Here is a 55,126-nt window from a genome sequence, read left to right as displayed (position 1 = left end):
TTGCGACTGCCGCCTTCGAGCCGGCGGCCGCTGCCGCAGCGCAGCCGCCGGCCCCGCCGTCGCCGCTCCAGCTCCGCGCACAGGCCAACATTCCCGGCGCTCCGGACACGCTGCGCCAGGCCTATGCTTCGGTCGAGCCGACCGATGTCGGCCTGCCGAAGCTCACCGATCCCGCCGAGGTCGCACCGAAAATCACCGACCAGCCGGTTCACGCGCCGGCCGTTGCCGCGCCGCCGAAGCCGAAAGCCGCCGCCAAGCCGGCGCCGCAGAAGAGCTACACGCTGCTTAGCGACGCGCAGATCGCCAACATCAAGGAGCGGCTCAAACTATCGTCGGACCAGGAGTACTACTGGCCGGCGGTCGAGACCGCACTGCGTGCCGTGGCGCGCAAGATCCACAGCAAGCGCCAAGGCGATGTCGCCGCAGGCAGCGTGCCGATCGATCCGGACTCCGCGGAAGTCCAGCAGCTGAAATCGGCGGCGATGCCATTGTTGTTCCAGCTGCGCGAAGACCAGAAGAACGAGGTGCGCTCGCTCGCGCGCCTGATCGGCCTGGAAAAAGTCGCGGCGATGATCTGAGCTTTGCGCTCGATCCGCATCGGCAGTTCGACGGCTTCAGCGAATCCGTATCGCCTTGAGCCGTTCTGCGCCGCAAGGCCAGTTCAGAGCCGCATCGACAGCTCGACGTCCTCGGCAAACGCCACCGACATGTAGCCGCTCTCCGGCGCGCGCACACGCGCCAGGTAATCGGCACTATAGTCGGCATTGTCGGCGACGATCAGTGCGCCCGGTTTGAGGCGGCTCTCCACGAGATCGAGGATGTCGGGATAAAGCGACTTGGCGCCGTCGAGCAGCACGAGGTCGATCATTTCGGGAAGATCGGTGCCAAGCGTCCTGAGTGCATCGCCCTCGCGGATCTCGACGAGGTCGAGCAGGCCGCCGGCGGCGAGATTGTCCCGGGCACGCGCCACCTTGGACGGCTCGAACTCGCTGGTGATGAGACGTCCGCCGCCATTGTCGCGCAGCGCCGCGGCAAGGTGCAGGGTCGAGATGCCGAACGAGGTGCCGAACTCGACGATGGTTCGCGCGCGGCTGCTGCGCGCCAGCATGTAGAGCAGGGCGCCGGTCTCGCGCGAGACCGCGAGCGGGACGTGCTTCAGCCGCCCGTAGAGTTCGCGGTAGCCCGTCTTGCTCCGCATCATTGTGTTCTGCTCGGCATCGGAGAGATCGGCCACGGCGAGGCTGGTCGCCTCCGCCGCGGCGGAAGCTTCCTCGAACAGGCGATCAAGCAGGCCCGCGAGCGTGGGTGTGATGAGGGTGGTCGTTGTCGGTCTCCGGTCAGCGCGTGCTTGCGCCTCGCCAGAAATACGAATAATCATTCGCATTCGCTAATCGCATTCCCAGATACGTCGATGGCCGGCCGCCGAAGTCCTTCAATCTCCTCACGAAAACAACCGCAACAGGCCCGCTCGACCGAGCTGGTTGCGGCCATTCTCGATGCCGCTGTTCAGGTTTTGACGAAAGAGGGCGCGCAGCGCTTCACCACGGCGCGCGTCGCCGACAAGGCCGGCGTCAGCGTCGGTTCGCTCTATCAATACTTTCCGAACAAGGCCGCGATCCTGTTCCGCCTGCAGAGCGACGAATGGCGGCAGACCACTGGCCTGCTGCGCGGCATTCTCGAGGACGCCGGAAAACCTCCGCTCGAGCGGTTGCGCGCGCTGGTACACGCCTTCATCCGCTCCGAATGCGAGGAGGCCGCGATGCGTGTCGCGCTCAGTGATGCCGCCCCGCTCTATCGCGACGCGCCCGAAGCCCGCGAGGCGCGCGCCGCAGGTGAGCGCGTCGTTGAGGCCTTCATGCGCGAAGCCTTGCCGCGGGCGCCCGACGCCGTGCGCGCAATGGCGGGCGAATTGATCACCACGACGATGAGCACGGTGGGCAAGAATTTTTCGGAAAGCCCGCGGACGGCAGCGGAGATCGCGACATATGCCGACGCCATGGCCGACATGTTCTGCGCCTATCTCTCAAGTCTCGGGAGGCGGCGAGCGCCTCGTGCATTGCCTCCCTAGCCTGGCCGCGCCCCGGCCGCAATCGAACCAGCGGTTCTCACGGAACTGGATTGTCGCCGCAGGGATTTCGCGTCGCTCCAGGCCCAAGATAACCTTGTGGCGCGTCGGCAAACACTTGGTTCGACGCCGCGTATTCGCGGCGTCGGTGTTTCGGAACATCGCCCCTGCTCGCACGTTGCTCGCCCGGACGAGGAGGCGAGCCCGACGAAGCCGGTGACGGTGGCGCCGGCACCGCAGCCGCAGCAACCGCAGCCAGGTCAATCGGACCTTGTTGCGGCAACGCCGCCCGAGCCGGCCGCCGCACCTGATCGCACGCAGCAGGCTTCATCGCCTGCACCGGGTACGCAAACTGCCGCGCGCGAGCCGTCCGCGACGTCCGAGATCAGGAATGCGAACGCAAGAGCCCGCGAAGCGGACGTCAGGCGTGCAACTGCCGAGAAACGCCGTGCCGAGCGGCGTCAGCGTTGGGCCGAACGCCGCCGCATGCGTCAGGACGACGACCTGCGTGACGTCGAGCAAAGGGTGCGGGAGGCCACCGACGGGCCGCATCTCCTTGCAGCCGACCCCGTCCGGGTTGAGACCTCGCGAATGGGCCTGTTCGAGACGGATGGCGAGTAGCGGCAAGCCGGCGCCGATATGCGCACCCACCCGCATGGTGCCTTCGACAAGGTGGGCCGATATCAGTTTTTGAGCGACATTCTGTGGCATCTGTCCGGTGACTGAACAGTAATTGCTCCTTATGGTCGGCGCGTTGCTATCGCGTCTTCCTCGACTTGCGAGATCAGGAGTTGCATCCGGAGCGCACCGCTCTTGCCGAGGCGGAAGATTCTCGCCCCGAGTCATTCACGTAGACGTGTTCGCCGCGGTTGTGTGCGGAGCCGAGAGGAACATGCGTACCGGGGCCCGCTTGTTTAGTGCTGCAGACGGTCGTTCGACCCAACACGCCAAGATCCCGAGCGGGGTGCGCTGGCCAAACCAGCGTCACGCCCAGACGAAAGCCTATCCGAACGATCCTGGTGCGCCGCGTTTCGGAATTGGAACAACGATGTTTTGGTCGCGTTGGGCGGTCGGGTTGCTGGCATCGGCAAATCTGGACGGCCGATCGGTAGGCGAGTTGAACAGCGGATGCCGCAGTTATTCCGACCCTATGCAGATACGGTCGCGCGTAGCGTTCTTGTCGCTATTGTTGTCGTCCCTGTTCTGGGGATTGCAATCGCCTACTGGGTGTCAGCCTCGGAATATACCACCGGTCAATCGACCTTCGTCGACCAACCGGTCCCCTTCAGTCACGCCCATCATGTCGGCGGACTCGGCCTCGATTGCCGCTACTGTCATACGGGCGTCGAAGTGTCGCCGGTCGCCGGCATTCCCCCGACGCACACCTGCATGACCTGCCACTCTCAGCTCTACACCCAAGCAGCGATGCTAGCACCGGTTCGCGAGAGCCTCGCCAACGATCGGCCGATCCACTGGAACAAAGTCAACAGGCTTCCCGACTACGTTTATTTCGATCACTCGATCCATGTCGCGAAGGGAATTGGCTGCACGACATGTCATGGATCGGTCGCGAGCATGCCGCTGATGCGGCAGGCAGCGCCGCTGACCATGGGATGGTGTCTCGATTGTCATCGCAATCCTGCGCCGAACATACGGCCACGCTCCGCTATGTTCGATCCGTCTTGGAATTTTCCCGATGATCAGGCCGAACGGGGCATCATCCTCGCCCATCAATATCTCCACAACAAACATCTCGCCGACTGTTCGGTGTGTCATCGATGAGCAAGCACGCCAAATCGTCCGGGGATATCAGGCGCGGCGAGCCGCCACTTGAATTCGACCTCGACCGCCGTTCAGCTCTAAGGCTGTTTGTCGGTGGAGTTGCGGCCGCGCTCACATCCTGCGGCAAGCCGCCGGAGGAAATCGTCCCCTATGTTCAGATTCCGGAGCGAGAGACGCCCGGCCTGCCGCTGCAATTCGCAACCGCATTGCCGCTCGCGGGCTACGGACGCGGTGTCATCGTCACTTCGGTTGAAGGACGCCCCATCAAGGTCAACGGCAATCCGCGCCACCCGGCCAGCCTCGGTTCTACCGATCTCTATGGTGAAGCAGCGATTCTCTCGCTGTACGATCCCGACCGGTCGAAAGCGCCATACAGCAGCAAACGGATTCAGTCCTGGAGCTCGCTCGAGGCAGCGCTGCGGCCCCGGCTCGACCGCCATCGAACCAAGCAAGGCGAGGGTCTCGCGCTCCTCACTGGACGCATTACGTCACCGACCCTGCTGGCGCAAATCGAGGCGCTAACCAAGGCGATGCCACTGATGAGGTGGTATCGCTACGAGCCGGTCGATGATGACGCCGTGCGGGGCGGCGCGATGCTGGCGTTCGGCCAGGCAGCGACGATGTTGCCGCGCTTCCGCGACGCCCGGGTCGTGCTTGCGCTCGATGCTGATCCGATTGGCTTTGGCCCGGAACAGGTTCGTTTCGCGCGCGAAATTATCGAGGCGCGACGCCCGCGCGCGCCGGACGAGTCGCTGCGCCTCTATGCCGTCGAGCCGGATTGGAGCTTGACCGGAGCGCTTGCCGATCACCGCCTTGCGCTGCAGCCCGAGCGGATACGCAATGTAGCAATCGAGATTGCCCGAACGCTTGGTGCCGGGTTGGAGGAGCCAGGACTGCCCGAAGAGGCGAGCCAATTCGCGAAGACCGTCGCGGCGGATCTTTCCGCGCGGCGCGGTGCGGCCCTGGTGCTGGCTGGACCGCGCCAGCCGGCCGACGTACAGGCGCTGTGCCACTGGATCAACGCGCAACTGCTGGGGCCGGCGGATTTCATCGCGCCGGTGGACCGTGTGGCCACGGGTCACAGCGAATCGCTGCGCAGCCTCGCCTCCGAGGTTCGCGTGGGCGGTATCGAAACGCTGATCGTCATCGGCGCAAATCCCATCTACGACGCCCCGGGCGATATCGGATTCGGCGACACCGTCGCGAGAGTGCCGTTTGCCGTACATATTGGATGCTATCGCGACGAGACCGCCGAACGTTGCACCTGGCATGCTCCGCTGACGCATGTGCTGGAAGGTTGGTCCGATATCAGGTCTTTCGACGGGACTGCGAGCATCATCCAGCCGCTGATTCGTCCGCTCTACGACAGCCGAGATGTGCACCAGATACTTGCAATGCTGCAGGGAGAGTTAAGCGCTTCTTCCCTGGATATTGTTCGCAACACCTGGAAAACGGCGGGAGGCAACGACTGGGACGGCTGGTGGCGGCAGACCCTGCAGGACGGCGTGGTCCCCAACACGGCTTCCGGGAAAATTTCGCTGCCGGAGCCGAGATTGCCGCAAGTCGCGCCGGCGGCCCCCGCCGAGAACTACACCCTGATCCTCTCGCCGGATCCGTCCCTCTTTGACGGCAGCATGGCGAACAATGCCTGGCTGCAAGAATGTGCCAAGCCGTTCACACGACAGGTCTGGGGTAATGCACTGCACCTCGCCGAAGCCGACGCGCACGACCTCGGCATGACAGATGGCGATGTGGTGCAGCTCAAGCGCGGGGAAGCCACGCTCGAAGCTGCGATCTTCGTCCGTCCCGGCCAGGCGACGCGCGTGATATCGACAACGCTTGGCTACGGCCGCACCCACGCGGGCAGCATCGGCAGCGGGGTCGGCTTCGACATCTATCGGTTGCGCCAGGCAGATACGCCGTGGCTGAGCGCAAACGTCACGATAAGCAAAACCGGGCGCCGGGAAAACCTGCTGCGGACGCAGCACTTCTTCGAGCTCGAGGGCGAAGCGGAGGAACTGCAGCCTCGACTGACATTGGCCGATTTCGCCAAAGGCAATAGAGGCGATTTCAAACTCAACGCACCCGATGCCAATCTGCCCACGCTCTATCCCGCGCCGCAGTACGATACCTACGAGTGGGCGATGGCGATCGACGTTTCGGCCTGCATTGGTTGCAACGCCTGCGTTGTCGCCTGCCAAGCAGAAAACAATGTACCGGTCGTCGGTCCGGAGGAAATTGCCAATGGTCGCGACATGCACTGGCTGCGGATCGACGATTACGTTGTGGACGGGCGGCCCGGTTTCACCCCCATGCCGTGTATGCACTGCGAGCATGCGCCGTGCGAGCCGGTCTGTCCGGTGGCGGCGTCGATCCATGATAGCGAGGGCCTGAATCTTCAGGTCTACAACCGTTGCGTCGGCACCCGGTTCTGTGAGTCAAACTGTCCCTACAAGGTCCGCCGCTTCAACTTTTTCGGTTACGCCGACGGCCAGGAATATGCCAACCTCGGCGCCGAAATCACCAAGGCCGTCTTCAATCCGGACGTCTCGGTGCGCAGCCGTGGCGTGATGGAGAAATGCACTTACTGCGTCCAACGCATCAGCGGTGCGCGCCGTGAGGCCGAAAAGGAAGGCCGGAACGTCCGCGAAGGCGAAGTGGTGACCGCGTGCCAGGCCGCATGCCCGACACAGGCGATCAATTTAGGCAATCTTTCCGATCCGAAGGCGAATATCCATTCGTTGCGCACTGACGCGCGAAGCTACGCATTGCTCGGCAATCTCGGCACCCGTCCCCGCACCACCTATCTCGCCCACGTGCGAAATCCAAATCCGGATTTTGGGAAGGCGCGGCGATGACAATGGTGACGACCATAAATCTAGACGCTGCGACGGAAGAGAGCCGCTGGACGCTGCCACAAGCGCGCGGCCTGGAAGCGGCGAATGCGAGCATCGCAGCACCACTATTGGAGCGCAACCGCTGGAACTGGCTCATTTGGTGGATTGCCTTCGCCGCGAGCCTGGCGGGGAGCATCGTATTTTTCATCGCCATCTATCTGATTTTCTCCCGCGGAATCGGGATCTGGGGCGTCAATACGACCATCGTGTGGGGGTTTGCTATTGCCAATTACGTCTGGTGGATCGGCATCGGCAATGCGGGAACGCTGATCTCCGCGATGCTGCTGTTGATGCGGCAGCCATGGCGGGCCTCGACCAATCGCTTTGCTGAGGCGATGACGCTGTTCGCTGCCGCCATCGCCGGCATCTTCCCGATCATCCATCTCGGTCGGCCGCTCTATTTCTATTGGCTCATGCCGTATCCCAACACGATGCATCTGTGGCCGCAGTGGCGCAGCGCGCTGATCTGGGATTTCTGGGCGATCCTCAGTTACATCCTGTTCTCGATCATATTCTGGTATGTCGGCCTCATTCCGGATTTCGCGACCTTGCGCGACCGCGCCAGGACGAAGGCGCCAGCCCTGATTTACGGCGCACTTGCGCTCGGCTGGCGCGGCTCGGCACAGCATTGGCACGCGTACGAAGTCCTCCATCTCGCGCTGGCCTGCCTCGGCGTGCCCTTGGTCGTATCGCTGCACAGCGTCGTGGGTATGGATTTCGCGACGAGCCTGATGCCTGGCTGGCAGGAGACAATTTTCCCGCCGTATTTCGTGGTCGGAGCGATGTATTCCGGCTTCGCCATGGTGGTGTGTCTTGCGGCGCTTGTGCGATGGGGCTTCCGCCTGGAAGGGCTGATCACGATCGCGCACTTCAATGTCATGGCCAAGGTCATGCTGATGGCTTCGATCGTCATGGGGCTCTCCTATGCAACCGAATGGTTCACCGCCTGGTACGGCGGCGAGCGCGCCGACCGCGGCCTGCTTGCGTTCGAATTTACCGGAACCTATGCGCCGATGTTCTGCACGCTTCTGCTCTGCAACGTCGTGATACCGCAGGCATTCTGGTTTTCGCCGATACGACGCAGCATTGCGACCGTGTTCGCAATCGCGGTGTTGATCAACATCGGCATGTGGCTCGAGCGTATCCTGATCGTGTGGAACACGCTGTCACACGACTACACGCCGAGCATGTGGCGCCAGTTTCTGCCCACGGTGTGGGATTGGCTGACCACGTTCGGCTCGTTCGCCTTCTTCGTGCTGCTGTATCTCGTCTTCGTCCGCCTGGTGCCTGTCGTCTCGATGCACGAGGTACGGAAACTCATTGCGCAAGAGGGGCCACGATGACGCACCTTCTTCTCGTTGAATTTGCCGATGAAAGCCGATTTGCCGAAGCGGCGCGGTGCGCGCGCAGCATGCGTTATCGGTTGATCGATGCCTACACGCCGTATCCGGTGGAGCAGGTTTTCGAGCTGTTCGAGCACCGCGACAGTCGCATTCGTCCCGCCATGTTCGCAGGCGGCGTCGCCATGGCGGCGGTCGCCTACGGCCTGGAATACTACTCGGCTGTCGTCGACTATCCCTATGACAGCGGAGGCCGGCCGCTCGACGCCTGGCCAGCTTTCATGCTGGTGCCGTTTGCAACCGGCATCCTGCTCGCCGCCGTCTGCGGCTTCGTCATGTTCCTGTTTGAAACCGGCCTGCCGAAACTGAGCGATCCGGTGTTTGCCGTCGATGGCTTCGAGAGGGTGAGCCAGGATCGCTTCGTGCTGGCGCTGGAGCCGCCGGGCGAACAGGACAGGCAACGAGCGGCCGAGTTTCTCAAGAGTGTCGGCGCGACGGCGGTTCGGGAGGTCGAGCGATGATGCGCGCCACCGCAACGGTCGCCACGATTTCAGCCTGCGCTTGCCTGCTTGTCGGCTGCGATCTCAGCATGACGCGGCAGCGCAAGCTCACGACCTATGCACAGATCGACCTATGGCCCGACGCAACACCGGCGCGGTCGCTTCCTGACGGCGTTGTTGCACAGGGCGATGTCGCGCGTGCGGCGGCGGCGAAAAACCCGCCTCCGGTCACCGAAGCCTTGCTGGCGAGAGGCAGAGAGCGCTTTGGCATCTTCTGCGCGCCTTGCCACGGCCTCGCCGGCGATGGCGACGGCGTCATCGTGCACCGTGGGTTTCCGGCGCCGCCGTCTTACCACATCGACCGGTTGCTCGCCGCGCCGGCGCAGCATTTCTACCACGTCATGACCGATGGGTATGGCGTGATGTATTCCTATGCCGATCGTGTTCCTCCACACGATCGCTGGGCCATCGCCGCCTATATCCGCGCGCTGCAATTGTCTCGGCGCGCCAAGGTCGCGGAAATCCCCGATGCCGCGGAGCACCTCCGATGACCGCCGGCAAGATCAGCAAGATCTTACTCGCCGGGGCCGCTTGCGCGATTGCCGGTCTTGTCATCTGCGCGATCAACAACCCTGGTCTGGCCGCGGCCGGCTGGCTCGTAGGTTTCGCGTTCTGGGCCCAACTCATGGTCGGGAGCCTCTCGCTCATGATGATCCACCGTCTCACGTCTGGGGGCTGGGGAGAGATTATCGCGCCGGTAGTCCAATCGACTTCCATGGCGATGCCGCTGCTCCTCCTGCTGGCCCTCCCGTTGTTCGTGTCGATCCCGCTGCTGTATCCGTGGTCGCACCGCCCGGACAATATCAAGCCGGACGTGCTGTCGGCCTATCTAAACCTGCCCGGCTTCATCCTGCGCTCGATGTTGGCACTTGTCGGCTGGTCAGCGCTTGCGTTCTTCATGCCAAGAAGCGGCGGCCGGCGTGGCCAGCTGCTGGCCGCGGTCGGCCTCGTGTTCCACGCCACGGTCATCTCGATCTTGTCCATCGACTGGTATCTCTCGCGCGAAGCGCCGTTTACGTCGTCGTCGTTCGGCGCAAGCGTTGCAGTGTCCTCGCTCGTGGCAGCACTGGCTTGGGCCGCGGTTTGGGCGCCGGCAGCGGAGGATGATTCTGCGATCGGAGACGTCGGCGCCTTGCTGTTAGCGTCGGTGCTTGGCCTGACCTACATCGATTTCATGGCCGTGCTCGTGATCTGGTATGGCGATCTGCCGCGCGAGGCGGTCTGGCTCGTCGTGCGTGGCCGATGGCCTTGGCCGGCAATCGCCATGATCGCCTTCGTCCTTGGATCGGTCGTGCCGATTCTGGCGCTCATCCAGTCCAGGTTCCGCAACGACCGCAGGTCGCTGCGCGCGATCAGTGTCTCGACGCTCGCGGGCCTTGCCGTTTATGACGCCTATCTCGTTGTACCTCCATCGGGTGCGGTGGCACTGGCTCCGGCGCTGCTGGCTGTTCTGGGCATCGGCACCGTTCTGATCGGCATCGTCTCCTTCGGCGCACCGTGGTCCGCATCAAAGGAGCCTGCGAATGCCCGGTGAAGAGCATCATCTTCGATACATTCCCGAGCCGCCATCGGTCAGCAAGGCCTTGATCGGCTGGTCGGCGCTGACCGCGCTGCTGTTGCTGGGCATCTCGATCGGCGGCCTCTACGGCATCTATCGAAGCAGCGTGCCGACTGCACACTTGCCAGCTCCGCAGGAATTTCCGCAACCGCGGGTCGGTGCGCGAGAGAACCAGCAGTTGCGCCGGATTCTCGATGCGCAGAACAAGCGGCTCGAGGCCTGGGGCTGGTTCGATGCCCAGCACACGATGATGCAGATTCCGATCGAGCGAGCCATGCAATCGCTGGTGCAGAAGGGTAACGCTGCCTACGCGCCGCTGTTGCCGCCCGAGCCGGCCTTGTCGTCGCCCACCGCTGCCGCCGACCGAGCGACAATGCAAGACAAGAAGCCGCAAGAGGTCGTGCCAGCAGTGCCGAACCCGCCGACGGCGGAGCCACAAAAATGATGCAGCTGCCGACGGAGATCGCTGGCGTCCTTGCGATCGTTGCCATGTTTGTTGCACCCGCGCGGCCGGCAACGGCCGGCGTCGCGGCTGCGCAGGTCCGGACTGTCGAGGCGGCGCCGGCGCCAAATGCTGCACTGCCGCTCGATCTCGGCTTGCTGAACGAAAGCGGGGAAGCCATGACGCTTGGAAAAGCGATCGGCGGATTGCCGGCGATCGTGATCTTTGTCGACTACACCTGCCGCACGCTGTGCGGACCGGTTCTGGAGTTCGCGGCCGACGGTCTTGGCAAGACGGGCCTGAAACCAGGCGTGGATTATCGCCTTATCGTCATCGGGATCGATCCGCGGGACGGAATTGCTGCGGCGCGCACGATGCGGGCGCAGCACATCGACGACGCAAGCCCCATACTCAAGGCCGCCACGTTTCTAACGGGTCATGATCCCGAGATTCATGCCGTCACGGCGGCCGCTGGGTTGCACTACACCTACGACGCCGAGCACGACCAATTTGCCCATCCGGCGGCGGTCTATGTGGTCGATTCCGGCGGCCACGTGCGACGTGTGCTGTCGCCGCTCGGCCTCGATGGCACTAATCTGAGGCTCGCGATCGTCGACGCTGGTCGAGGAGCGGTCGGCACGTTGACCGATCGTATCCATCTGCTTTGCTACGGCTACGACCCGGTGAAGGGCATTTATACCGAGCGCATCACGACCTTGATGTCAATTGCGGCCGGGCTCACGCTTGTCACGATGGCGGGCGGCATTTCCCTGATGGTTGCCCGAGAAAAGCGGAACGTGCGGTCATGAAGCTCGCCGAATTCACCACCGCGGCCTCCGACTATGCCAGCCACGTCGACACGCTGTTCGCGCTGCTCTCGATCATTTCCGGCGCTGTCGTCGCCCTGGTTACCGCGCTGATCGTGATTTTCCTGATTCGCTACCACCGTGGTTCACGTGCTCCACGCGGCGAGACGCCTGAAAGGGTCGATCGGGAAATCGAGATCGGTTGGACGGTCGCGACGTTCTTCACCTTCCTGTTCCTGTTCTGGTGGGCCGCATCCGACCAGCTTACCGCGCTGGCGTTGCCCAAGGATGAACTCGAAGTTCACGTCGTGGCCAAGCAGTGGATGTGGCGTATCCAGCACCCCAGCGGCGTACGCGAGATCAACGAGCTGCACGTGCCCGCTCATAGCAATGTGCGGCTGGTGATGACCTCGCAGGATGTCATCCACGATCTTTATCTTCCGACGATGCGGCTGAAGCAGGATGTCCTGCCCGACCGCTACACGTACCTGTCGTTTAATGCGACCAAGACCGGAATTTTTCATCTGACGTGCGCCGAGTTCTGCGGCACCGATCACTCCGTCATGGCGGGGCGCCTCGTGGTTGTGACGCCGGAAGAGTATGCGCGCTGGACTTCCGCTCAACCAGAGGGTGACGACCTCGCTCATCAAGGCGAGAAACTATTTCGTTCGCTGGGCTGCTCCGGATGCCACGCGCCGGGTTCAACCGTGCATGCACCCGATCTTCATGGTCTTTATGGTGCCGCGGTGCAGCTTGCCGATGGTCGCACCGTCACCGCCGACGAGGCTTATTTGCGCGACTGCATCCTTCTGCCTGACAAGAACAGGGTCGCAGGTTTTCCGCCGCTGATGCCGAATTTCTCTGGATCGGTAACGCCGGGACAGGTCGTGCAGCTCGTGGCCTATATCAAATCGCTGACAACGCAATCGACCGGTACCACGCAAGGAGTCGCGCGATGAGCGAGATGACATTGCCGTTTGCGCCTGCCCGTGAAACAGCAGCCACCAGCTATCTTGGCGAGGGCCATACACTCACCTCGTGGCTGCTGACGACCGATCACAAACGCATTGCCATTCTCTACGCTCTCTCCATTACCGTATTCTTTTTTATCGGCGGTATCGTCGTCGGGCTGGTGCGGCTGGAATTGATAAGTCCGACCGGCTGGTTCATGACATCAGACGAATACAACCGCGCCTTCTCCATCCACGGCATTGTCATGGTGTGGTTCTTCCTGGTGCCCTCGATTCCCGCCACGATGGGTAACTTCATCCTTCCGATGATGATCGGCGCTCCCGACGTTGCGTTTCCACGTCTCAATCTGTTGTCCTGGTACCTCTACGTGATCGGCGCCGCTTTTACGGTCTATGTGCTCCTCAGCGGCGGCGTCGATACCGGTTGGACCTTCTACCCGCCATTCTCGACCGGCTATTCGAACTCAAACGTCATCCCCGCCGCCGTCGGCGTCTTCGTCGTGGGGTTTTCCTCCATCGCGACAGGCGTGAATTTCCTCGCTACGGTCCATATGCTCCGCGCGCCGGGCATGACCTGGTTTCGCCTGCCGTTGTTCGCCTGGTCGATGTACACCGTCAGCATGGTGATGGTGTTGGCGACGCCGGTCCTTGCCATGTCGCTGCTGTTGATTTCGGCGGAGAGGTTTTTCGGCTTCCCGATCTTCGATGCCACGATCGGTGGCGATCCGTTGCTGTTCCAGCACATCTTCTGGTTCTACAGTCACCCGGCCGTCTACATCATGATACTGCCGGCGATGGGGGTCGTATCGGAGGTGTTTGCCTGCTTCGCGCGGCGGCGCGTATTCGGCTACAGCTTCATGGTGTTCGCGCTGCTGGTGATTGCCGTGGTTGGCTTCATGGTATGGGGCCATCACATGTTCGTTGCCGGCCAGTCACCGTTCGCCAATCTGGTCTTCTCGTTTCTGTCTTTCATGGTCGCGGTCCCCTCGGCCATAAAGGTTTTCAACTGGACGGCGACGCTCTATCGCGGCCAGATCGGCTTGGAAGCGCCGATGCTTTATGCGCTCGGCTTTGTCGGATTGTTCACGATCGGCGGTCTCACCGGCCTGTTCCTCGCCTCGGTGCCGATCGATATCGCCGCCACCGACTCTTACTTTGTCGTCGCCCATTTCCATTTCATCATGGTGGGCGGCTCGGTGTCGGCGTTCATGGCGGGCATTCACTATTGGTGGCCCAAGGTCACCGGCAGGCTCTACAACGAGTTCGCCGCCCAGTGCGCAGCCATCACAATGTTCATCGGGTTCAACCTTACCTTCATGCCGCAATTTGTGATGGGCTGGCTCGGAATGCCGCGCCGCTATCACTTGTACCCGGACGTGTTCCAGATCTGGCACGTGCTCTCGAGCGGCGGTGCGGCCGTGCTTGCCGTCGCCTACCTGCTGCCGCTGGGTTACCTCGGCTGGTCCTTGATTGGGGGGCAGCGGGCGGGGGACAATCCATGGGCCGCGACCGGTCTCGAATGGCAGACGCCTTCGCCGCCGCCAAGACAGAACTTTCTGCACCCGCCGCGGGTCACCTCGGAGCCTTACGCCTATCACGAGTTCGGCCGCGCGCGTGAACAAGACGGAGAAACGTCGATCTCCGGGCAGGGTGACGTATCATGACCGATCTGGCGCGCGCATTACAGGAACCCTGGCCGGACCTCCGCATGCAGCGCGAAGGCGTCTCGCTCGGCATGTGGTTCTTTCTGGCGAGCGAAGTGTTGTTCTTTGCTGCGCTGTTCTGCAGCTACGCGATCTACCGGAGTTATAATCCCGAGGCCTTCCGCATTGCGGGCGCGCACACCAAGGTCATCTACGGCTCGATCAATACGGTGCTGCTCTTGACCTCAAGCCTGACAATGACGGTCGCGCTGCGCGCAGCCACCGCGCAATTGCGACGGGTGACGCTGATCTGCCTCGGCATCACGGTAGCGCTTGGTCTCGCGTTCCTGATCACCAAAGGGCTGGAGTATCATGATGACATTGAGGAGCATCTGGTTCCCGGCACAGGATTCCCATTAAGCCCGCCGGCGACGCAGATCTTCTGGGGCCTTTACTGGATCATGACCGGCATCCATGCCATCCATCTGAGCGCCGGGGTCGTTGTCGTGATCGCGGTGATGATCATATTTGGGCGTCGGATCATTCCGGTGCAGGGCTCGACCATGGAGGGCGTCGCGATCTATTGGCATTTCGTCGACTCGGTCTGGATTTTTCTTTATCCCCTGATCTATCTGGCAGGTCGCGCATGAGCAACGGCGGATCGGATATGCGTAGCTTGTGGCGTGGTCCGCTCCTCGCCTGGATCGTGCTGATGGGGTTGTTCGCAATCAGCCTCGGCTCAGCCTACATCCCGCTCGGACACGGCAATGTCGCGGTCAATCTGCTCATTGCGGCGGTGATGCTCGCCGTGCTCGCTACTTTCCTGATGGATCTCAAAAACGCTAAAAGCCTGGTTCGGATCGTCGCCATGGCCGGGCTGTTTTGGATCATGATGATGTTTTCACTTACCTTCAGCGACTATCTCACTCGGTGGTGACGCTGGGTCGGCTTCTGCGATTGTTGTGAGGCATGGCGACTTCCTTTCGCGGGCATTATCGATCGATCTCTCCAAACACGATATCCAGGGAACCGATGATCGCCGAGACGTCAGCCAGCAGATGCCCGCGGCTGAGCAAATCCATCGCCTGCAGATGTGCGAAAGAGGGCGCTCGGATCTTGCACTTATAGGGTTGGTTCGTGCCATCGGAAATGAGGTAGACGCCGAATTCGCCTTTAGGGGCTTCTACCGCCGCATAGATCTCGCCGGCGGGCACGCGAAAGCCTTCGGTGTAGAGCTTGAAGTGATGGATCAAGGCTTCCATCGAGCGCTTCATCTCGCCGCGACGCGGTGGGAAGACCTTGTTGTCCTGCACGGCGACCGGACCTTGTCCGTCAGGAGCGCGGAGTTTGGCGATACACTGTTTCATGATGCGCACCGACTGGCGCATCTCTTCCATGCGGATCAGATAGCGGTCGTAGCAGTCGCCGTTCTTGCCGATCGGAATGTCGAAATCCATCTCCGAATAACACTCGTAAGGCTGCGCCTTGCGCAAATCCCAGGTTGCACCCGAGCCGCGGACCATGACGCCGGAAAAACCCCATTCCCAGGCTTCCTTCAGCGTCACTCTGCCCACGTCGACATTGCGCTGCTTGAAGATGCGATTTGCCGTCAGCAGCCGATCCAGATCGTCCACCACGCGCAGGAACGGATCGCAGAAGGCCTCGATGTCGTCGATCAGCTTGTTGGGAAGATCTTGATGCACGCCGCCAACTCGGAAGTAATTGGCATGCATCCGGGCGCCGGAGGCGCGTTCGTAGAACACCATGAGCTTCTCGCGCTCCTCAAATCCCCATAGCGGCGGAGTGAGCGCGCCAACGTCCATCGCTTGGGTCGTGATGTTGAGCAGATGTGACAACAGGCGCCCGATTTCGCAGTACAGTACGCGAATCAATTGGCCACGCCGCGGCGCTTCGATGCCAAGCAGCCGTTCTGCTGCGAGGCAGAACGCATGTTCTTGGTTCATAGGCGCGACATAGTCGAGCCGGTCGAAATATCCAATCGCCTGCAAATAGGTCTTGTGCTCAATCAACTTTTCGGTTCCGCGATGCAGCAGACCGATATGAGGATCAACGCGCCGGACAACCTCACCGTCGAGCTCCAGCACGAGCCGAAGTACGCCGTGGGCCGCCGGGTGCTGCGGGCCAAAATTGATTGTGAAATTGCGGAAGCCGGCTTCTGGCATGACGAACTCCCGGCCGCGGCGCTGACGGCTCCGCCAGTGACGAATCTGGTCACCCCCCGGAAAAGGTGGTCAACGGCGCTGCCGTCCAGGCTATTTGGGCGCTTCGAGCCTGATGAAATTGCCCAACATCACCCTGCCCAGGGTTGTTCCAAGGCGTTCGTGGCGGGGACAACACCGGCTTGTGCTCGCCATGAGCGCCATTGTCGGCGGTAAGCTCGATGTGCCGCGAGCGTGTATTGCCGTCGGCAGACACCAGACGCTCAACCCGCGCTCATCGAAAATTCACGGCTTCAGCGGCGACGATCATGGCAGGCTGCAGCACGCTGAACCAGACCGTGCGGGTAGAGGCCTCCTAAGTTTTTCGGCGCGCCCTTGTCCGGGCCGCCTTTTTTGCCGCCGCGGAACGACCTTTCACACCCTTGGTGCGAGCTGCCTTGCGTGCGGCGGCCGATCGCGAAGCCGCGCTGCGGCGCGCCGCGGCGCCTTTGGTTTGCCGCGACAGGGCCCGTCGGGAAACCGTCCCGTGCGGCTCCCGTTTCAGCACCTTCTTCACCGCGCGCGAGACGCGCGGACGACGTGTTGTCTTTCGCCGGCCCTGGCCAGCTTCATAGGCGTATTTGGCGCTTCGGCGGGTGCTGCGCTTTGCCTTGCCCTTACGCGGCGGACGAAGATTGACGCCGGCACGGCGCGCTTCGGACAGGCCGATGGCGACCGCCTGCCGTGTTGATCTTGCACCATGTTCTCCCCGGCGAACCTTCTCGATTTCTTCGCGGACGAACTCGCCGGCCTGCGTGCTTGGCGACTTACCGGCTCGCTTGTCCCGCATCGCTTTCCTGATGGTCTGCTTTGTAGGCATAGCATGGTTCCTTTAGCGAGCTTGATCGTCTATGAGAACGCGCCACGCGGCCCGGCGATCCCCGAAGGAACCTGGAATTGCTTTGTCATTTGGCTCAGCCAGACTGAATTTTAAGACGGCGGAGGCGCCGCACGTCACGGGCAAAGGACAGCCTGCCGTGACCGCATGGCAATAGCCGGTCGTCGGTGCAGTCCTGGTCGGCCATCGCGCATAGGAACCTCGATCCGAACGCGTTGTTGAGGCCTCGTTCGGAGGCGCGCAGATGCAGGAAGTTGCGACAATCACCGCGAATTCCGTCAATCCAGCCTCGACGGCGAGGATTGGCATGCACCCCATTCATCCGATGCTGGTGCCGTTTCCGATCGTCTGCTTCGTCGGAACGCTGGTGACGGATATCGCCTATTGGGCGACGGCCGAGATGATGTGGGCCGATTTCTCGGCTTGGCTGTTGTTTGCAGGGCTCATCATGGGCGGCCTCGCTGCGATCGCCGGCCTGATCGATTTCTTGAGCAGCCGCCTGATCCGCGGCTTGCCATATGCCTGGTTTCATATGGTCGGCAACGTGATCGTGATGCTGCTCGCGCTGTTCAATGCCTTCGTCCACAGCCGTGATGCCTGGACCTCGGTGGTGCCCGCCGGGCTGGTGCTTTCGGCGCTGACGGTGCTCGTCATGCTGTGCACGGGCTGGCTCGGCTGGGCGATGGTCTATCGGCATCGGGTTGGAGTAGCTGGCTGATGCGGATCGATCCGACAAACGCCGCTCACGGCAAGCTCGCGATGACGTTGATGGCTGTGCTGTGCGTTGCGGGCTGCAGCAGGGAGACCGCGCCCGACCCCAAGACCCAGATCGGCGCGCGTCCCGATTTGCCGGCGCTGGAGCAGTATCTGATGCCGCCGATGCACGTTGCTTCCGTGGTCGGATGGAAGCAGGGCGAAAAGCCACGGGTGCCCGACAGCTTGCAGATCAACGCGCTGGCCACCGGCCTGCAGCATCCGCGCTCGCTCTATGTGCTTCCGAACGGCGACATCCTGGTCGTCGAATCCAAGGCGCCGGGAACCGAGCCGATCAAGCGGCCAAAGGACTTCATCATGAAATGGGTGGAGTCGTGGGCGACGTCCGGCGGCGATACCGGCGAAAGCAATCGCATCACGCTGCTGCGCCCGGGGAACGATGGCGGCAAGCCGGAGACGCAGAGCGTCTTTCTCGACCACCTGCATTCGCCGTTCGGCGTCGCGCTGGTCGGCAACGATCTCTACGTCGCCAACACCGATGCGATCGTCCGATACCCGTATCATGAGGGCGACACCAAAATCACCGAACCGGGACAGACTTTGACCCAGCTCCCCGGAGGGCCGATCGACCACCATTGGACCAAGAGCCTGGTAGCGAGTCCGGACGGCGCATTGCTCTATGTCGGCGTCGGCTCTAACAGCAACATCACCGAAAACGGCATCGAGGCGGAGAAGAACCGCGCCGCGATCCTCGAGGTGGAGCGCGCAACCGGCCGCTGGCGAATCTTTGCCAGCGGGCTGCGCAATCCGAACGGCCTGACTTTCGAGCCGCAAAGCCACGCGCTGTGGACCGTGGTCAACGAGCGCGACGAGATCGGCCCGAACCTCGTGCCCGACTATCTGACGTCGGTGAAGGACGGCGCCTTCTACGGCTGGCCCTACAGCTATTTCGGTCAGAACGTCGATCCGCGCGTGCAGCCGCAACGGCCGGATCTCGTCGCGAAGGCCACCGTCCCGGATTACGCCCTGAGCTCGCATGTCGCGCCGCTGGGGCTCGTCTTCGCCACCAGCGACAAGCTGCCATCGTCCTACCGCGGCGGAGCCTTCATCGGCGAGCACGGCAGCTGGAACCGGCCGCAGCTCAACGGCTACAAGGTCGTCTATGTGCCGTTCGCCGACGGCCATCCCAACGGACCCGCGCAGGATGTCGTCACCGGCTTTCTGAATGAGGATGAAAAGTCCCGCGGCCGGCCGGTGGGATTGGCGATCGACAAATCCGGCGCGCTGCTGATCGCCGACGATGTCGGCAATACCGTATGGCGCGTGACCGCCTCGGGCCGGCTCTGACGGTTCGCCTGCCATCCGCCCAATCCTAGAGGCTCACTGTGTCAAACATGCGCTTCCGAAGGGAAGCCGCAAAGCCGCCTGCAAGCTGTTGCCCAAAGAGCTCCGGGGCCATGATGGTCTTGCCATGCGGACAGAGTACGGTTGCTCCGTGAGATCGACCTGTCCGCACGAATCCGTCGGCATTCGGCATGTTCATTGGCTCCGGTTGAGCTTCTCGATCTCGGTGCGTGCACGGATGTCAGTGCTCCTCACCCGTGCGGGTAAGCAGCTCGAGATTGTGGCCGTTTGGATCGCGGAAGTACAATCCACCCCCGCCAGCGTAATGATTGATCTCGAAGCGCTTCTCGTGCATGGGATCGGCGGCGTAGCTGAGGCCGAGAGCCTTGATTTGCGAAAAGATGCGATCGAACGCTTCGTCGTCGACGAGGAAAGCGTAATGATGCGGTTCGAACTTCTCGACGGTATCAAAGTCGAGGCTTGTCTCGCCCACTTTCATCACCGCGAAACGTCCATGCGGACTTCCCGGGCTCTTATCGCCGACCTTGAGGCCGAATAGGGTAGCCAACCAGAGGGCCGACGCCTCCTTGTCATGAGCTGGCACGAGCAGATGATTTAGCGTGATGGCCATGGAAGATCTCATAGTTCAATGATCGCATCGACAAACGACTGCGGGTCCTCTCGGGGCACGAAATGCCCAATCCCCTTCAGCACTCGCCTTTCGTAACGGCTGCTGAAGGACCGCTCCTTGCCCTCGGACGTGCTCGGCATGTTGTCGCGGTCTTCGCCGCCCTGCAGCATGATCGTCGGGACGGCAATGGTTGGCGATTGCGCGAGCCGGCTCTCGATTTCGTCGTGCTCGTGTGCGCCTTTCGCATCGCCCCAGCGTTGCCGATAGGCGTGGAGGCTGATGTCGGCCCAATCGGGATTGTCGAGCGACGGCGCCATCAGCTCGAATTCTTGGTCTAGATGCGGCCATGCCGGCGACCAGGTCTCCCAGAAATACCTGCAAAGGCGTTTGCGGTCGTCGCGATAGGCCTTCTGTCCTCGTGTCGTGGCGACGTACCATTCGTACCAGTATGCCTGCGCAAGCTGATACGGCATCTCCTCGGGGTCCATGTGTGTCGCATAACCGGCGGCGGCGGCAACGAGGCCGCGAATTCTCTGTGGGAAGAGCGCCGCCACGCCATACCCCGCGCGTGCCCCCCAATCGTAGCCGCCCAACAGCACATTCCGGAGGTCAAGAGCTTCAATGAACTGCGCCAGGTCGAGGGTAAGCGCGGCAATCGCACCGCTGCGCATTGTGGCGTCGTGCAGAAATCGCGTCGGTCCAGAGCCGCGCAGATAGGGAGCATAGACGTGATATTTTCCTTCAGGCAAAGCGTTGATGACTTTGTCCCAGCATCTGATGTCATCGGGCCAGCCGTGCACAAGGACCAAGGGAAGGCCGTCCGGAGAACCCGTCATCTCGTACGCGATCTCGAGCTCGTTGGTTCGGCAACTGAAACAATTCTGCCATGACACTGTTGTGCTCCCTTTTTCTGCTGTTGGACTCTCGTCCAGAAGAGACCTGCACAGGCGCGTTCTGCCAAGCAAGGCGGTCCTGCGGCTTAGGGCACCGGATCCTGAACAATGGTGTTGCCCACCATTCGATCCAGCGGCCCCTCATACAGGGAAACGGGCGGATGCGCCTCGGGGTCGGTGATGACGTCAATCAGGCTAAGCGTCGGTGCTGCGGCAGCTTCCGCCAAGGCAGCATCGAGATCCTGTGGATCGACAATCCTCCGGCCGAGCGCGCCCACGGCGCGAGCGATGATCGCGTGGTCGACCTGGCGCAAGTGCCCTGAAGATGTATAGCGGCCGAACTTTGCCTTCTCGGCATTCTTCTGATAGCCAAGCACCCCGTTGTTGAGCACAACGACAGTCACAGGAATCTCGCTTCGCAGTGCGGTCTCCATTTCCGACCACGCGTGGGCAAACCCGCCGTCACCGACAACGGCAATGACTTCACTGTGCGGTCGTGCAAGCTTTGCCCCGAGGGCGAGCGGCAGACCCAGCCCAAGCCGGCAAGCCCATGCGGAGAGATGATGCGCGTGGTCGGATGCGACGTGTGCAGCTGCCTCACGATCCAATTCGACGCGTAGCTTGCGTCCGAGGCGACGACCGTGTCGGGACTGATCCGCCGCTGGATCGCAGCAAGCGTGCGCTCCGGACCGGGGGGCGAGGCATTGCTGAGCCAGTGCGCTCGGTCTTTCTCGAATCCCATGCATCGGCAACGAAACGTTCCACTTCGGAGCGGCTGCGCGATGGATTGGGTGCACGTCCGGAGAGCGCGGCGGTCAAGGCATTCGACGTTTCCGGCGCGTCGCCGAGCAACCGCATTGCCTCGTAATTGCGGCCGATCTTCTCCCGTGTGAGAGGATGTGCTCATCTCACTTCTCTCCAGGATTTCGGCGGACAATCCATTCAGGTGAGCTGAGTTCCTGTTTGCCTGAGGGACGAACTGCGTTGCGAAATCGTGCGAGTCCTGGAGGCTGATGGCACCGTCATCATCGCTGCGAACGACAGGCGCCGACCTCCGAAGCCCGAGCACGGGAAGGACCCGGCGACATAGGCCTTCGATTGCTGCCCCCTTCAATCTTTTCCGGGCAGTACCGTCTCCAGAATCTGACGTGCCGCGCCCCTGATCACGCCGGTCTCGTTCGGATCGCCCTTCGCAAGCGCGATCGTGAAGTTCTTGGCTTGCTGCAGTGTGATGTGGGGCGGCAGGGGCGGCACCTCGGGATCGGTTTTGACTTCGAGCACCACAGGACGCTCGCTGGCCAAGGCCTGCTGCCAGGCGGATTTGAGCATCTCGGGGTCATCGACATAGATGCCGCGCAGGCCGATCATCTCCGCAAAGCGCGCATAGGCGACATTCGGGATCGTCTGCGAGGCCTCGAATTTCGGATCGCCGTTGATGATCCGCTGCTCCCACGTCACCTGGTTCAGGTCCTCATTGTTGAAGACGCAGACAATCCAGCGATGGTCCGGCCAGTCGCGCCAGTATTTGGCGACAGTGATCAGCTCGGCCATATTATTCATCTGCATCGCGCCGTCGCCGACGAGCGCGATCACCGGCCGGTCTGGCTCGGCATATTTGGCCGCGATCGCATAGGGCACTGCGGCTCCCATCGAAGCCAGTCCCCCGGAAAGCGAGGCCCTCATGCCGCGCCTGATCCTGAGATCGCGTGCGTACCAGTTGGCGCAGGAGCCTGAATCGCTGGTGATCACCACGCGGTCCGGCAGCAGCGGCGATAGCTCCCAGGTCACGCGCTGGGGGTTGACCGGCTCGGCAGGCTGCCTGGCGCGCTGTTCCAGAGTTGTCCACCAGGCCGTGACATCGTCCTCGATGCTCTTTCGCCATTCGCCGGCGGGCTTCTGCTCGAGTCGCGGCAGCAATGCACGCAGCGTCTCGGCGGCATCACCGACAAGGCCGGACTCCATCGGAAAGCGAATCGACAGCATGCTCGCATCGATGTCGATCTGTACGCCGCGCGCGTTGCCTTCCTTCGGGAGAAACTCGGCATAGGGAAACGCCGAGCCGACCATCAGCAGGGTGTCACACTCGTTCATCATCCGGTAGCTGGGCTCCGTGCCCAGCAAACCGATCGAGCCTGTGACCCAGGGCAGGTCATCGGGGAGGACAGATTTGCCAAGCAATGCCTTGGCACAACCGGCCGAAAGCCTATCCGCGGTGGCGATGACTTCGTCGGCGGCCCCGATCGCGCCGGCTCCGATCAGCATTGCAACCCGCTTGCCGGCGTTGAGGATGCTGGCGGCGCGATCGAGCTCGGCGTCGTGCGGCACGACCTTCGGCGCAGCGAAGCCGACCCCGGAGCGCAGCGTGCCATGCGCGTGAGGCGGATCTGCATAGGCTTCGTCCTGCAGGTCGTTCGGCAGCACGATCGCGGTGACCGTGCGGCGCGACAGCGCGATGCGCGCGGCGCGATCGATCAGGTGGCGCACCTGCGCCGGCGACGAGGCCTGCGCGACATAGGCCCCTGCGACGTCCTTGAACATCGAGACCAGATCGAGTTCCTGCTGGTATTGGCCGCCCAGCGCGTCGCGCGCCTGCTGACCGACGATGGCGAGCACCGGCTGGTGATCCAGCAGTGCGTCATAGAGACCCGTTATCAGATGCGAGGCGCCGGGGCCGGAGGTCGCGATGCAGACTCCGAGCTGGCCGGAGAATTTGGCGTAGGCCGAGGCCATGAAGGCCGCCATCTCCTCGTGCCGCGCCTGGATGAATTTGACTTTTCCGTCCGCGCGGTTGAGCGCGCCGAACACGCCGTTGATGCCGTCTCCGGGATAGCCAAAGATGTGGCGCACGCCCCATTGCTGCAGGCGCTGAACGAGAAAGTCACCGACGGTGTGGGTCATGCTCACTGCTCACTGTGCGTCAAGGCGCGCTAATGCGTGCGGCTGCGCTACCAATTTCCGAGGGCGTCCTTGGAGATCGTGGAAAACCCCGGGGCCGTCCTGAATGCCAAATCCCGGCCGTCACGGATGGTTCCTGGCTCCCTGGACCAAGCGGCGCGGCAGGAACGATCGTCTTTGCGGGAGCTTAGCCCGTAAACGACGAGCATTCTCCGATGCCGGTGCAGTCCTCATTCGCCAACACGTCATGTGCGGTGCATGCGAGCGAACTCGGCCGCGCAAATACCAGCTGGTCGCTCGACTGTGTCGAGGAGGAGGCGGTTGCCTTTCGCTACAACGGCTTCCCGCACGGCGTGATGATGGCGACGCCAGCCGACCTCGAGGATTTCGCCGTCGGCTTCTCGCTGGCCGAGGGCGTCATTGCTGCTGCTTCGGATGTCGATGCGATGTCGGTCGCGGCAACCGCAGAGGGAATTTCGGTCGATATCTCGTTGCGCGGGGAGAGCCTGCGCCGCTATCTCGCCGGCCGGCGCGTGCGTCAACTGCGCGGTCATACGAGCTGCGGCCTGTGTGGCGTCGAGGATCTCCGGGACGTGAGAAACCTGCCCGCCCGAGTGCATCCTGCCGTGCTTCCGGAAGAAGCGGCCATATCGCGTGCGTTCGACCGTTTGCGCGAATGGCAGCCGCTCAGCCGCTTGACCCGCGGCGCCCATGCTGCGGCGTGGGTAGATGTTGACGGCGCGATCCGGATCGTGCGGGAGGACGTCGGGCGGCACAATGCGCTCGACAAGTTGATTGGTGCCGGCCTGCGCGGTGCGTTCAGCCACACGAGGGGGTTTTGCCTCGTCACCAGCCGTTGCTCGTTCGAGATGGTGCAGAAGGCCGTCGCGGCGGATTTTGCCGTCATCGTCTCGGCTTCGGCGCCGACGGCGCTCGCGATTCGCACGGCGAAGGCGGCGGGGCTTGCGCTGTGCGCGCTGTCGCGCGATCGGGCGCCCCTGATCTTCACCCAGCATGAGCATTCCGAGGATTCGTCATGGCAACCAAACGCAAGCTGAGCGACGATCTTGAAGTCCGGCCCTATGATCATCCATCCGGCGGATGGGGCTCGGTGCGGTCGCTGGCCACCACCCTGACCCGCGATCACGTCCCGTTCCGCGGTCCGCGCGTGCTGCTGAAGCAGAACAAGCCGGACGGATTCATGTGCGTGAGCTGCGCCTGGGCGAAGCCGGCGGATCCGCGCGTGTTCGAATTCTGCGAGAACGGCGCCAAGGCAACGACATGGGAGATCACGCACAAGCGCGTCACGCCCGAGTTCTTTGCGGCGCATACGGTGAGGGAGCTCGAAAGCTGGGACGATCATCATCTGGAGATGGCCGGCCGTCTGACCCATCCCATGCGCTACGATGCCGCGAGCGACAAATATGTCGCAGTCAGTTGGCAGGACGCGTTTGCGGAGATCGGCAAGGAGTTGCAGGCGCTCGATCCCGACAGCGCCGTGTTCTACACGTCGGGGCGCGCCTGCTCGGAGGCCGCCTTCATGTACGGCCTGTTCGCGCGCGCCTACGGCAACAACAATCTGCCCGACAGCTCCAACATGTGTCACGAGACCACGTCGGCCGCGCTGCCCGAATCGATCGGCGTGCCGGTCGGCACCTGCACGCTCGATGATTTCGCCAAGACCGACTGCATCTTCTTCTTCGGCCAGAATGTCGGAACGTCGAGCCCGCGGATGCTACACCAGCTCCAGGACGCGTCCAGGCGCGGCGTGCCGATCGTGACCTTCAATCCCTTGCGCGAGCGTGGCCTCGTCGAATTTACCAACCCGCAATCGCCCACGGAAATGCTGAGCGGCTCGTCCACGCGCATTACTTCGCAATATCATCAGGTCAGGAGTGGCGGCGACACGGCCGCGATCATGGGCATCGCAAAGGCGCTGTTCGCGCTCGAGAAGAAGGCGGAAGCGGCGGAGACTGTCATCGATCGCGACTTCATCCGCGAGCACACGCATGGCTTTGACGAGTTTGCTGCCGCGGTGGACGGTACGTCATGGTCCCGCATCGAGCAGCGTTCCGGGCTCACCCGCGGCGCGCTTGAGGCGGCGGCCTATGTTTATGCGCACGCCAAGTCGGTCATGTTCATCTACGGCATGGGTCTGACCCAGCACGAGAAGGGCGCGGAGACCGTGCAGACGCTTGTCAATGTCGCGTTGATGCGCGGCAATATCGGCCGGCCGGGCGCGGGGATGTGCCCAGTGCGCGGCCATTCCAATGTGCAGGGACAGCGCACGGTCGGCATCACGGAAAAGCCGGGAATGGTGCCCGCCGACAAGATCAAAGCCTTGTTCGGCATCGAGGTGCCGCAGAAGAAAGGCGTTGCCATCGTGGAGGCTTGCGAACGGATCATCGATGGCTCGGTGCGGGCCATGGTGATGCTCGGTGGCAATCTCGTGCAGTCGGTGCCCGATCACGAACGCGTGCAGCCCGCTTGGCGCCGGTTGCGGCTGACTGTCAATATCCTTACCAAGCTCAATCGCAGCGCGCTCGTTCACGGCGAGGTGTCTTACATCCTGCCGTGCCTCGGACGGATCGAAATCGACGAGCAGGCTGGTGGCCGGCAGGCGGTTGCGATGGAGGATTCCACTGGCTGCATGCACGGCTCGCGAGGGCAGGTGGCGCCCGCCAGTCCTCATCTGTTGTCGGAGCTGAAGATCATCGCGGAACTGGCCAAGGCCACGGCGCCCGCGAAATCGACCATTCCCTGGGATGACTGGGTCGCCGATTACAGCAAGGTCCGCGATGCCATCGCGGCGACCTATCCCGACATCTTCCACGATTTCAATGCACGAATGTGGAACCCGGGCGGCTTCCACCGGCCGCTCGCCGCGCGCGAACGCAAGTGGAAGACGAAGACCGGCAAGGCCAACTTCATCGTGCCAAAGTCGCTCGCGACCGATATCGACACGGCGCCCGAGGATCGCGACATCGTCCAGCTCATCACGCTGAGAAGCAACGGCCAGTTCAACACCACCATCTACAGCTACGACGATCGCTTGCGCGGCATCTACGGATCACGTCATGTCGTGCTGATGCATGCCAACGACATCGATCGCTTCGGATTGAAGGAGGGCAGCGTCGTGACGCTGTCGACGGCGGCGGATGACGGAGTCGACCGCAAGGTCGCGGGCCTGCGCGTCGTGCGCTACGACCTGCCGGAGGGCTGCATCGCCGGGTACTATCCCGAATGCAATCCATTGCTGCCGCTCTGGCATCACGAGGAGAAGAGCAAGACACCGGCCGCGAAGTCGATCCCGGTACGCATCACGGCCGAGCATCCGAGGATGGAGGCCGCGGGTTGAAATTGAGGCTGGCCCTTCCGGGTCAGCGCTTCCGCGCGGCGGCGCACATCGCCTCAAGCCGGTCGAGCAGCGGTCTCTGTCCCGGATTGATCTTTCGATGCGCCCAAGACAGATCGAACCATTCCGCGCGATCGACCTCCGGGAAGGTCTGCCGGTGTCCGCTTCGCGGCGGCCATTCGATCTCGAACGAGTTGCTCTGGATAGTCCTCGTGTCGACGTCCGCTTCCGCGGCAAAGGCCGTGACGGCCTTGCCGCCGCGCTGCCTGATCTCGCCCAATGAGCGCAGGGGGACTTTCAGCTGGACGCCGATCTCTTCCTGAAATTCCCTGCGCGCGACATCCTCCGGCTCCTCGCTGCTATCATACTCGCCCTTCGGGATCGACCAGGCGCCCAAATCCTTGTTGCGCCAGAAGGGGCCGCCGGGATGAACCAGAAGCACCTCGATGCTCCCGAGCCTCATGCGGAATGCGACGACGCCGGCGCTTTTTAGGGCCATGATTGCTTAAAACGTTGGTCGCAGCCAGCGTATCACAAGGAGATTTCCAGGCCAGTCCTCGACGGTGATGCCGCCTCATGCGACGGCAGCCCCGCATCGATCACGCTTTGGGTTCTGTCCTGCCGTCTGGGGAGACATGCCGCGCGACATTCAGGCGGCGCTGTTCGAGGTCGCCATGAAGGGACATGATGCCGACCGCGAGGCATTTGCCAGATTGTTGCACGCGCGGCATCCTCGCACTGCATGAGGCGCGATAGCCGATGGTGCCGTGGAGACTGGCGTGACGTCGGCCGGCGGTCTGGACGGACGAGGCGCCGCGCTAGACCACGGGCTGCTTGTCCTTGCGCAGCCGGTTCAGGATGTCGCGGTCGATGTTCAGATGCGCGGCGACCAGTTCGTGCGGCGTCAGCGCCATCCATTGGGCGAGCGAGACGTCCATGAAGCGCGGCGATTTGAACAATTCGAGCAAGCGCAGCGGCTCACTGCCGGTGTTCTCGATGAAGTGGCTCATCGACATCGGCACATAGCCGACGTCGCCGGCTTGGTAGTCGAAGGTACGCGCCCGCGCTTCGGCGGCAAACACCGTCATGCGGCCTTTGCCCGAGATGTAGTATTGCCACTCGTCGGCGTTCGGGTGCCAGTGCAGCTCCCGCATGTGCCCGGGATTGACCTCGACCAGGGCAGCGGCAACATCGGTCGAGATCGGAAAATTACGGGTATCAGCGATGCGGACATTGCCGCCCGACGATTGATGCGGCGGTTGTTGCGTCAGTCTGAATACCATATCGAGCGGCACGGCGCCAAGCGGATCGCTCACGGCGTCTGCCTCGAGCCGTGGCGGCGGCAACTCGGCCTGGAAGATGAATCGCTCTTCCTTGGGAATGCCGTCGAGCGCCTTGACGTTGACGCCGAGGTTTTTCGCCAGCACGTTGCGATCATTGTGCGCGAACAGATCGGTGATCGCGAATGTGGAATCTTCCGAGAACTCGCCGTCGGGAAATGCGAGCAGAAACTCGCAGCCGTCGCCCGGCAATCCCTGGATCGAATGCGGGATGCCGGAGGGAAAATACCAGAGGTCACCGGCGCCGACATCCGCGATGAAGTTATGGCCGTCATTGTCGACCGCGGTAACCCGTGCATTGCCTGCCAGCATGAAGGCCCATTCGGCCTGCTTGTGCCAATGCAGCTCGCGGACGCCGCCGGACTTGAGGCGCATGTTGACGCCGGCCATCGTGGTGGAGATCGGCAACTCGCGCTGCGTGACCTCGCGGGACCAGCCGCCCTCGCGCATCTTCACATGCGAATCCGCAGACGAGAATCTCAGATTCGGCAGCGAACCGCGATCGGTCGAAGGCGGACGCAAGACGTCGGGGTTCTCCTGCTCACGCACAGGATTGCGCGGACCGAGCATCGGTGCTCCCTTGTTGCCGATCACGGGTTCGTTGCCGTCCTGCGCCGAAGCAGCCGCGGTCGCGCCAAGGGCGGCGGCAGCGGCAAGCAGGGCTTGTCGATTTGGAGAGTCCAATTGTACACTCTCTTGTTGGGCGCGAACGCGGAGCTCGCAGGCAAGGTTCCTAAGGATCGCAGCGCTCTGCCGCGGTGAAATTGCAACCCTGCCTCCCGCAGATGGTTCTTTGTCCAGCAAGCGAGAACCGGAGGCGGAGCAAATGACAGACAGCACGGTAAAGAAAGTGTCCGAGCGATCATCGCCGGCGGGCGCGATGGGACAGACCTATCTCGTGTCCGGCAATCGGGTCGCTATGCGCCTGTGGCGCGACGAGCAACCGCATGACAAGGAGAGCGCCCGGCGGGATTATGAGACCGTCGGCTACGTGATCTCAGGCCGAGCTGAACTCACCCTGGAAGGTCAGGTCATCAGGCTCGGGCCGGGCGATTCATGGCTGGTGCCCGCGCAGTCGGAACATCGCTACAGGATCATCGAGCCCTTCACGGCGGTTGAAGCCACCGCGCCGCCGGCCCAGGTTCATGGACGTGACGAGCCGTGATGCAATAGTTCCCCGATTTCTAGGAGGCAGACATGGCCCAGCTCGGCATCGCCCATGCCCGTCGAAGCGAGTTGCAGGGGAGTGCGGCGCTTGCCTCCGTCGCCACGCTGATCGGCACGGCCTTTGGTCTCAGCACGTTGGTCACTCCTCTCTATCTGCTCTATCAGCAGCAGTTTGGCTTCTCCCAGATCACGCTGACGCTGATCTACGCCGCCTATGTTCTCGGAAATATCGCCGCGCTGCTGTTTGTCGGCCGGATCTCCGACGGCATCGGACGCCGCGTCACCGCGCTGGTCGCAACTCTGGTCCTGTTCGCCGCCGCGCTCGTGTTCCTGTTTGCAAACGGAATTGCCGCACTCTACGTCGCGCGCATCCTCAGCGGTCTCGGCATCGGCATTGCCAGCGGCAGCGCCAACGCCTGGCTTGCCGAACTGGTTGGCAAGGGCGACACGGCGCGGGCGGCGACCATCGGGACCAGCAGCAACTTTCTGGGCCTCGGCATTGCGGCCCTGGCCTCGGGTCTGCTCGCACAATATGCGCCATGGCCGTTACATCTCTCCTTTGTGGCCTATCTCGTGGTTCTCTGCGCAGTGGCGCTTTTGGTCTGGTTCTGCCACGAGACGGTACGGCATCCGGACACGAGCCGCCTGACGGTCCGGCCCAAACTGGCCGTGCCTCACAGCGTCCGTGCGCAATTCGTCGCGCCCGCCATCACGGGTTTTGGCTTGATGGCGCTGGTCGGTTTCTACGCGGCGCTGATGCCGGCCATTCTGTCGCAGGACCTGCACGTCCACAACCACGCGGCCGGCGGCGCTTTGCTGTTCGAACTTGCCATCGTGGTGGCATTCGTGATCGTGGCCACGCAGGCGGTCGACAGTCGCGTGGCGATGTTGTGGTCGCTGGCGCTGATGATTCCGGCTGCCGCGGCGATGGTGGCGGCACAGGCCGCTGCGTCGCTCCGGGTCATGCTTGCGGCCACCGCTGGCGTCGGCGTGTCGGCGGGCCTCGGCTATCGTGGCAGCCTGCAGGTGGTGAACCAGATTGCGCCTGCTGAGCAGCGCGCCTCCGTGGTGTCGAGCTACTTTGTCTGCTGCTTCATCGGCAACGCCGTACCCGTCATCGGCGTCGGCGTGCTGTCGAGCTTCACGCGCTCGGTCATCGCAGATCTCACGTTCGCCTGCGTGATCGCTGCGTTTGCGCTGGCTGCCCTGATGTTCGGTCTGGCCCACCGTCAGTGACGATCAGGCAACCTTTGTGGCGCGCGCCCGTCGAATAGCAACGATCGGGACGGCCAAAGGTTGGTTCTGCTCAGGAGTGGAGAAACACATGGCGAGCAAACCGCATTCCCGCCGGGATGTTGTCGGTGCCGGCGCATCGATGGCCGCAGCCTCGATGACCTCGACCGCAGTGAAGGGTGACACCCCGATGACCGCACAGCCCTTGAGTGACCCGGCCGGCAAATATCCGAAACCGCCGTTCAGGAAGCAGTCGCAACCCTGGCCCGGATTGGCGAGCCAGATGGATCCGCCGCCCGATCATGGCGAGCGTTCCTATCACGGCGCAGGCCGGCTTGCCGGCCGCAAGGCGCTGATTACCGGTGGAGACTCCGGGATGGGACGCGCCGCCGCGATCGCATTCGCGCGTGAGGGCGCCGACGTCGCCATCAACTATTTCCCGAGCGAAGAGCCCGACGCCAGGCAGGTCATCGAGCTGATCAAGGCCGAGGAGCGCATGGGGGTGGCGATAGCCGGCGACCTCAGAGACGAGAAGTTCTGTCAGGAGCTGGTGCGCAGGGCGGTCGAAGAGCTGGGCGGGCTCGACATCCTCGTCAACAACGCTGCTAGGCAGCAGGCGCGGCAGTCGATCCTCGATCTGTCGTCGGAGGATTTCGACGCGACCATGAAGACAAACATTTATGCGCCGTTCTGGATCATCAAGGCCGCGCTGCCGCATTTGAAACCCGGTTCGGTCATCATCGGCACGACATCGGAGCAGGCTTACGATCCGTCGCCCGATCTTTACGACTATGCCCAGACCAAGGCGGCCACGATGAACTATGTGAAGTCGCTCGCCAAGCAGCTCGGCCCCAAGGGCATTCGGGTCAACGGCGTGGCGCCGGGGCCGGTCTGGACTCCCTTGCAGGTCTCCGGTGGCGCGACGATGGAAAAGCTCGAAAAGTTCGGCAGCCAGACCGTGTTTGGACGGCCGGGTCAGCCGGCGGAACTGGCCTCCATCTACGTTCAGCTCGCCGCCGCCGACGCCAGCTTCGCCACCGGCCAAGTCTACGGATCAGCGGGTGGCACGGGCCAGCCTTGAGCGTCCTCGGAAGGGCCCCTTCACCATCCCGTCTCGCCCGTTCACCTAAGCCGACGACGACAGGTGGGCCCTGGGCAGCTCCGCGCCAGCTTTGGTCGTGCCACGGAGGCGTGGCTCCAGACCAGAAGGTGAGCGGAAGCATCGCCGGCTTCGCTGCCGAGCAATGCCTGATTTCAAGACCTCAAAGTCCGCTTTCGGTCTCATTTTGCTTTGATTGGTCGGAGGATCTCAATGCAGAGAATGGCTATCAGCCGGCGTGCGGCCCGCTTCACGATCATGAGCGCGATTGTTGTCGCAAGCACCCTCGGAACCGCGATTGCGCAGACATCACACGAACACGATGAAACGGGTTCTCAAGCCGCATCGTTCGCACCGGGAGGTCTTCCCGAGGGTTTTCGCGACCAGTTTGATGATCGTTTCGCCCAAGTAAACGGGGTGCGGCTGCACTATGTTATTGGCGGTCCGGACGACGGTCCGCTTGTCGTCTTGCTGCATGGTTGGCCACAGACGTGGTACACGTGGCGCAACGTGATGCCGTCCCTCGCGAAGGCAGGCTACCGCCCGCTTGCCGTGGATTACCGTGGCGCCGGTGATTCCGAAAAGCCTGCGGTCGGCTACGACAAGGCGACCATGGCCGCGGATATTCGCGCCCTCGTCCATCAACTCGGCGCCAGCCAGGTCCATCTGGTTGGCCGCGACATTGGGGTGATGGTTGCATATGCATATGCCGCACAATGGCCGGATGAGGTCCAAACGCTCGCCATGCTCGATGTTCCGATTCCGGCGACGAGGGCCTGGAATGAGGCAAAATCAAAACCTGACCCCGAGCTTTGGCATTTCGGGTTATTCCAGCAGCGCGATATTGCCGAGATGCTCGTGAGCGGACACGAATATCAATTTATACGTGATTTCTACAGGAAGAGGGCTATTCGATCCGTTTCGGACCAAGACATCGCGGTTTACGCGAGGGCCTATGCGGCGCCTGGCGGTTTGCGTGCGGGGTTCGAGCTTTATCGGGCGTTTCCTGAGGACGAGACGCGTTTTGCGGAATTCCAGAAGCACAAATTGCCGATGCCGGTGCTTGCACTCGCAGGTGACAAGAGCAACGGTATGACCGAAGTCCAGATGGCAAGCGAGATTGCCATCAATGTTCGTGGCGGCGTCGCGCCTGACACCGGTCACTGGTTGCCGGACGAAAATCCGGAATTCCTGGTCATACAGCTCCTTGCCTTCCTGCACGCGCCGAGTCGCACGCAGGGACAATCGATCCGTTAAGCTACTGCGGTCAGACGGCGAGCGCGGAATCGGTCCGTAAACTCAACGCTCCTGGGATTATTCGGTTCGCACCTGCACACGCCAAACTGGTCCGGAGGGCTCAGCTTGGTTCCTGGCGACTGCACAGCGGAGCTATGCGCGGATGACCGAGCTTTCCTCGCTTCGCATTTGTTGGTCTTTGGGAGCGCTTACAATTGCGAAAACTCAACAAAATCAGCGACACGCGGCGTCTGCAGCTTCTGATGGAGGCTATCCGCGCCTATGCGATCATCATGATCGAAGTAGACGGAGTGGTCGCGAGCTGGAACGCGGGGGCGAGTTCGCTGACAGGCTACTCGGTCGAAGAGATCATTGGACAGCCTGCTTCCGTGTTCTATACGCCCGAGGAAAGAGCCGCGCGAATTCCGCAACGGGCGCTGCAGATCGCGTCGAAAACCGGCAGCTTCAGCGGGGAAGGATGGCGCCTTCGCAAGAATGGCAGCCAGTTCTGGGCGTCGGTCGTCATCAACGCTGTCCGTGACGACGGCGGTGAACTGCTCGGATTCGTGGAAGTCACCCGCGACATCAGTGAGCGGCTGCAAACACGTGAAAGCTTGCTTGAGAGTGAAAGACGATACCAGCAGCTCGTAGACGCAGTCATTGACTATGCGATCTTCCAGCTGGACCCCGCCGGCTATGTCACGACGTGGAATCCTGGAGCTCAGCGTATCAAGGGGTATGCGACTGACGAAGTTATCGGAACGAACTTCAGCCGATTCTACACGGCCAAAGATCGCGAGCTTGGCCTTCCAGCACGCGCTCTGGCTGAAGCCGCGGAGAAGGGCAGGTTTGAGGCGGAGGGTTGGCGGGTTCGGAAGGACGGCTCGGAATTCTGGGCGTCGGTCGTAATCGACCGAATCGAAGACGATGCTGGCGGTCTTATCGGTTTCGCCAAGGTCACGCGCGACATCACCGAGCGCAAGGAGGCGCAGGAGCGTCTGCACGAAATTCAGGAGAAGCTGGCCGCTGCGCAGAAGCTTGAGGCGGTCGGACAACTCAGTGGAGGCATCGCTCACGATTTCAACAATCTCCTGATGATCGTGATCGGCAATCTGGAAACGGCGGAGCGCCATGCCCGCAAACTGAGCGGGAACGCAAATCTTGAGCGGGCGCTCGCTCACGCCAAGCGCGGTGCCCAGCGCGCTGCCGCACTTACGAGCCGCTTGCTCGCGTTCTCCCGTCGGCAGCCGCTCGATCCGAAGCCGCTCAACCTGAACAACTTCCTCAATACGCTACAGGACTTCCTCCAACGCACGCTCGGGGAGCGCATCGAAGTGCAGACTGTTGGAAGCGCGGGTCTCTGGGACGTCGAACTCGACACCAATCATCTAGAGTCCGCTATAGTCAATCTCGCCATCAACGCCCGTGACGCCATGCCGAATGGTGGTAAACTCACAATCGAGGCGGTGAATGTATCGGCAGACGAGGAATATTCCGAGCTCAATCCAGAGCTGACGCCCGGACAGTATGTCGTCTTGTCCGTTACGGATACTGGTGAAGGAATGACATCCGACACGCTCAGCCATGCCTTCGAACCGTTCTTCACGACCAAGGAGGCTGGACAAGGCACGGGGCTCGGACTGAGTCAGGTATATGGCTTCGTCAAGCAATCGAACGGGCACGTCAAGATCTACAGCGAAGTCGGTCAAGGAACGACCATCAAGCTGTATTTCCCGCGCTATCATGGCGCCTCGCCGGCAACCTCGACCGAAGCAGAGCAGCCGTGCGCAGAAGGCGACGTGATGGAGACCATACTGATCGTCGAGGATGATGCCGACCTCCGGATCTACATGGTTGATCTGTTGCGCGAACTTAACTATCGCGTTCTCTGGGCTCCAAGCGCCCAAGCCGCCATGATGATCCTGCAAGAGAATCAACCGATAGATCTCATGATCACCGATGTGGTGATGCCAGGGATCGATGGCCGGGAGCTCGGAAGACGTGCTGCGCAAATCCGCTCCGGTCTCAAAATATTGTACATGACCGGCTATTCGCGGAACGCAATAGTTCACCAAGGACGGCTCGACAAGGACGTCGATCTATTGGAGAAGCCAGTCTCGCAGGCTAGGCTGGCACTCAAAGTGCGGGATATATTGGATCGGAGGACTACGTGAAATCGATCGGACCGCTACATGTGGCCGCCGCACTGAGTCGCTCACATCCGCGCATCAAACTTTACTGCTACGGGACATGGAAATAATGCCTACAGCGAAATGCTCTGGCAGCCGGATCGCGGATTCAACCCGCGTGTCGCAGGCCCGGTGTATGCCCAACCGCTGTGGGACTATTTTGCGCCGTCGGATTGAACGTCGGCGGCGTCGGCGGTCAGCCAGCGAGCGACCCCTTGAGCGGTCCTCGACGCTTCCAGACGCTGATCGCACCCAGGACGGCCTCTATATCAGCGCCGATGGACGCATCTACGCGTTTCGTTTCTGAGGTCTGCCACAACGTGATGCGCGAAGCATCGTAATATCGTGGCTTGGGCGGATGCAGAAGGTGATGGCTGGCCAGGCAAGCATCGGCAACAAAAATCTCGATCGTCGTCGTGTCTCGCCCGATGGTCAGTCTCGACGGCCTCGGCTTTATTTGGTCGGCGAGGCGCCCGGCGCTGAGGAATCTGCGCGAGGCAAACCTTTCGTCGGTCCGGCTGGCCGGGCGTTACACAAGATGCTGCTGGAGGCCGGAATCGATCCCAAGCAAGTGCGCTTGGCAAACGCCATTCCGTTTCGCCCGATTGCGTATTCCAGCCGGCGAAAGGCACGCAATCGCAACCCCAGCACCGAGGAGGTTGGCCGCTATGGCGCGGCAGTCCTAACCGACATCCGACGCGCCAAGCCCGGCGTGATTGTGGCGCTCGGCAGCACAGCGGCTCGTCTGCTTGGCGAGCAGCGACGGATCCAAACGGTGCGCAATGCGAAGCTCCAGTTCGAGCGCTTTCCGCTGCGCGTCACCTTCCATCCAGCCTATGCTCGCCGCTTCGGCGGTCGGAACGGCGAGGCTTGGCGTAAGGCGGTCGCCGATCTACGAGAAGCTTGGGAGGAATCGAGAGCAATTGAGGCCTAAACCGCACTTGCATGCCCGAATCGAACCAATGGCTTAAATTATTGTTATTATCAGAGTTTTTTTGTGGTGCCCCTGGCCGGAATCGAACCAGCACTCCTTGCGGAACTCGATTTTGAGTCGAGCGCGTCTACCAGTTCCGCCACAGGGGCCTTCGTGGCCCAAGCCTTGAAATTGGCCAGGGTTGCGAAGCGCGGCGGACTATAGCGGGCAACCCGTCACGGTCAACCCGCGCGGAAGTGATTGTCCCGCGCCTCGACAGCGGTATTTTCGCGCGATACGACCCGGATCGAGCGTGAAGAGGGCACGGCCCATGCGCAGCATGCTCGCAGGAGGACCGCCGTGACGACCGCCACCGCCCATCCGTCACACGCTTCCACCACCGGCAATCCGGCGCTGACGTCGGCTCTGGCGATCGCCGCGATTGCGACGGCGACGCTGGCCGGTGCCTGGTTCTTTCAGCTGGTGCTGGAGATCCTGCCCTGTCCGCTCTGCCTCGAGCAGCGCTATGCCTATTACCTCGCCGTCCCGCTCGGTGCGCTGGTTGCGTTCGCGGCCGGCCGCGGCGCGCCTCGGCCGGTGCTGCTGGCGGGGCTTGCGATCCTCGGCCTCGCCGCGCTCGCCAATGCCGGGCTCGGGACCTACCACGCCGGCGTCGAATGGGGATTCTGGCAGGGGCCGACCGATTGCTCCGGCCCGGTGATGGATTTCAGCAAGGCCGGTTCGTTGCTGGAGCAGCTCGACAAGGTCAAGGTGGTGCGCTGCGACGAGGTGCAGTGGCGCTTCCTCGGCATCTCGCTCGCCGGCTACAATGTGCTGATCTCGCTGTTGATGGCCGCGCTCGCCGGCTGGGGCGTGGCGAAGACGGCGCGCGCCTGAGAGCTAATCGTCGACGTCGTCCTGCGGACGGCCGAACAAATGGACGATGCCCGGCGTCGCGATCGAGACGAACACGAAGCGCGACAGGTGGTGCGCACCGACGAAGATCGGGTCGATGTGCAGCGTCAGCGCCAGCGCCAGCATGGCGTCCATCGCGCCGGGCGCGAACGCCACCACGACGTCGGCGAGCCGGACATGGGTGGTGAAGCCGATCACCGCGACGAAGATGGCGGAGATCAGGATCGCGATCGCGAACGAGCCCAGCCCGGCATTGATGTGGCTCAGCAAGGTCGAGGTCTTCATCCGCGCGAAGCGGGTGCCGATGATGGCGCCGATACCGACCAACGCGACGTTGCGCAGCCAGGGCGGCAGGCCGCCATCGACCAATTCCGAGCCGTGCAGCAGGCTGGAAGCGAGCATCGCGCCGAACATCCAACTCGCCGGAAATTTCACCCAGCGCAGCAGCAGCGAGGCGCCGATCGAGGCGGCGATCAGCGCGGCAAGCCCGGCCGGCGAGGCGACCGCCGTCGGCAAAGGCGGCGGTGCTGCATGCGTCACCCCGGTCAGCGCCAGCACCAGCGGCAGCGCCGCGGTCAAGATGATCACGCGCATGGTCTGCACCACGGCGATGGCGGCGACGTCGGCGCCTTTCTCGGCGGCGAGGATGGTGATCTGCGACAGCGCACCGGGGCTGCCGGCGAGGAAGGCAGAGGTCTGGTCCCAGCCGTGGATGCGCTGCAGATAGTAGCTCGAGCCGAAGGTCGAGCAGAACGTCGCCAGCGCCAGCAGGCCGATGGTGATGGGGTAGGAGCTCATGTGCTGCAACAATTGCTGCGACATCAGCGAGCCCAGCGAGATGCCGAGCAGCAGCAGCACCGCCTGGGTCAGCAAAGCGGGCACCGCGAGCGGCCGCCCTGCCAGCGCGGCGATCGCGACCGCGGTCATCGCGCCGGAGATCAGGCCACCCGGCAACTCGGCCCACAGGAACAGCACGCCGCCGGCGGCGCCGATGACAAGGGTCTCGAGCCCGTTCAAGGCCTTGGTGCGGTCGGGAATGGCCGTTGCCATCGCAGCGCGGATCAGGGTCACGCCGCCTTATGGCAAATTCGCTCCCGCGCGACAATTGCATCTCGCGATTGCAGCAATGCGCGCCTCCGGCTGCCGGCGCACAAATTTTCACCCTCCCGAGCCAGGGAGGGTGAACAGAACCATGACGGCTCTGAATTACTTCGAGGCGGGCTGAGCGGCGGCGCCGCCGGCGGCCTTCTGCTTCTTGCATTCGGAGCGGAATTTCTTGCGCTCTTTGCCATGCAGTCCCTTGGCGTCGGCCTCCTTCGAGCACTCCAGCGACTCGGCACTGCGCTGCTTCTTCTCGGCCGGCGCCTTGGTATCTGCCTTGGTCGTCTCGGTCTTGGGAGCGGCGTCCTTGGCGGCCGGCGCGGTCGTTTGCGCGAATGCTCCGCCCATCAGCAGCACGGAGGCAAGCGCGGTGGCGGTCGCAAGCGAGGAAATCTTCGTCATCATGGGGCACCTCAGAGGGAAGGGAGCGGAACCGTCGCGCGGCGATGCTGAACCGCTGATGAACATGCGGCGGTCTCGCCGCCACAATATTTTGACGCGCGACGGCGTCGGCGCGTTGCCGCAAGTTCGGGTTGCGCTAGGATAATGGTCCTTGTGCCAATGCCCCCAGAGGGAGACCAGAAATGACCATCCAGACCAGATTGTTGTGCGTGATCGCGGTGTCGGGTTTTGCAGCCTTCGCGGCCAGCGCGCCGGCGCAGGCCCTGACCATGCAAGAATGCAGCGCGAAGTATCAGGCCGCCAAGACCGCCGGCACGCTCGGCGACCAGAAGTGGAATGACTTCCGCAAGACCCAGTGCGGCGCCGACGCGACACCGGCCGCTGCGCCCGCCGCGCCGCCGCCCGCTGCCGCAGCTCCGGCACCGGCCGCGCCGAAGGAGGCTAAGAAGGAGGCCGCGCCTGCTGCACCGGCCGCGCCGGTTGCCACCGGCAATGCCGTCTTCCCGACCGCGATCGATCCGAAGTTCGCCAGCGAGAAGCCGCACATGGCGCGCATGCACACCTGCTCGGAGCAGTGGAAGCTCAACAAGGCCAACAACACCACCGGCGGCATGCGCTGGAATCAGAAGGGTGGCGGCGGCTTCTACAGCGAATGCAACAAGCGCCTGAAGGGCTGAGTTTTCGTCGAGTTCGGCGAGCGGCCGGCATGACGCCGGCCGCTTTTCTATTGGTCGCTGGCGAGCAGCTTGTCCGCCGAGGTGGCCAATAGTTGCGCGCGCTTGCGCGGGCCGCGCTCGAGGAACAGCAGGCTCTGGCCGAAGATGAAGCAGTAGAACAGGAAGGCCTGCGCGTCGGCCTCCTCGGCCGGCAGCCCGGCGGCGCGATAGAGCTGGCCGACATTCTTCAGCCGCGCGGCGTCGACGCTGGCTGCAGCGGTAGCTGCGGCGTCGTCGGTGCGCGCCCACTGCCGGATCGCGAGCTCGATCGCCATCGCCTCGGTGTTCATGCGCTCCGAATACAGCGTGATGATCGCCTTCAGCCGCTCACGCGCGCTGGCGCCGTCGAGCGCAGTCTGTTTCTCGATCGCGGCGATGCGGCCGTCGCGCCAGCGCGCCAGCATCGCCTCCAGCAGCGCAGCGCGATCCTTGAATTGGCGGTAGAAGCCGCCCTTGGTGACGCCGAGAGTCTTCGCCAGCACCTCGACCCGCACGCCGTCGACGCCGGAATGAGCGAGCTCGGCAAAGCCCGCCGCGACCCAGACATCGGCCTTGCTTTCAGTCATGTGATCTCCGCAGGGCGCCCATGTGCGAAGAGTTTTCGTCGCGCATAGTCTGTTGTTTGCGCATGATGTCTTCGGAAACCGCCTCGTACTTTTCCGGATCATGCTTTGATACGGTACCGTATTGCTAGCCCGGTCGAGCGCTGATACGCTACCGTATCACGAATGAAGCGCGGAGCGGCACGATGGAGGGCGAGGCAACCTATCGCGGCACGGTCTATCCGTGGCACTGCGATCATATCGGCCACATGAACGTCATGTGGTATGTCGGCAAGTTCGACGAGGCGAGCTGGAATATGTTCGCGCGGATCGGGCTGACGCCGAGCTATCTGCGCGAATCCGGCCGCGGCATGGCCGCCGTGCAGCAGAACATCGCCTACAAGCGCGAGCTGCTCGCCGGCGACAATGTCGAGGTCAGGAGTCGCCTTGTCGAGCTGCGCGACAGGCTGGTCCGCATCTCGCACGAGATGCGCAATGTGGAGAGCGGCGAGGTCGCCGCGATGTGCGAGATCACGGCCGTGCATCTCGATCGCGCCGAACGCAAGTCGACCCCGTTCGCGCCGGCGATCCGCTACGCCGCGATGCAGCACCTCGTGCCGTCAGAACCCGTGACCGCGTGACCGGCATGTCGAGCTTCGCGCCGAAGAATCCCGACTACCACGCGGCCGCAACCGCGACGTTCGCGCAGCAGCGCGCGATGCAGACGCTCGGCATCTCGATCGCGCGCCTAGAGCCGGGCGAGGTCGATCTCGCGATGTCCTATGCGCCCGAGTTCACCCAGCAGAATGGCTTCGTGCATGCCGGCGTCATCACGGCGGGCCTCGACAATGCCTGCGGCATTGCCGCTTTCACGCTGATGCCGGAGGGCTCCGACATCCTCACCGTGGAGTTCAAGACCAACCTCCTGGCACCGGCGCGCGGTGAGCGCTTCCTGTTCCGCGGCGTCGTGGTCAAGCCTGGCCGCACGCTGACGGTCTGCGACGGCAAGGCCTATGCCGTGCAGGACGGCGCCAAGACCCTGGTTGCGACCATGACCGGCACGCTGATGGCGTTGCAGCGGCGGGAGCAGCCGCCAAAATAGACGCCAGTTCCTCCGTCTGGAGCCACCGCCCGGCGGCTTTCAGCTTGCCGGACGCCTCATTATTGTCTTTTGCGGCTGCGATTGTTCTCGCGGCGGTCTATATGCTGCTGCGTAACATCCATGTGCCCCGAGCGTAAAACGGCAAAGGGCCCTCGCGAAAGCCAGTCATGAAGCAGCAGACGACATCACCTCTGGTCAATTCCGGCCCCAGCCGCCGCGTTGCGCTCGGCCTGCTCGGTGCCGGCCTCGCGCTGCTGCCGGCAGTGCCCGCGCGTGCCGAGGACGACGACAAGGTTTTGACCGAGGCGCAGGTGCTGCGCGATCCGGATATTCCGGTGATCGGCAATCCCACCGGCGACATCACCATCGTCGAATGGTTCGACTACAACTGCCCCTATTGCCGCAAGCTCGCGCCGGAGCTCCGCCAGGTGGTGCAGGACGACGGCAAGGTCCGGCTGGTGCTGAAGGACTGGCCGATCCTCGGGCCGGTGTCCAAGGTCGCCGCGCGGATGGCGCTGGCGGCGAAATATCAGAACAAGTTCGAAGCCGCCCATGAGGCGATGATCTCGGTCAACTCGCGCATCACCGAGCCGCGGATCGCCGAGCTGCTCTCCGGCGCCGGCCTCGACATGGACCGCCTGAAGAAGGATCTCGACGCCAATGCCAAGGCGATCGACGCTCTGCTTGCACGCAACAACGAGCAGGCCGAAGCCTTCGGCTTCAACGGCACGCCGTCCTTCATCGTCGGCAAGTACCGCGTCCCCGGCGCGCTCAGCATGGATCAGTTCGAACAGGTGATCGCCGACGCCCGCAAGGCGAACATGGGCCGCAAGATCGAGAACAACTGAGGCAGTCGTCGCCAATATCTGCCCGTCATTGCGAGTTTAGCACCGGCCCAAGGCCGACCCGCGCTTGATGTAAGCGAAGCAATCGAGAGAACGCTGACGCGTTTCGGCCATAAATCATGGCCTCTCCCGGATGGGAGAGGCCATTCGTTCGGGTGTCGACGCTTGGACGGGCGCCGCTACTTCGAGGCAATCTTGGTCCATTCCTCGTGGGCGCGCGTCTTCAGCATGTTCCAGTCCTGGGCGGCGACGTCCCAATTGACGATGGTGCGGGTCTCCTGCGCGGTCTGCCCGCTCGCGACGCTCGACGTCCGCATGGAATCGACGACATAGACGCCGCAAACCAGCAGCAGCGCACCCAAGATCATTCCGAGAAAGACTCGCATCAGAAACCTCCGGTGTTGAACGGATAACGTCGGCGCTCCGGTGCTGGTTCCGCCGCGCCGTCAGTTCCGCCCGAATGCGCGCATCACATAGTCGATGAACACGCGAACGCGTGGCGAGAGCTGGCGGTTGCGGGGATAGAGCAAGGATACCGGCACTGATGGCGGCGGACAGTGTTGCAGCACCTCGACCAACGTGCCCTGCGTCAAGTCGGCTTCGGCATGGAAGCGCGGCACCTGCACGAGGCCGAGGCCAAGCTTCGCGCTGGCGAGATAACTCTCGGGGCCGGTGACAGACATCGTAGCGGGCAACGGAAACTGCTTGAGCGCGCCATCGACCAAAAACTCCATCGGCCGCAAGCGTCCAGTCGTTAGCGAGCGGATACCGATCATGCGATGGCCATCGAGCGCAAACGGGTCGGTGGGTGTGCCGAAGCGCGCGAAATATTCCGGCGTGGCGCAGGTCAGCCGCTCCAGCATCGTCACCTCGCGCGCGATCATGTCGCTGTCGGGCAACTGGCCGAAGCGCAGCACGCAGTCAACGCCCTCGCGGATCAGATCGACCCAGCGGTCGCTCTCGCTCATGTTGATCTCGATGTCGGGATATTCGGCGAGGAAGCCCGGCAGGTTCGGCAAGAGGAAGCGCCGCGCCAAGGTGCCCTGCACCTCGAGCCGCAGCAGGCCCTTCGGCCGCGCGCCGCCGAACGCGCCTTCGGCATCTTCCAGATCCGCGATCAGTGCCAGGCAGCGGCGATAGTGCGCCTCGCCGTCGAGCGTCGGGCGCACCGTGCGCGTGGTGCGTTCGAGCAGCCGCACGCCGAGCCGCGCCTCCAGCCCCTTCACTGCATCCGTCACCGTCGAGCGCGGCAGCCCGAGGTCGTCGGCCGCGAGCGAAAAGCTGCGCCGCTCCACCACGCGCGTGAACACCCGCATCGCATCGAACCGGTCCATGCCATTATCCGACAATAACGAATAGTGATGCCAGAGAATGCACGATTATTCGGATGGCGCCAAGTCATACGGTCCTTCCATCGAACGCGGCTGGCCCGCACAACCCGATGGAGAACGAAAATGACCACCCAAAACAATAAGGTAGCTCTGATAACGGGCGCTTCGCGTGGGATCGGTGCTGCCGTGGCCGAACGGCTCGCCAGGGACGGCTTCACCGTCGTCATCAACTACTCCGGCGACGCCAACGCCGCGCAGGCGGTTGCCGACCGCATCGAAGCCGCCGGCGGCCGGGCGCTGACCGCGAAGGCCGATGTCAGCGACCCCAACGCGGTACGCGGCATGTTCGATGCGGCGGAAGCGGCGTTCGGCGGCGTCGACGTGCTGGTCAACAACGCCGGCATCATGAAGCTCAGCGAGATCGCCGACAGCGACGATGCGATGTTCGATCAGCACGTCGCGATCAACCTGAAGGGCAGCTTCAATACCATGCGCGAGGCGGCCCGCCGGCTGCGCAACGGCGGACGCATCATCAATACCTCGACCAGCCTGGTCGGCACCAGGCTTGAAACCTACGGCGTCTATGTCGCGACCAAGGCGGCGATCGAATCGCTAACCGCGATCCTGTCCAAGGAATTGCGCGGCCGCAGCATCACCGTGAATGCAGTGGCGCCCGGTCCGACCGCGACCGACCTGTTCCTGCACGGCAAGTCGGAGGAGTTGATCGACCACTTTGCCAAGCAGGTGCCGCTGGAGCGACTCGGCACGCCCGCCGATATCGCCAGCGCCGTGTCGTTCCTAGCCGGTCCCGACGGCTCCTGGATCAACGGCCAGACCCTGCGCGCCAATGGCGGTCTGGTCTGAGCTTCGCAATCACGCCTTCAACCTCTCGTTCAATCAAGACCAAAAAGGATATTTGTCATGAAGCAGGTCATCGTTATCACCGGCGCCTCCAGTGGCTTCGGCCGTCTCACTGCCAACGCGCTCGCCAAGGCCGGCCACACCGTCTATGCCTCGATGCGCCACACCACCGGCCGCAACGCCGCCGCGGCCGCCGATGTTGAGGAGTTCGCCCACGACAACAATGTCGACCTGCGCGCGCTCGAACTCGATGTCGGCTCGCAGACCTCGGTCGACGCCGCGATCGCGCAGATCGTAGCCGAAGAAGGACGCCTCGACGTCGTGATGCACAATGCTGGCCACATGGTGTTCGGCCCGGCGGAAGCATTCACGCCCGAGCAGCTTGCCGAGCTCTATGACGTCAACGTGCTCTCGACCCAGCGCGTCAACCGCGCCGCGTTGCCGCAGCTGCGCAAGCAGGGCAGGGGACTTGTGGTCTGGGTGTCGAGCTCCAGCTCGGCCGGCGGCACGCCGCCCTATCTCGCGCCGTACTTCGCGGCGAAGGCCGGTATGGATGCGATGGCGGTGATCTATGCCCGCGAGCTGTCGCGCTGGGGCATCGAGACCTCGATCATCGTGCCCGGCGCCTTCACCGGCGGCACCAATCACTTCGCGCATTCCGGCCATCCCGCCGACGCGGCACGCGTCGCCGAATACGAAGCGGGACCCTATGCCGGCTTCGGCAAAGAGATCATGCAGGCGTTTTCGGCGATCGTCCCTGCGGATGCCGACCCATCATCGGTGGCAGATGCGATCGTCAAGGTGGTCGACACGCCGTTCGGCAAGCGTCCGTTCCGCGTCCACATCGACCCGACCCAGGACGGCGCCGAAGTCGCCTTCGCCGTGATCGACCGCGTCCGCAATGAGATGCTGCACCGGGTCGGCTTCTCGGACCTGCTCAAGCCGCGGGTGAATGAGTAAGACTCTATCTATCCCTTCATTGCGAGCGAAGCGAAGCAATCCATTGGGCCACAAGCTGAGGCATGGATTGCTTCGTCGCTTCGTTCCTCGCAATGACGGGGAGGGAATGTCTCAGGCATCGGCGGCGTGTTCGCCATTCAGCCACCGTAAAATCTCCGCATTGATCTCCCGCGGATAGCAGTGACTGAGGTCGTCGATTTCGCGATAGGTCACCCTGGCGCCCGCGGCCGATAGCAGTCCCTGGGTTTGCCGCGCGGTCTGCACCGGGAACATCCAGTCGAGCACGCCGTGGGTGATGAAGACCGGCAAGCCGCGCAGCCGCTCAGCATCGGCCATCTCCGCCATCAGCGGATGAAACGTTGCGGCAACCGGCGCCAGATGCGTGAAGCGTGATGCGCCGTCGAGTCCTGAGACGTAGCTGAACGTGCCGCCGTCGCTCATGCCGGTCAGCAGCAGCCGGGTCTCGTCGACATTCCAGCGCCCCTGTACCTGGTCGAGGATGCGGTTGAGGTTCGGCGTGTCGGTGTCCTCACCCATCAGCGCCCAGGTCTGTCCCGTCGCGGTTGGCGCGATCAGGATGGCGCCGCGGCTGCGTGCGTCGCGCAGCCAGCTCCAAAGGAAACCGCGGCCGTTGCCGCTGCCGCCATGCAGGGCCATCACCAGCGGCCAGGCGCGATCCGGCGTGTAATATTCCGGCACGTACATCGAGAAGCCGCCGCTGCTGCCCGGCTCGTTGCCTTCATGGAAGATGCCGGTGTCGTCGTTCGGTACGGCCGCGAGCTTCGCCTGCAATTCGGCGTCCTCGCGCAGATCGGGCGCGATGAAGAAGCCGCTGACCGGCGGCAGCTCGGTCAGCGGATAGAGCGCCTCCTGCGCCCGCGGCAGATAGCGCAGCGCGCGGAACACGCTGACGAGATCGCCTTCGCCGTTCTGCACCGCGCGCAATCCCGCATAGCCGGCAAGCGCTGCATCGGTCGATGCCTCCAGCGCCGTCTTGATGTGCGCGAATTTCTCGGGCCATTCGGCCAGCCGCGGCTTCACCGCCTGCAGCGTCTCGTCCGGCTCGCCCGCAATCTGCATGACGTTGCCGAACTCAGCGGGGTTGAGATTGCGCGCGACAAACGACAGCGATTCCAGCGTCTGCAGCAGCGACGGCAGCACGGCCACGATGTCGTCAATCACGGCGTCGGTCATGCGCGGGAATCCTAGTGCAATCTTGGCGCCTTCAACAGCCGCGCGCGGTCGATCGAGGTCAGCGTCACGTCAAAGGTGACGCCTTCATGGTAGACGGTGAGCGGGACGTCGACGCCGGCGGAGCCGAGCGACCAGAGCTTGCGGTAGAAGCCGATCTGGCTGGTGACCTTGTCACCGCCGACAGCGAGGATGACGTCGCCGGTCTTCAGCTCGGCGCGCGCCGCCGGGCCCTTGCTGGCGATGCCGACCACGACGACGCGGTTGTCGATGTCGGTGGTGTACATGCCGAGCCACGGCCGCGACGGCTTGTTGACGCGACCGAACTTGCGCAGGTCGCCGATCACGGGGCCGAGCAGATCGATCGGCACGATCATGTTGACGTGCTCGGCGCGCCCGCCGCGCTCGCGTTCGAGCTGCAGCGAGCCGATGCCGATCAGTTCGCCGCTGTCGGAGATCAACCCGCAGCCGCCCCAGTTCGGGTGCGACGGATAGGTGAAGATCGCCTCGTCCAGCAGATACTCCCAGTAGCCGGCGAATTCCTGCTTCGCCACGATCTGGCTCGCCACCGAGCGGGTACGGCCGCCGGCGCCGCCGACCACGACGTTGTCGCCGACCCGCGTCGCGGCCGACGAGCCGATCGGCAGCGGCGCGATGCCGGGCCGGCCAAGCGCCTGCACCAGGCCGAAGCCGGATTCGAAATCGAAGCCGAGCGCATGGCCCTCGACCACGCGGCCGTCGCCGAGATGCAGCCACACCGCCTCGGCCTCGGTGATCAGATAGCCGATCGTCAGCACCAGCCCGTCGTCGATCAAGACGCCGTTGCCGACGCGCTCGGTGCCGAGCGTCTCGGCGCTGAAAGCATCAGGCGGAATGATCGAATGCAGCCCGACCACACTCATCAGCGCGCGATCGAGATCGAAGCGGTAATCTTCGGGACGGGGCTGAAAGGCCGGGGGCACTTTCCATTCGGTCATGGAGGGCATCGAGGGTCTCCGCAGGATCGCTACGCGTGTGTTCACGTTAACGCCGTGCGAGCCGAAAAGATCACGGGGTCCCGGAACACGTCCGCTTCCGCCATATATAACAGTGAATTGGTGGTTGAGCGAGATGGCGGATCAGGTGCCATGCGCCCAGGTCCAGGCAGATCGCATCTGCGATGCGATCCGACCTCTCCCCGCAAAGAGCGGGGAGAGGTGAAGCAAGCCGCTACTCCGCCTTCGCCGCGCGCGCCGGCATGATGCGGAAGGCGCGGTTCTCCTTGATCCATGCGGCGCGCTCGTCGCGCAGCAGGGTGCGGCGGACCTTGCCGGAATCATCGCGCGGCGGCGCGTCGACCCGCTCGAAGCTTTCCGGATGCTTGTAGCGGCTCAGCCTGTCCTTGAGGAAATCGCCCATGCCGTCGGCGACCGCCTGCGCATCCACGCCGTCGGCAAGCTCGAGGATCGCATGCACGCGCTGGCCGAATTCCGGATCCGGCAGGCCGACCACGACGCAGGAGCGCACGAGCGGATGCTCGCTCACCGCGGCCTCGACCTCGGCCGGATAGATGTTGGCGCCGCCGCGCAGCACCATGTCGGCGAGGCGGTCGCCGAGATAGAGATAGCCTTCCTCGTCGAGCCGGCCGATATCGCCGAGCGATTCCCAGCCGTCCGGCCGCCGCTTCGGCGCGGCGCCGAGATAGTGGTAGGTGGTGCCGGCGCCGTCATTGGGCAGGAAATAGATCTCGCCGGTCTCGCCTGGCGCGACGTCGTTGCCGTCCTCGCCGATGATGCGCAACTTCGCGGTCTCGCCGATCTTGCCGACCGAGCCCTTGTGCGTCAGCCATTCGACGCCGTTGATGACGCAGGCGCCCTGCCGCTCGGTGCCGCCATAGAGCTCCCAGATCCGCTCCGGGCCGAGCCATTCGATCCATTTCTCCTTCAGCCAGGGCGGCATCGGCGCCGCCATGTGAAACACGATCTGCAAACTGGAGACGTCGTAGCGGTTGCGCACCTCCTCGGGCAGCGCCCAGATCCGGTGCATCATGGTGGGCACGAAGTTCACCCATTGCACGCGCTCGCGCTCGATCAGGCGCAGCGTCTCCTCGGCGTCGAACTTGACGAGGCCGGTGACCCGTCCGCCGCCGAACAGCGCGAAGTGCGAGAGGATGAACGGCGCGTTGTGATAGAGCGGTCCCGGATTGAGCAGCGAGGTGCCCGGCGCAATGCCGAGCGTCGGCTCGCTCGCGGTGTCGGTCACGGCGGGGTTGTGGTCGAGGATCACCTTTGGCCGCCCGGTCGAACCGCCGCTGGTCATCGCCTTCCAGTAGCGCGCGATCGGCGCATCGAGCGGTTCGTCGGAAAATCCTTCCGGCGCGAAATTCGCCGGCAGCGAATTCGGTGCATTCCAGTCGGACTCACCGCCGACCACCAGCGACGGCTTGAGGATGTCGAGCACAGCGGCCGCCTCGCCGCGCGGCAGCCGCCACGACAGCGAGGTCGGCGTCGCGCCGCACTTCCACACCGCAAAGCTGGTCTCGAAAAAGGCGTTGCTGTTGGGCAGCCCGATCGCGACGAAATCGCCGGGCTTGACGCCCTTGGCCATGAACGCACGCGCCCGCGCATTGGCGCGGCGCTCGAGTTCGGGCCAGGTCAGCGCATCCGGACCGTGACTGATTGCGACCGCCTCAGCGGGCTTGCGTTCGGCATACCAGCGCGGCACGTCGGCGAGAGGAAGCAGCATGGGTCGTTTCCGAAGGGCAGGGCGCGTCGTGGCGCTCTTGTTGCGGGGGCGTGGCCAATGCCACGGGCCCAGTTCACCAACAGTGCGGCATTCAAGTCAAGGCTGACGATCGCCGGCTCAGCCGGTATCCCGCTGATGGGGTTGCGGAATCCCCATTTGCTAAAAGCCGTGTCGAGATTTCGGTAAAGTTCAACCGATCGCGCTAAGGCGGGCTTCACGCGGCGGGCCGCATGGTCCAGGCAGCGGCTGTGCGCCGATCGGACTTGCGCGTCCAGCGACGAGCCCGGCGCCGACGTTCCAAGGGATCGACGACCATGGCGAGCAATGGTGCACGGATCAAGGTCAGCCGCGAGCCGCGGCGCCAGCTCAACAACCGGATCGCGTGGATCACGGTGGATGACGGTGCGACCGAGAGCGAATGCGCGGTCGCCGACATCTCCCCTGGCGGTGCCAAGATCACCACCGAAGTCGAGTTCGACGTCAAGGACCGCCTCGCGCTGACGCTGCTCGCCGACCACTCCAAGCGCTACCCCTGCGAGGTCGTCTGGCGCCGCGGCAAGACCTACGGGCTGAAATTCGTCGTCGCGGAAGCCGAGACCGAGCCGAAGGCGGCGGAGCCGGTTGGCGCGACGTAGCCGCACCGCGAACGGCGCTACTTGAATTGGCGATGCCGGTATTCCCGCCTCAAGCGATTGATTTCATCGTTGGACGCGTTCAATAGCTCAAAGGCTATCGGCTGCAGCCGACCGCTATCGCACATTTCCAGTTCAGCATCGACCCGTCCCGTGTAGACGACCCGCTTTCCGTCCGGGTCCATCACCTTCGTTGGACCGGTGGAGCGATTGGCATGCGCACCGACAAGAACAGTTGCGCCGCGCCGCCATTCCATTGCATTCGACTTCACGTCGCAGGTCCTATCGCACCATCGCTGCTGGACGACGACTGCCCTCTGATCGGGCGACGACGTCATCAGCCGTCCCTTCAAGACCTCAACATGATCGAAAGCAAGCAAACGGCTGAACGTCACGTGAGGATTGGTCAGATAGCGAACCGAGGCGACGCGGCCGCGGAAGACGATCGGCGTGCGATCCAGCAGCTCGAGCATCGCTCGGCTCTCGGCGTCCCGTTGTTGCTGCTCAGTCGGAGCATCGCTGCCGTCGGGAGTCCTCTCCCACCAGCTCGGCGAGGACAGGGCCCAAATTGCGCAATCCAGCGCTTCCACGTGTTCTGACCAAGTCAGAGCGCCGAGCAGTAGAATGGCGGCAGTCAACCAGCGCATGTAGGTCTCGCCGAGGAGGGCAGGGATCATTACGCATACCACGCCTCGCGGCAGCAGGTCATGTGCCCGCAAGACGCTACGGGCGGTAATGCGCCTTTCACCGTCCCGTCGCGGGGTTAGGGCTGCTCGTCGGCGCTCCGGGAGCGGCCGGTGCTGCGCTGCCGCCGCCGACACCGCTCGATGGGGCGACACGCTGGCCGGGCTGTACCGGAGGCGGCGTGCCGCCGACGCCATTCGAAGGAGCGGCGCGGTCGCCGGGCCGCGGTGGCGGTGGGGTGCCGCCGGTGCCTTGAGCAAAAAGCTCGGCCGGCGCGAGGATCAGGCCGGCGGCGACGATGATGGCGAATTTGGTCTTGAGCATTCGCTTGTCCGGGGTGGACCTATGCAACATGGATCAACGTCGGCAGGGGTGTCGTCGTTCCCACGACGCTATCGGATGTGCGAGACAAACTTGGCTTGCCGATTGTCGTTGCGGCGTACGCCGGCGCCGACGAAAGAGTGTGTTCCGCCTCACGGCGTCCACGCCATCTTCAGCACTGCGCGTCCCGAGGTCGGGTTGACGCTCTCGCCGGCATGCACGAAGCCGTTGCGTTCGTAGAAGCGGATGGCGCGGGCGTTGTCCTTGTTGACCAGCAGCGTGACGCCAACGGGCGCAAGGCGCTTGGCCTCATCGACCAGCGCGGTCGCGAGCGGGGAGCCCCACTGCGCGGGAGCGACCACGAGCTGGTCGAGATAGCCTGACTTGTCGATGGTCACGAAGCCGGCCAGCGCGCCGTCCTGTTCGGCAACGACGATCGCCGCGTTCGGTACCAGCTCGTTTCGCCAGCGCTCGCGCCACCAGGCGACGCGGGCATTGAAGTCGATCGACGGATAAGCCTGCTGCCAGGTGATCCGCCACAGCTCGATGGCGGCGTCCTCATCCGCGGCACGATAGGGGCGGAGCGTGGATGTGTGCGTCATGCCAAAGTCGTCATGCCCGGGCTTGACCCGGGCATCCATCCATTTCGAAGGAGTCTTTCTTCGATGGATTGCCGGGTCAAGCCCGGCAATGACGAGGGGGTGTTCAACAGCCCTGCCCTATCTCTCCGTCAGCTTCAGCTCGATGCGGCGGTTGCGCTTGTAGGCCTCTTCGGTCTGCGCGGTCTCGAGCGGCTGGAATTCGGCGAAGCCGGCGGCGACCAGGCGCTGCGCGGGGACGCCGAGCGAGACCAGATACTGCACCACCGAGATCGCGCGCGCCGACGACAGCTCCCAGTTCGACTTGAACAGCGGGCTGTTGATCGGCCGCACGTCGGTGTGGCCGTCGACCCGCAGCACCCAGGCGATCTCGGGTGGGATCTTCTTGTCGAGGTCGACCAGCGCGCTGGCCACGGTTTCGAGCTCGGTCTTGCCTTCGGGGAGCAGCGTCGCCTGGCCGGTCTCGAAGAACACTTCGGACTGGAACACGAAGCGGTCGCCGACGATGCGGATATCCGGGCGGTTGCCGAGGATGGCGCGCAGCCGGCCGAAGAATTCAGAGCGGTAGCGCGACAATTCCTGCACCCGCTGCGCCAGCGCGACGTTGAGACGCTGGCCGAGATCGGCGATCCGGCCCTGCGATTCCTTGTCGCGCTTCTCGGACGCATCGAGCGCCTCTTCCAGCGCGGCGAGCTGGCGGCGCAGCGCGCTGATCTGCTGGTTCAACACCTCGATCTGCGCCAGCGCACGCGACGAGACGCCCTTCTCGGACTCCAGCGCCTTGTTCAGCTCACTGGCGCGGCCCTGCGCGTCACTGCCGGAACTCGCCAGCCCCTCATAGAGCCCCTTCATGCGGTCGCGCTCGCTCTCGGCGGAAGCAAGGCCGGCGCGCAACTGCGCCACCTGGTCGTCGAGGCTGAGCTTGCCGAGCTTCTCCAGCGACAGCAAATCGTTGAGCTGCGCGATCTTGGCGTTGAGCTGCTCCAGCGCCTTGTCCTTGCCGGTGACCTCCTGCGACAGGAAGAACTGCACCACCAGGAACACCGAGAGCAGGAACACGATCGACAGCACCAGCGTCGACAGCGCGTCGACGAAGCCGGGCCAGTAGTTGAAGGCGGATTCACCGCGGCGGCTGCGGGCGAGGGCCATGAGGCAACCTCCTTGTTAACTCTTCTCGGGCTGGCGCGCCAGCCGCTCCAGCAGCCGCTTGATCTCGCGGTTCTGCTCGCCCTGCCCGTCGGCCCATTCGCGGATCATCTGCTGCTCGGTGCGCATATGCGCCACCAGGCCCTGGATCGCCTCGGCGAGATTGGCCATCGCCGCGGTGGTATTGCGGGCGCCGCCGCCGTCCTCCAGCGCGCCGCGCAGCCGCTCGATCGCGCCTTGAAGCTCGGCGCCGCCGAGGCCTGTGCCCTCGCCGGAGATGCCGCGCACCGTGGTGGCGAGCCAGTCCTCGAGATCGGTGTAGAAGCGGTTCTGCGCCTGGCTCGATTGCAGATCGAGAAAGCCGAGGATCAGCGAGCCGGCGAGGCCGAACAGCGAGGACGAGAACGAGATGCCCATGCCGCCGAGCGGCGCGGCAAGCCCCTCCTTCAGCGTGTCGAACAGCGCCCCGGAATCGCCGCCGACCTTGAGACCGTCGATCACCTTGCCGACCGAGCCGACGGTTTCGATCAGGCCCCAGAAGGTGCCGAGCAGGCCGAGGAACACCAGCAAGCCGGTCATGTAGCGCGAGATGTCGCGCGCCTCGTCGAGGCGCGTCGCGATCGAATCCAACAGATGCCGCATGGTCTGCTGCGAGATCGACATCCGCCCGCTGCGTTCGCCGCCGAGGATCGCGGCCATCGGGGCCAGCAGCGTCGGCCGGCGGTCGATCGCCAGGCCGGGATCGGCGATGCGGAAATTATTGACCCAGGCGACCTCGGGATAGAGCCGGATCACCTGGCGGAACGCCAGGATGATGCCGATCAGCAGCACCGCGCCGATCAGGGCGTTCAGCCCCGGATTGGCGAAGAAGGCGGTGATGATCTGCTTGTAGAGCACGACCCCGATCAGACCGCAGAGCACCAGGAAGACCAGCATCCGCACCAGGAAGATCCGCGGCGAGGACAATTTGCTCAGTTCGATCTCCATGTCGGAGCGGGAAGGGGGCATTGCCGGTCATCCGTTCGCGAAGGCCGCATCTGCCAGCAATATGGCACAGCGGCAGAGGGAGGAAAGTGAGGAAAGCCGAATCCTGCGTCCGAACGGCAGAACCTTTGGTTGAAGCGGTATGGTCAGCACGCGCCTTGCGCGGACATCCGGCCTCGCCGAACCACGCGGGCAGCGATCCCTCAGCCGGCAAGGGCGGGGCGCCGGACAAGTTGCTGCCGAGGTGAGGAGAACGGGGTCGGCGGTGATTCGGTCCTGCCGCGCCGCAATGCCGCCGATCTCGCCATTGGGCCGGCACAAATCGCATTTCCCGCTCACGGATTGCTTAACGCGGCCCCACAGCTTGCAATGGAACCCGCTCACAATGCGGTGAGTCCCGAAAAGTTGCCGCAACTTCAGTGCGATAGACTTGTGTGACATTGAGCCGCCGAAAAACGCATTGCGTCGCAGCAACGACATTTTATTTTTGGCGGACCAACAATGCGGCGTCGTGGTGATGCCGCTGTTTCTTTGTCCACACCTGATCAGGGGGCAACAATCTCGATGTCTGGACTTCGCGCGCAATCGGCATGCATTGCGTTGATGCTCGCCGCCATCGCGCCACTGCTTGCTGGCTGCGATGAGCCGAACACCGCGACCGCCGCCGCACAAGCAGCACCCGAGCCCGACGTCAGCGTTGTCACCGTGAGGCCGCAGTCGCGCGCGATGGTCCGCGAACTGCCGGGCCGGATCGCGCCGACCCGGGTGTCCGAGGTGCGTCCGCGCGTCTCCGGCATCATCGTCAACCGCATGTTCCACCAGGGCAGCGAGGTGAAGGTCGGCGATCCCCTGTACCAGATCGACCCGCGCCCGTTCGAAGTCGACCTGCAGTCGGCCGAGGCCGCGCTGGCGCGCGCCAAGGCCGTGCAGGAGCAGGCCGCGCTGCAGGCCCGCCGCATCTCCACCCTGACCAGCCAGCGCGCCGCGCCCGAAGCGGAGAATGAAAAGGCGATCGCGACGCTGAAGCAGGCCGAGGCCGACGTCCAGGGCCGCGAGGCCGAGGTCGCGCGTGCCAAGCTCAACCTCGACTACGCCACCATCCGCGCGCCGATCGACGGAACCATCGGTGCGGCGCTGGTCTCCGAGGGCGCCCTGGTCGTGCAGAACGATGCATCCAGCCTCGCGACCATCCGGCAGCTCGATCCGATCTATGCCGACTTCCAGCAGTCGGTCACCGAGATGAACCAGCTCCGCCGCGCCTTCGAGAACGGCGACCTCGAACGCATTGCCTCCGACGCGATGAAGGTCCGCCTCGTGCTCGACGACGGCTCGATCTATCCGCTGCCGGGCAAGCTGCTGTTCTCGGACGCCAAGGTCGACGCCTATACCGGTCAGGTCACCTTGCGCGGCGAGTTCCCGAACCCGAACCGCATCCTGCTGCCAGGCATGTATGTCCGTGTGCTGATCGAGCAGGGCATCGACAGCGACGCCATCGCCGTGCCGCAGCAGGCGATCCAGCGCAATGGCGGCGGCGGCAGCGAGGTGTTCATCGTCAAGGCCGACAATCATGTCGCGGTCCAGCCGGTGCGCACCGGCTCGCTGCAGGGCGGCTACTGGTTCATCAGCGAGGGCCTGAAGGCCGGCGACAAGGTCGTCGTCGAAGGGTTCCAGAAATTCGCCGCGGGCGACAAGGTCCGGCCGCAGGCCTGGCGCGAAATCGACGCGGCTGCAGCACCCACGGATACGCAGCAAGCCGCGCACGCGGTGCGGTGATCCGCGATGCCTAGCTTCTTCATCGACAGGCCGATCTTCGCCTGGGTCGTCGCGCTGTTCATCTGTCTGATCGGCGCGATTTCGATCCCGCTGCTCGCGGTCGCGCAATACCCGATCATCGCGCCGCCCTCGATCTCGATCTCGACCAGCTATCCCGGCGCCTCGCC

Annotated in this window: 57 protein-coding genes and 1 tRNA gene (2 of these 58 cut by a window edge); 35 read left to right on the top strand and 23 right to left on the bottom strand. The window is 63.6% G+C overall.

Features of this window, described 5'->3' with window-relative positions:
• Positions 1–578, top strand: the 3' portion of a protein-coding gene (locus J6500_RS21545; protein WP_225714688.1) for a hypothetical protein. Its footprint begins 184 nt before the window's first position; only the last 578 of its 762 coding nucleotides appear in the window; the start codon falls outside the window, past its left edge; it ends in the stop codon at positions 576–578.
• An 83-nt stretch (positions 579–661) separates the two neighbouring features.
• On the opposite strand, the gene J6500_RS21540 is transcribed toward J6500_RS21545, so the two are convergent.
• Entirely contained in the window at positions 662–1,378 is a 717-nt protein-coding gene (locus tag J6500_RS21540) for an O-methyltransferase (protein WP_225714687.1), read from the bottom strand.
• A 33-nt stretch (positions 1,379–1,411) separates the two neighbouring features.
• Between J6500_RS21540 and J6500_RS21535 the strand changes: the two genes are divergently transcribed.
• The 14 genes from J6500_RS21535 to J6500_RS21470 all read left to right on the top strand — a co-directional run bounded on the left by J6500_RS21535 (position 1,412) and on the right by J6500_RS21470 (position 15,001).
• Positions 1,412–2,068, top strand: coding sequence for a TetR/AcrR family transcriptional regulator (locus tag J6500_RS21535; protein ID WP_225714686.1), 657 nt, complete (start codon positions 1,412–1,414; stop codon positions 2,066–2,068).
• A 96-nt stretch (positions 2,069–2,164) separates the two neighbouring features.
• Positions 2,165–2,686: a hypothetical protein gene (locus J6500_RS21530; protein ID WP_225714685.1), complete on the top strand. Its 522-nt coding sequence runs from the start codon at positions 2,165–2,167 to the stop codon at positions 2,684–2,686.
• A 507-nt stretch (positions 2,687–3,193) separates the two neighbouring features.
• Complete coding sequence (locus J6500_RS21525; RefSeq protein ID WP_225714684.1) at positions 3,194–3,847, top strand: cytochrome c3 family protein; 654 nt, start codon at positions 3,194–3,196, stop codon at positions 3,845–3,847.
• Positions 3,844–6,705: a 4Fe-4S dicluster domain-containing protein gene (locus J6500_RS21520; protein WP_225714683.1), complete on the top strand. Its 2,862-nt coding sequence runs from the start codon at positions 3,844–3,846 to the stop codon at positions 6,703–6,705. Before J6500_RS21525 ends, J6500_RS21520 begins: the two co-directional genes overlap by 4 nt.
• Before the next feature lie 2 nt (positions 6,706–6,707).
• Positions 6,708–8,087: an NrfD/PsrC family molybdoenzyme membrane anchor subunit gene (gene nrfD, locus J6500_RS21515; RefSeq protein ID WP_225714682.1), complete on the top strand. Its 1,380-nt coding sequence runs from the start codon at positions 6,708–6,710 to the stop codon at positions 8,085–8,087.
• Positions 8,084–8,605, top strand: coding sequence for a DUF3341 domain-containing protein (locus J6500_RS21510; RefSeq protein ID WP_225714681.1), 522 nt, complete (start codon positions 8,084–8,086; stop codon positions 8,603–8,605). Before nrfD ends, J6500_RS21510 begins: the two co-directional genes overlap by 4 nt.
• The gene (locus J6500_RS21505; RefSeq protein ID WP_376707838.1) at positions 8,605–9,135 is read left to right on the top strand and encodes a c-type cytochrome; all 531 of its coding nucleotides are present in this window, start codon (positions 8,605–8,607) and stop codon (positions 9,133–9,135) included. Before J6500_RS21510 ends, J6500_RS21505 begins: the two co-directional genes overlap by 1 nt.
• Positions 9,132–10,178, top strand: a complete 1,047-nt coding sequence (locus J6500_RS21500; protein WP_225714680.1) for a hypothetical protein — start codon at positions 9,132–9,134, stop codon at positions 10,176–10,178. The genes J6500_RS21505 and J6500_RS21500 overlap by 4 nt, the downstream gene beginning before the upstream one ends.
• On the top strand, positions 10,168–10,647 hold the full coding sequence (locus J6500_RS21495) for a hypothetical protein (protein ID WP_225714679.1): 480 nt from the start codon (positions 10,168–10,170) through the stop codon (positions 10,645–10,647). Before J6500_RS21500 ends, J6500_RS21495 begins: the two co-directional genes overlap by 11 nt.
• Entirely contained in the window at positions 10,644–11,453 is an 810-nt protein-coding gene (locus J6500_RS21490) for an SCO family protein (RefSeq protein ID WP_225714678.1), read from the top strand. The genes J6500_RS21495 and J6500_RS21490 overlap by 4 nt, the downstream gene beginning before the upstream one ends.
• On the top strand, positions 11,450–12,409 hold the full coding sequence (gene coxB / locus J6500_RS21485; RefSeq protein WP_225714677.1) for a cytochrome c oxidase subunit II: 960 nt from the start codon (positions 11,450–11,452) through the stop codon (positions 12,407–12,409). Before J6500_RS21490 ends, coxB begins: the two co-directional genes overlap by 4 nt.
• Complete coding sequence (locus tag J6500_RS21480) at positions 12,406–14,085, top strand: cytochrome c oxidase subunit I (protein WP_225714676.1); 1,680 nt, start codon at positions 12,406–12,408, stop codon at positions 14,083–14,085. Before coxB ends, J6500_RS21480 begins: the two co-directional genes overlap by 4 nt.
• Positions 14,082–14,714 carry a cytochrome c oxidase subunit 3 gene (locus J6500_RS21475; protein WP_225714675.1) on the top strand — a complete coding sequence of 211 codons (633 nt, stop codon included), beginning with the start codon at positions 14,082–14,084 and terminating at the stop codon, positions 14,712–14,714. Before J6500_RS21480 ends, J6500_RS21475 begins: the two co-directional genes overlap by 4 nt.
• The gene (locus J6500_RS21470) at positions 14,711–15,001 is read left to right on the top strand and encodes an oxidase (protein WP_225714674.1); all 291 of its coding nucleotides are present in this window, start codon (positions 14,711–14,713) and stop codon (positions 14,999–15,001) included. Before J6500_RS21475 ends, J6500_RS21470 begins: the two co-directional genes overlap by 4 nt.
• Before the next feature lie 55 nt (positions 15,002–15,056).
• Here J6500_RS21470 and J6500_RS21465 read toward each other — a convergent pair whose 3' ends face one another.
• Together J6500_RS21465 and J6500_RS21460 are read right to left on the bottom strand one after the other, a co-directional pair.
• On the bottom strand, positions 15,057–16,247 hold the full coding sequence (locus J6500_RS21465) for an NADH-quinone oxidoreductase subunit D (protein ID WP_225714673.1): 1,191 nt from the start codon (positions 16,245–16,247) through the stop codon (positions 15,057–15,059).
• Between the two features lie 352 nt (positions 16,248–16,599).
• Entirely contained in the window at positions 16,600–17,103 is a 504-nt protein-coding gene (locus tag J6500_RS21460) for a DNA-binding protein (protein WP_225714672.1), read from the bottom strand.
• A 325-nt stretch (positions 17,104–17,428) separates the two neighbouring features.
• Between J6500_RS21460 and J6500_RS21455 the strand changes: the two genes are divergently transcribed.
• Together J6500_RS21455 and J6500_RS21450 are read left to right on the top strand one after the other, a co-directional pair.
• On the top strand, positions 17,429–17,839 hold the full coding sequence (locus J6500_RS21455; RefSeq protein WP_225714671.1) for a DUF2231 domain-containing protein: 411 nt from the start codon (positions 17,429–17,431) through the stop codon (positions 17,837–17,839).
• 41 nt (positions 17,840–17,880) lie between these two features.
• Positions 17,881–19,182, top strand: a complete 1,302-nt coding sequence (locus J6500_RS21450; protein ID WP_225714722.1) for a PQQ-dependent sugar dehydrogenase — start codon at positions 17,881–17,883, stop codon at positions 19,180–19,182.
• Positions 19,183–19,420: 238 nt separating this feature from the next.
• Here J6500_RS21450 and J6500_RS21445 read toward each other — a convergent pair whose 3' ends face one another.
• The 4 genes from J6500_RS21445 to J6500_RS21430 form a co-directional block, all read right to left on the bottom strand.
• A complete protein-coding gene (locus J6500_RS21445; protein WP_225714670.1) occupies positions 19,421–19,810 on the bottom strand; it encodes a VOC family protein in 390 nt (129 codons plus the stop codon).
• 8 nt (positions 19,811–19,818) lie between these two features.
• Positions 19,819–20,703, bottom strand: coding sequence for an alpha/beta fold hydrolase (locus J6500_RS21440; protein ID WP_225714669.1), 885 nt, complete (start codon positions 20,701–20,703; stop codon positions 19,819–19,821).
• Positions 20,704–20,789: 86 nt separating this feature from the next.
• Positions 20,790–21,449: a thiamine pyrophosphate-dependent enzyme gene (locus tag J6500_RS21435; RefSeq protein WP_225714721.1), complete on the bottom strand. Its 660-nt coding sequence runs from the start codon at positions 21,447–21,449 to the stop codon at positions 20,790–20,792.
• Between the two features lie 364 nt (positions 21,450–21,813).
• A complete protein-coding gene (locus J6500_RS21430) occupies positions 21,814–23,601 on the bottom strand; it encodes a thiamine pyrophosphate-requiring protein (protein WP_225714668.1) in 1,788 nt (595 codons plus the stop codon).
• Positions 23,602–23,813: 212 nt separating this feature from the next.
• On the opposite strand from J6500_RS21430, the gene fdhD reads away from it, so the two are divergent.
• Both fdhD and J6500_RS21420 read left to right on the top strand, forming a co-directional pair.
• Complete coding sequence (gene fdhD, locus J6500_RS21425; protein WP_225714667.1) at positions 23,814–24,656, top strand: formate dehydrogenase accessory sulfurtransferase FdhD; 843 nt, start codon at positions 23,814–23,816, stop codon at positions 24,654–24,656.
• Entirely contained in the window at positions 24,635–26,956 is a 2,322-nt protein-coding gene (locus J6500_RS21420) for an FdhF/YdeP family oxidoreductase (protein ID WP_225714666.1), read from the top strand. Before fdhD ends, J6500_RS21420 begins: the two co-directional genes overlap by 22 nt.
• Before the next feature lie 22 nt (positions 26,957–26,978).
• Here J6500_RS21420 and J6500_RS21415 read toward each other — a convergent pair whose 3' ends face one another.
• Positions 26,979–27,452 carry an NUDIX hydrolase gene (locus tag J6500_RS21415; RefSeq protein ID WP_225714665.1) on the bottom strand — a complete coding sequence of 158 codons (474 nt, stop codon included), beginning with the start codon at positions 27,450–27,452 and terminating at the stop codon, positions 26,979–26,981.
• A 319-nt stretch (positions 27,453–27,771) separates the two neighbouring features.
• The gene (locus J6500_RS21410; RefSeq protein WP_283842930.1) at positions 27,772–28,977 is read right to left on the bottom strand and encodes an oxalate decarboxylase family bicupin; all 1,206 of its coding nucleotides are present in this window, start codon (positions 28,975–28,977) and stop codon (positions 27,772–27,774) included.
• 142 nt (positions 28,978–29,119) lie between these two features.
• On the opposite strand from J6500_RS21410, the gene J6500_RS21405 reads away from it, so the two are divergent.
• From J6500_RS21405 to J6500_RS21380, 6 genes are all read left to right on the top strand, one after another.
• On the top strand, positions 29,120–29,458 hold the full coding sequence (locus tag J6500_RS21405) for a cupin domain-containing protein (RefSeq protein ID WP_225714664.1): 339 nt from the start codon (positions 29,120–29,122) through the stop codon (positions 29,456–29,458).
• Between the two features lie 32 nt (positions 29,459–29,490).
• Positions 29,491–30,696 carry an MFS transporter gene (locus tag J6500_RS21400; RefSeq protein ID WP_225714663.1) on the top strand — a complete coding sequence of 402 codons (1,206 nt, stop codon included), beginning with the start codon at positions 29,491–29,493 and terminating at the stop codon, positions 30,694–30,696.
• Between the two features lie 88 nt (positions 30,697–30,784).
• The gene (locus J6500_RS21395; protein ID WP_283842929.1) at positions 30,785–31,774 is read left to right on the top strand and encodes an SDR family oxidoreductase; all 990 of its coding nucleotides are present in this window, start codon (positions 30,785–30,787) and stop codon (positions 31,772–31,774) included.
• Between the two features lie 231 nt (positions 31,775–32,005).
• Positions 32,006–33,049, top strand: a complete 1,044-nt coding sequence (locus J6500_RS21390; RefSeq protein ID WP_225714662.1) for an alpha/beta fold hydrolase — start codon at positions 32,006–32,008, stop codon at positions 33,047–33,049.
• A 194-nt stretch (positions 33,050–33,243) separates the two neighbouring features.
• Positions 33,244–35,202, top strand: a complete 1,959-nt coding sequence (locus J6500_RS21385; RefSeq protein WP_225714661.1) for a hybrid sensor histidine kinase/response regulator — start codon at positions 33,244–33,246, stop codon at positions 35,200–35,202.
• Between the two features lie 373 nt (positions 35,203–35,575).
• Positions 35,576–36,151, top strand: coding sequence for a uracil-DNA glycosylase (locus tag J6500_RS21380; RefSeq protein ID WP_225714660.1), 576 nt, complete (start codon positions 35,576–35,578; stop codon positions 36,149–36,151).
• Between the two features lie 64 nt (positions 36,152–36,215).
• Here the strand turns inward: J6500_RS21380 and J6500_RS21375 are convergent.
• Positions 36,216–36,300, bottom strand: a tRNA-Leu gene (locus J6500_RS21375).
• A gap of 190 nt (positions 36,301–36,490) precedes the next feature.
• Between J6500_RS21375 and J6500_RS21370 the strand changes: the two genes are divergently transcribed.
• Entirely contained in the window at positions 36,491–37,027 is a 537-nt protein-coding gene (locus tag J6500_RS21370; RefSeq protein WP_225714659.1) for a disulfide bond formation protein B, read from the top strand.
• A gap of 3 nt (positions 37,028–37,030) precedes the next feature.
• Here the strand turns inward: J6500_RS21370 and J6500_RS21365 are convergent, their stop codons facing one another.
• Both J6500_RS21365 and J6500_RS21360 read right to left on the bottom strand, forming a co-directional pair.
• Positions 37,031–38,116, bottom strand: a complete 1,086-nt coding sequence (locus tag J6500_RS21365) for an AbrB family protein (protein WP_376707836.1) — start codon at positions 38,114–38,116, stop codon at positions 37,031–37,033.
• Positions 38,117–38,251: 135 nt separating this feature from the next.
• Positions 38,252–38,548 (bottom strand): PsiF family protein, encoded by a 297-nt coding sequence (locus J6500_RS21360; protein ID WP_225714717.1) that lies wholly within the window; start codon positions 38,546–38,548, stop codon positions 38,252–38,254.
• A gap of 182 nt (positions 38,549–38,730) precedes the next feature.
• Here J6500_RS21360 and J6500_RS21355 point away from each other — a divergent pair, with 182 nt between their 5' ends.
• Positions 38,731–39,225 carry a hypothetical protein gene (locus J6500_RS21355; protein WP_225714658.1) on the top strand — a complete coding sequence of 165 codons (495 nt, stop codon included), beginning with the start codon at positions 38,731–38,733 and terminating at the stop codon, positions 39,223–39,225.
• Positions 39,226–39,272: 47 nt separating this feature from the next.
• Here J6500_RS21355 and J6500_RS21350 read toward each other — a convergent pair whose 3' ends face one another.
• The gene (locus J6500_RS21350; protein ID WP_225714657.1) at positions 39,273–39,830 is read right to left on the bottom strand and encodes a TetR/AcrR family transcriptional regulator; all 558 of its coding nucleotides are present in this window, start codon (positions 39,828–39,830) and stop codon (positions 39,273–39,275) included.
• 182 nt (positions 39,831–40,012) lie between these two features.
• On the opposite strand from J6500_RS21350, the gene J6500_RS21345 reads away from it, so the two are divergent.
• The 3 genes from J6500_RS21345 (at position 40,013) to J6500_RS21335 (ending at position 41,756) form a co-directional block, all read left to right on the top strand.
• Positions 40,013–40,447, top strand: coding sequence for an acyl-CoA thioesterase (locus tag J6500_RS21345; protein ID WP_225714656.1), 435 nt, complete (start codon positions 40,013–40,015; stop codon positions 40,445–40,447).
• Between the two features lie 5 nt (positions 40,448–40,452).
• Complete coding sequence (locus J6500_RS21340; protein WP_225714655.1) at positions 40,453–40,908, top strand: PaaI family thioesterase; 456 nt, start codon at positions 40,453–40,455, stop codon at positions 40,906–40,908.
• A 167-nt stretch (positions 40,909–41,075) separates the two neighbouring features.
• Positions 41,076–41,756: a DsbA family protein gene (locus tag J6500_RS21335; protein ID WP_225714654.1), complete on the top strand. Its 681-nt coding sequence runs from the start codon at positions 41,076–41,078 to the stop codon at positions 41,754–41,756.
• A gap of 176 nt (positions 41,757–41,932) precedes the next feature.
• Here the strand turns inward: J6500_RS21335 and J6500_RS21330 are convergent, their stop codons facing one another.
• Both J6500_RS21330 and J6500_RS21325 read right to left on the bottom strand, forming a co-directional pair.
• Positions 41,933–42,139, bottom strand: coding sequence for a hypothetical protein (locus tag J6500_RS21330; RefSeq protein WP_211990232.1), 207 nt, complete (start codon positions 42,137–42,139; stop codon positions 41,933–41,935).
• A 60-nt stretch (positions 42,140–42,199) separates the two neighbouring features.
• Positions 42,200–43,087, bottom strand: a complete 888-nt coding sequence (locus tag J6500_RS21325) for a LysR family transcriptional regulator (RefSeq protein ID WP_225714653.1) — start codon at positions 43,085–43,087, stop codon at positions 42,200–42,202.
• 120 nt (positions 43,088–43,207) lie between these two features.
• Here J6500_RS21325 and J6500_RS21320 point away from each other — a divergent pair, with 120 nt between their 5' ends.
• Together J6500_RS21320 and J6500_RS21315 are read left to right on the top strand one after the other, a co-directional pair.
• Positions 43,208–43,948, top strand: a complete 741-nt coding sequence (locus J6500_RS21320; protein ID WP_225714652.1) for an SDR family oxidoreductase — start codon at positions 43,208–43,210, stop codon at positions 43,946–43,948.
• A 57-nt stretch (positions 43,949–44,005) separates the two neighbouring features.
• On the top strand, positions 44,006–44,905 hold the full coding sequence (locus tag J6500_RS21315; protein ID WP_225714651.1) for an SDR family oxidoreductase: 900 nt from the start codon (positions 44,006–44,008) through the stop codon (positions 44,903–44,905).
• A 111-nt stretch (positions 44,906–45,016) separates the two neighbouring features.
• On the opposite strand, the gene J6500_RS21310 is transcribed toward J6500_RS21315, so the two are convergent.
• The 3 genes from J6500_RS21310 to J6500_RS21300 all read right to left on the bottom strand — a co-directional run bounded on the left by J6500_RS21310 (position 45,017) and on the right by J6500_RS21300 (position 48,820).
• Positions 45,017–46,099, bottom strand: a complete 1,083-nt coding sequence (locus tag J6500_RS21310; RefSeq protein WP_225714650.1) for a carboxylesterase family protein — start codon at positions 46,097–46,099, stop codon at positions 45,017–45,019.
• Positions 46,100–46,110: 11 nt separating this feature from the next.
• A complete protein-coding gene (locus tag J6500_RS21305; protein WP_225714649.1) occupies positions 46,111–47,082 on the bottom strand; it encodes a S1C family serine protease in 972 nt (323 codons plus the stop codon).
• Positions 47,083–47,305: 223 nt separating this feature from the next.
• Positions 47,306–48,820 (bottom strand): AMP-binding protein, encoded by a 1,515-nt coding sequence (locus J6500_RS21300; RefSeq protein ID WP_225714648.1) that lies wholly within the window; start codon positions 48,818–48,820, stop codon positions 47,306–47,308.
• Between the two features lie 314 nt (positions 48,821–49,134).
• Here J6500_RS21300 and J6500_RS21295 point away from each other — a divergent pair, with 314 nt between their 5' ends.
• Positions 49,135–49,455, top strand: coding sequence for a PilZ domain-containing protein (locus J6500_RS21295; protein ID WP_225714647.1), 321 nt, complete (start codon positions 49,135–49,137; stop codon positions 49,453–49,455).
• 17 nt (positions 49,456–49,472) lie between these two features.
• On the opposite strand, the gene J6500_RS21290 is transcribed toward J6500_RS21295, so the two are convergent.
• From J6500_RS21290 to J6500_RS21270, 5 genes are all read right to left on the bottom strand, one after another.
• Positions 49,473–50,129 (bottom strand): hypothetical protein, encoded by a 657-nt coding sequence (locus tag J6500_RS21290; protein WP_225714646.1) that lies wholly within the window; start codon positions 50,127–50,129, stop codon positions 49,473–49,475.
• Positions 50,130–50,196: 67 nt separating this feature from the next.
• Complete coding sequence (locus J6500_RS21285; protein WP_225714645.1) at positions 50,197–50,460, bottom strand: hypothetical protein; 264 nt, start codon at positions 50,458–50,460, stop codon at positions 50,197–50,199.
• A gap of 149 nt (positions 50,461–50,609) precedes the next feature.
• A complete protein-coding gene (locus J6500_RS21280) occupies positions 50,610–51,059 on the bottom strand; it encodes a GNAT family N-acetyltransferase (RefSeq protein WP_225714644.1) in 450 nt (149 codons plus the stop codon).
• Between the two features lie 117 nt (positions 51,060–51,176).
• Positions 51,177–52,205, bottom strand: coding sequence for a peptidoglycan -binding protein (locus J6500_RS21275; protein ID WP_225714643.1), 1,029 nt, complete (start codon positions 52,203–52,205; stop codon positions 51,177–51,179).
• Between the two features lie 15 nt (positions 52,206–52,220).
• A complete protein-coding gene (locus J6500_RS21270; RefSeq protein ID WP_225714642.1) occupies positions 52,221–53,210 on the bottom strand; it encodes a flagellar motor protein MotA in 990 nt (329 codons plus the stop codon).
• A 540-nt stretch (positions 53,211–53,750) separates the two neighbouring features.
• Here J6500_RS21270 and J6500_RS21265 point away from each other — a divergent pair.
• Both J6500_RS21265 and J6500_RS21260 read left to right on the top strand, forming a co-directional pair.
• Positions 53,751–54,959 (top strand): efflux RND transporter periplasmic adaptor subunit, encoded by a 1,209-nt coding sequence (locus J6500_RS21265; protein WP_225714641.1) that lies wholly within the window; start codon positions 53,751–53,753, stop codon positions 54,957–54,959.
• A 6-nt stretch (positions 54,960–54,965) separates the two neighbouring features.
• Positions 54,966–55,126, top strand: partial view of a multidrug efflux RND transporter permease subunit gene (locus tag J6500_RS21260; protein ID WP_225714640.1) — the beginning only. The gene runs 2,995 nt beyond the window's last position; the window shows 161 of its 3,156 coding nt (coding positions 1–161); it begins with the start codon at positions 54,966–54,968; the stop codon falls past the right edge of the window.

This window comes from Bradyrhizobium semiaridum, assembly GCF_020329505.1.
GTDB classification, from domain to species: domain Bacteria; phylum Pseudomonadota; class Alphaproteobacteria; order Rhizobiales; family Xanthobacteraceae; genus Bradyrhizobium; species Bradyrhizobium semiaridum.
The sequence above is the reverse complement of the archived record's forward strand: the minus strand, read 5'-3'. Positions and strand labels throughout refer to the sequence as shown.

Excerpts from the sequence above, each read along its gene's own strand:
- fdhD (WP_225714667.1), top strand. The coding sequence starts at position 23,814 with ATGCCGGTGCAGTCCTCATTCGCCAACACGTCATGTGCGGTGCATGCG.
- J6500_RS21300 (WP_225714648.1), bottom strand. The coding sequence starts at position 48,820 with ATGCTGCTTCCTCTCGCCGACGTGCCGCGCTGGTATGCCGAACGCAAG.
- J6500_RS21350 (WP_225714657.1), bottom strand. The coding sequence starts at position 39,830 with ATGACTGAAAGCAAGGCCGATGTCTGGGTCGCGGCGGGCTTTGCCGAG.
- J6500_RS21295 (WP_225714647.1), top strand. The coding sequence starts at position 49,135 with ATGGCGAGCAATGGTGCACGGATCAAGGTCAGCCGCGAGCCGCGGCGC.
- J6500_RS21465 (WP_225714673.1), bottom strand. The coding sequence starts at position 16,247 with ATGCCAGAAGCCGGCTTCCGCAATTTCACAATCAATTTTGGCCCGCAG.
- J6500_RS21345 (WP_225714656.1), top strand. The coding sequence starts at position 40,013 with ATGGAGGGCGAGGCAACCTATCGCGGCACGGTCTATCCGTGGCACTGC.
- J6500_RS21335 (WP_225714654.1), top strand. The coding sequence starts at position 41,076 with ATGAAGCAGCAGACGACATCACCTCTGGTCAATTCCGGCCCCAGCCGC.
- J6500_RS21450 (WP_225714722.1), top strand. The coding sequence starts at position 17,881 with ATGACGTTGATGGCTGTGCTGTGCGTTGCGGGCTGCAGCAGGGAGACC.
- J6500_RS21460 (WP_225714672.1), bottom strand. The coding sequence starts at position 17,103 with ATGCCTACAAAGCAGACCATCAGGAAAGCGATGCGGGACAAGCGAGCC.
- J6500_RS21380 (WP_225714660.1), top strand. The coding sequence starts at position 35,576 with ATGCAGAAGGTGATGGCTGGCCAGGCAAGCATCGGCAACAAAAATCTC.
- J6500_RS21270 (WP_225714642.1), bottom strand. The coding sequence starts at position 53,210 with ATGCCCCCTTCCCGCTCCGACATGGAGATCGAACTGAGCAAATTGTCC.
- J6500_RS21265 (WP_225714641.1), top strand. The coding sequence starts at position 53,751 with ATGTCTGGACTTCGCGCGCAATCGGCATGCATTGCGTTGATGCTCGCC.
- J6500_RS21280 (WP_225714644.1), bottom strand. The coding sequence starts at position 51,059 with ATGACGCACACATCCACGCTCCGCCCCTATCGTGCCGCGGATGAGGAC.
- J6500_RS21325 (WP_225714653.1), bottom strand. The coding sequence starts at position 43,087 with ATGGACCGGTTCGATGCGATGCGGGTGTTCACGCGCGTGGTGGAGCGG.
- J6500_RS21525 (WP_225714684.1), top strand. The coding sequence starts at position 3,194 with ATGCCGCAGTTATTCCGACCCTATGCAGATACGGTCGCGCGTAGCGTT.
- J6500_RS21285 (WP_225714645.1), bottom strand. The coding sequence starts at position 50,460 with ATGCTCAAGACCAAATTCGCCATCATCGTCGCCGCCGGCCTGATCCTC.
- J6500_RS21290 (WP_225714646.1), bottom strand. The coding sequence starts at position 50,129 with ATGATCCCTGCCCTCCTCGGCGAGACCTACATGCGCTGGTTGACTGCC.
- J6500_RS21340 (WP_225714655.1), top strand. The coding sequence starts at position 40,453 with ATGTCGAGCTTCGCGCCGAAGAATCCCGACTACCACGCGGCCGCAACC.
- J6500_RS21360 (WP_225714717.1), bottom strand. The coding sequence starts at position 38,548 with ATGACGAAGATTTCCTCGCTTGCGACCGCCACCGCGCTTGCCTCCGTG.
- J6500_RS21305 (WP_225714649.1), bottom strand. The coding sequence starts at position 47,082 with ATGCCCTCCATGACCGAATGGAAAGTGCCCCCGGCCTTTCAGCCCCGT.
- J6500_RS21315 (WP_225714651.1), top strand. The coding sequence starts at position 44,006 with ATGAAGCAGGTCATCGTTATCACCGGCGCCTCCAGTGGCTTCGGCCGT.
- nrfD (WP_225714682.1), top strand. The coding sequence starts at position 6,708 with ATGGTGACGACCATAAATCTAGACGCTGCGACGGAAGAGAGCCGCTGG.
- J6500_RS21470 (WP_225714674.1), top strand. The coding sequence starts at position 14,711 with ATGAGCAACGGCGGATCGGATATGCGTAGCTTGTGGCGTGGTCCGCTC.
- J6500_RS21400 (WP_225714663.1), top strand. The coding sequence starts at position 29,491 with ATGGCCCAGCTCGGCATCGCCCATGCCCGTCGAAGCGAGTTGCAGGGG.
- J6500_RS21430 (WP_225714668.1), bottom strand. The coding sequence starts at position 23,601 with ATGACCCACACCGTCGGTGACTTTCTCGTTCAGCGCCTGCAGCAATGG.
- J6500_RS21475 (WP_225714675.1), top strand. The coding sequence starts at position 14,082 with ATGACCGATCTGGCGCGCGCATTACAGGAACCCTGGCCGGACCTCCGC.
- J6500_RS21500 (WP_225714680.1), top strand. The coding sequence starts at position 9,132 with ATGACCGCCGGCAAGATCAGCAAGATCTTACTCGCCGGGGCCGCTTGC.
- J6500_RS21480 (WP_225714676.1), top strand. The coding sequence starts at position 12,406 with ATGAGCGAGATGACATTGCCGTTTGCGCCTGCCCGTGAAACAGCAGCC.
- J6500_RS21445 (WP_225714670.1), bottom strand. The coding sequence starts at position 19,810 with ATGGCCATCACGCTAAATCATCTGCTCGTGCCAGCTCATGACAAGGAG.
- J6500_RS21535 (WP_225714686.1), top strand. The coding sequence starts at position 1,412 with ATGGCCGGCCGCCGAAGTCCTTCAATCTCCTCACGAAAACAACCGCAA.
- J6500_RS21405 (WP_225714664.1), top strand. The coding sequence starts at position 29,120 with ATGACAGACAGCACGGTAAAGAAAGTGTCCGAGCGATCATCGCCGGCG.
- J6500_RS21520 (WP_225714683.1), top strand. The coding sequence starts at position 3,844 with ATGAGCAAGCACGCCAAATCGTCCGGGGATATCAGGCGCGGCGAGCCG.
- J6500_RS21310 (WP_225714650.1), bottom strand. The coding sequence starts at position 46,099 with ATGACCGACGCCGTGATTGACGACATCGTGGCCGTGCTGCCGTCGCTG.
- J6500_RS21355 (WP_225714658.1), top strand. The coding sequence starts at position 38,731 with ATGACCATCCAGACCAGATTGTTGTGCGTGATCGCGGTGTCGGGTTTT.
- J6500_RS21435 (WP_225714721.1), bottom strand. The coding sequence starts at position 21,449 with ATGCATGGGATTCGAGAAAGACCGAGCGCACTGGCTCAGCAATGCCTC.
- J6500_RS21490 (WP_225714678.1), top strand. The coding sequence starts at position 10,644 with ATGATGCAGCTGCCGACGGAGATCGCTGGCGTCCTTGCGATCGTTGCC.
- J6500_RS21540 (WP_225714687.1), bottom strand. The coding sequence starts at position 1,378 with ATGATTATTCGTATTTCTGGCGAGGCGCAAGCACGCGCTGACCGGAGA.
- coxB (WP_225714677.1), top strand. The coding sequence starts at position 11,450 with ATGAAGCTCGCCGAATTCACCACCGCGGCCTCCGACTATGCCAGCCAC.
- J6500_RS21395 (WP_283842929.1), top strand. The coding sequence starts at position 30,785 with ATGGCGAGCAAACCGCATTCCCGCCGGGATGTTGTCGGTGCCGGCGCA.
- J6500_RS21505 (WP_376707838.1), top strand. The coding sequence starts at position 8,605 with ATGCGCGCCACCGCAACGGTCGCCACGATTTCAGCCTGCGCTTGCCTG.
- J6500_RS21455 (WP_225714671.1), top strand. The coding sequence starts at position 17,429 with ATGCACCCCATTCATCCGATGCTGGTGCCGTTTCCGATCGTCTGCTTC.
- J6500_RS21510 (WP_225714681.1), top strand. The coding sequence starts at position 8,084 with ATGACGCACCTTCTTCTCGTTGAATTTGCCGATGAAAGCCGATTTGCC.
- J6500_RS21420 (WP_225714666.1), top strand. The coding sequence starts at position 24,635 with ATGGCAACCAAACGCAAGCTGAGCGACGATCTTGAAGTCCGGCCCTAT.
- J6500_RS21275 (WP_225714643.1), bottom strand. The coding sequence starts at position 52,205 with ATGGCCCTCGCCCGCAGCCGCCGCGGTGAATCCGCCTTCAACTACTGG.
- J6500_RS21330 (WP_211990232.1), bottom strand. The coding sequence starts at position 42,139 with ATGCGAGTCTTTCTCGGAATGATCTTGGGTGCGCTGCTGCTGGTTTGC.
- J6500_RS21390 (WP_225714662.1), top strand. The coding sequence starts at position 32,006 with ATGCAGAGAATGGCTATCAGCCGGCGTGCGGCCCGCTTCACGATCATG.
- J6500_RS21320 (WP_225714652.1), top strand. The coding sequence starts at position 43,208 with ATGACCACCCAAAACAATAAGGTAGCTCTGATAACGGGCGCTTCGCGT.
- J6500_RS21415 (WP_225714665.1), bottom strand. The coding sequence starts at position 27,452 with ATGGCCCTAAAAAGCGCCGGCGTCGTCGCATTCCGCATGAGGCTCGGG.
- J6500_RS21495 (WP_225714679.1), top strand. The coding sequence starts at position 10,168 with ATGCCCGGTGAAGAGCATCATCTTCGATACATTCCCGAGCCGCCATCG.